General features: G+C 38.9%; 48 protein-coding genes, 5 tRNA genes and 1 pseudogene (1 of these 54 running past the window's edge). 29 read left to right on the top strand and 25 right to left on the bottom strand.

What is annotated here, in order from left to right; genetic code table 11:
* Nucleotides 1–38: 38 nt before the first annotated feature.
* The 3 genes from I6F40_RS11625 to I6F40_RS11635 all read left to right on the top strand — a co-directional run bounded on the left by I6F40_RS11625 (nt 39) and on the right by I6F40_RS11635 (nt 1,342).
* Nucleotides 39–114: transfer RNA gene (locus tag I6F40_RS11625), tRNA-Glu, on the top strand.
* A complete protein-coding gene (locus I6F40_RS11630; protein WP_197192962.1) occupies nt 103–1,023 on the top strand; it encodes a hypothetical protein in 921 nt (306 codons plus the stop codon). Before I6F40_RS11625 ends, I6F40_RS11630 begins: the two co-directional genes overlap by 12 nt.
* A 52-nt stretch (nt 1,024–1,075) precedes the next feature.
* Nucleotides 1,076–1,342, top strand: a complete 267-nt coding sequence (locus I6F40_RS11635) for a DksA/TraR family C4-type zinc finger protein (protein ID WP_007585315.1) — start codon at nt 1,076–1,078, stop codon at nt 1,340–1,342.
* 283 nt (nt 1,343–1,625) lie between these two features.
* Here I6F40_RS11635 and gloA read toward each other — a convergent pair whose 3' ends face one another.
* Nucleotides 1,626–2,027 carry a lactoylglutathione lyase gene (gloA, locus tag I6F40_RS11640; RefSeq protein WP_166379483.1) on the bottom strand — a complete coding sequence of 134 codons (402 nt, stop codon included), beginning with the start codon at nt 2,025–2,027 and terminating at the stop codon, nt 1,626–1,628.
* A gap of 647 nt (nt 2,028–2,674) precedes the next feature.
* On the opposite strand from gloA, the gene I6F40_RS11645 reads away from it, so the two are divergent.
* The 10 genes from I6F40_RS11645 (at nt 2,675) to I6F40_RS11690 (ending at nt 17,221) form a co-directional block, all read left to right on the top strand.
* Entirely contained in the window at nt 2,675–3,553 is an 879-nt protein-coding gene (locus I6F40_RS11645; RefSeq protein WP_007585320.1) for an NAD(P)-dependent oxidoreductase, read from the top strand.
* A 148-nt stretch (nt 3,554–3,701) separates the two neighbouring features.
* Nucleotides 3,702–5,960, top strand: a complete 2,259-nt coding sequence (locus tag I6F40_RS11650) for a polysaccharide lyase 6 family protein (RefSeq protein WP_166379481.1) — start codon at nt 3,702–3,704, stop codon at nt 5,958–5,960.
* 5 nt (nt 5,961–5,965) lie between these two features.
* Nucleotides 5,966–8,176, top strand: coding sequence for a heparinase II/III domain-containing protein (locus I6F40_RS11655; protein ID WP_166379479.1), 2,211 nt, complete (start codon nt 5,966–5,968; stop codon nt 8,174–8,176).
* 5 nt (nt 8,177–8,181) lie between these two features.
* Nucleotides 8,182–8,526: a cupin domain-containing protein gene (locus tag I6F40_RS11660; protein WP_166379477.1), complete on the top strand. Its 345-nt coding sequence runs from the start codon at nt 8,182–8,184 to the stop codon at nt 8,524–8,526.
* Between the two features lie 2 nt (nt 8,527–8,528).
* Complete coding sequence (locus I6F40_RS11665) at nt 8,529–9,836, top strand: MFS transporter (RefSeq protein WP_166379475.1); 1,308 nt, start codon at nt 8,529–8,531, stop codon at nt 9,834–9,836.
* A gap of 74 nt (nt 9,837–9,910) precedes the next feature.
* Nucleotides 9,911–10,843, top strand: a complete 933-nt coding sequence (locus I6F40_RS11670; protein WP_166379473.1) for a sugar kinase — start codon at nt 9,911–9,913, stop codon at nt 10,841–10,843.
* A gap of 229 nt (nt 10,844–11,072) precedes the next feature.
* On the top strand, nt 11,073–11,690 hold the full coding sequence (gene eda, locus I6F40_RS11675; RefSeq protein WP_166379471.1) for a bifunctional 4-hydroxy-2-oxoglutarate aldolase/2-dehydro-3-deoxy-phosphogluconate aldolase: 618 nt from the start codon (nt 11,073–11,075) through the stop codon (nt 11,688–11,690).
* Nucleotides 11,691–11,704: 14 nt separating this feature from the next.
* Nucleotides 11,705–12,787, top strand: coding sequence for a class II fructose-bisphosphate aldolase (fbaA, locus tag I6F40_RS11680; RefSeq protein WP_166379469.1), 1,083 nt, complete (start codon nt 11,705–11,707; stop codon nt 12,785–12,787).
* Nucleotides 12,784–13,746, top strand: coding sequence for a class 1 fructose-bisphosphatase (locus I6F40_RS11685; RefSeq protein WP_166379467.1), 963 nt, complete (start codon nt 12,784–12,786; stop codon nt 13,744–13,746). The genes fbaA and I6F40_RS11685 overlap by 4 nt, the downstream gene beginning before the upstream one ends.
* A 442-nt stretch (nt 13,747–14,188) precedes the next feature.
* On the top strand, nt 14,189–17,221 hold the full coding sequence (locus I6F40_RS11690; protein WP_166379465.1) for a TonB-dependent receptor: 3,033 nt from the start codon (nt 14,189–14,191) through the stop codon (nt 17,219–17,221).
* Nucleotides 17,222–17,541: 320 nt separating this feature from the next.
* Here I6F40_RS11690 and I6F40_RS11695 read toward each other — a convergent pair whose 3' ends face one another.
* From I6F40_RS11695 to I6F40_RS11755, 13 genes are all read right to left on the bottom strand, one after another.
* Complete coding sequence (locus I6F40_RS11695) at nt 17,542–19,452, bottom strand: aminotransferase class V-fold PLP-dependent enzyme (RefSeq protein ID WP_166379463.1); 1,911 nt, start codon at nt 19,450–19,452, stop codon at nt 17,542–17,544.
* Nucleotides 19,453–19,856: 404 nt separating this feature from the next.
* Nucleotides 19,857–20,489: an endonuclease III gene (gene nth / locus I6F40_RS11700; RefSeq protein WP_166379461.1), complete on the bottom strand. Its 633-nt coding sequence runs from the start codon at nt 20,487–20,489 to the stop codon at nt 19,857–19,859.
* Between the two features lie 49 nt (nt 20,490–20,538).
* The gene (locus I6F40_RS11705; protein ID WP_197192963.1) at nt 20,539–21,237 is read right to left on the bottom strand and encodes an electron transport complex subunit E; all 699 of its coding nucleotides are present in this window, start codon (nt 21,235–21,237) and stop codon (nt 20,539–20,541) included.
* Nucleotides 21,234–21,875 carry an electron transport complex subunit RsxG gene (gene rsxG / locus I6F40_RS11710; protein ID WP_166379459.1) on the bottom strand — a complete coding sequence of 214 codons (642 nt, stop codon included), beginning with the start codon at nt 21,873–21,875 and terminating at the stop codon, nt 21,234–21,236. The genes I6F40_RS11705 and rsxG overlap by 4 nt, the downstream gene beginning before the upstream one ends.
* The gene (gene rsxD / locus I6F40_RS11715; RefSeq protein WP_002962268.1) at nt 21,872–22,930 is read right to left on the bottom strand and encodes an electron transport complex subunit RsxD; all 1,059 of its coding nucleotides are present in this window, start codon (nt 22,928–22,930) and stop codon (nt 21,872–21,874) included. Before rsxD ends, rsxG begins: the two co-directional genes overlap by 4 nt.
* Nucleotides 22,927–25,509 carry an electron transport complex subunit RsxC gene (gene rsxC / locus I6F40_RS11720; protein WP_166379457.1) on the bottom strand — a complete coding sequence of 861 codons (2,583 nt, stop codon included), beginning with the start codon at nt 25,507–25,509 and terminating at the stop codon, nt 22,927–22,929. The genes rsxD and rsxC overlap by 4 nt, the downstream gene beginning before the upstream one ends.
* Nucleotides 25,510–25,517: 8 nt before the next feature.
* Entirely contained in the window at nt 25,518–26,072 is a 555-nt protein-coding gene (rsxB, locus tag I6F40_RS11725) for an electron transport complex subunit RsxB (RefSeq protein WP_007585357.1), read from the bottom strand.
* A 1-nt stretch (nt 26,073) separates the two neighbouring features.
* The gene (rsxA, locus tag I6F40_RS11730) at nt 26,074–26,655 is read right to left on the bottom strand and encodes an electron transport complex subunit RsxA (protein ID WP_008172491.1); all 582 of its coding nucleotides are present in this window, start codon (nt 26,653–26,655) and stop codon (nt 26,074–26,076) included.
* Nucleotides 26,656–26,868: 213 nt separating this feature from the next.
* The gene (locus I6F40_RS11735; protein ID WP_166379455.1) at nt 26,869–28,812 is read right to left on the bottom strand and encodes an EAL domain-containing protein; all 1,944 of its coding nucleotides are present in this window, start codon (nt 28,810–28,812) and stop codon (nt 26,869–26,871) included.
* 147 nt (nt 28,813–28,959) lie between these two features.
* A tRNA-Asn gene (locus I6F40_RS11740) sits at nt 28,960–29,036 on the bottom strand.
* 29 nt (nt 29,037–29,065) lie between these two features.
* Nucleotides 29,066–29,142 (bottom strand) — tRNA-Asn (locus I6F40_RS11745).
* 21 nt (nt 29,143–29,163) lie between these two features.
* A tRNA-Asn gene (locus I6F40_RS11750) sits at nt 29,164–29,240 on the bottom strand.
* A 21-nt stretch (nt 29,241–29,261) separates the two neighbouring features.
* Nucleotides 29,262–29,338, bottom strand: a tRNA-Asn gene (locus I6F40_RS11755).
* 1,052 nt (nt 29,339–30,390) lie between these two features.
* Here I6F40_RS11755 and I6F40_RS11760 point away from each other — a divergent pair.
* From I6F40_RS11760 to I6F40_RS11780, 5 genes are all read left to right on the top strand, one after another.
* On the top strand, nt 30,391–31,770 hold the full coding sequence (locus I6F40_RS11760) for an MATE family efflux transporter (protein ID WP_166379657.1): 1,380 nt from the start codon (nt 30,391–30,393) through the stop codon (nt 31,768–31,770).
* Nucleotides 31,767–33,761 (top strand): excinuclease ABC subunit UvrB, encoded by a 1,995-nt coding sequence (gene uvrB, locus I6F40_RS11765; protein WP_165740055.1) that lies wholly within the window; start codon nt 31,767–31,769, stop codon nt 33,759–33,761. Before I6F40_RS11760 ends, uvrB begins: the two co-directional genes overlap by 4 nt.
* A 2-nt stretch (nt 33,762–33,763) precedes the next feature.
* Complete coding sequence (locus I6F40_RS11770; protein WP_024609318.1) at nt 33,764–34,702, top strand: class I SAM-dependent methyltransferase; 939 nt, start codon at nt 33,764–33,766, stop codon at nt 34,700–34,702.
* Entirely contained in the window at nt 34,703–35,383 is a 681-nt protein-coding gene (locus I6F40_RS11775; protein ID WP_166379658.1) for a tRNA (adenine(22)-N(1))-methyltransferase, read from the top strand.
* Between the two features lie 101 nt (nt 35,384–35,484).
* Nucleotides 35,485–36,507, top strand: a complete 1,023-nt coding sequence (locus I6F40_RS11780) for a hypothetical protein (RefSeq protein WP_101217392.1) — start codon at nt 35,485–35,487, stop codon at nt 36,505–36,507.
* 4 nt (nt 36,508–36,511) lie between these two features.
* Here I6F40_RS11780 and I6F40_RS11785 read toward each other — a convergent pair whose 3' ends face one another.
* The gene (locus I6F40_RS11785) at nt 36,512–36,754 is read right to left on the bottom strand and encodes a hypothetical protein (RefSeq protein WP_007583900.1); all 243 of its coding nucleotides are present in this window, start codon (nt 36,752–36,754) and stop codon (nt 36,512–36,514) included.
* A gap of 208 nt (nt 36,755–36,962) precedes the next feature.
* Between I6F40_RS11785 and I6F40_RS11790 the strand changes: the two genes are divergently transcribed.
* Nucleotides 36,963–37,412 carry a methyltransferase family protein gene (locus tag I6F40_RS11790; RefSeq protein ID WP_166379660.1) on the top strand — a complete coding sequence of 150 codons (450 nt, stop codon included), beginning with the start codon at nt 36,963–36,965 and terminating at the stop codon, nt 37,410–37,412.
* 89 nt (nt 37,413–37,501) lie between these two features.
* On the opposite strand, the gene queC is transcribed toward I6F40_RS11790, so the two are convergent.
* Nucleotides 37,502–38,158 carry a 7-cyano-7-deazaguanine synthase QueC gene (gene queC / locus I6F40_RS11795; RefSeq protein ID WP_007583902.1) on the bottom strand — a complete coding sequence of 219 codons (657 nt, stop codon included), beginning with the start codon at nt 38,156–38,158 and terminating at the stop codon, nt 37,502–37,504.
* Nucleotides 38,159–38,303: 145 nt separating this feature from the next.
* On the opposite strand from queC, the gene queE reads away from it, so the two are divergent.
* From queE to I6F40_RS11810, 3 genes are all read left to right on the top strand, one after another.
* On the top strand, nt 38,304–38,969 hold the full coding sequence (queE, locus tag I6F40_RS11800) for a 7-carboxy-7-deazaguanine synthase QueE (protein WP_002960417.1): 666 nt from the start codon (nt 38,304–38,306) through the stop codon (nt 38,967–38,969).
* Between the two features lie 271 nt (nt 38,970–39,240).
* The gene (locus tag I6F40_RS11805; protein WP_197192964.1) at nt 39,241–39,984 is read left to right on the top strand and encodes a class I SAM-dependent DNA methyltransferase; all 744 of its coding nucleotides are present in this window, start codon (nt 39,241–39,243) and stop codon (nt 39,982–39,984) included.
* A gap of 355 nt (nt 39,985–40,339) precedes the next feature.
* Nucleotides 40,340–42,529: an AAA family ATPase gene (locus I6F40_RS11810; RefSeq protein WP_197192965.1), complete on the top strand. Its 2,190-nt coding sequence runs from the start codon at nt 40,340–40,342 to the stop codon at nt 42,527–42,529.
* A 596-nt stretch (nt 42,530–43,125) separates the two neighbouring features.
* Here the strand turns inward: I6F40_RS11810 and bcp are convergent.
* Together bcp and I6F40_RS11820 are read right to left on the bottom strand one after the other, a co-directional pair.
* Entirely contained in the window at nt 43,126–43,605 is a 480-nt protein-coding gene (bcp, locus tag I6F40_RS11815) for a thioredoxin-dependent thiol peroxidase (RefSeq protein ID WP_002963124.1), read from the bottom strand.
* 11 nt (nt 43,606–43,616) lie between these two features.
* Nucleotides 43,617–44,150, bottom strand: a complete 534-nt coding sequence (locus tag I6F40_RS11820; protein WP_007583906.1) for a glycine cleavage system protein R — start codon at nt 44,148–44,150, stop codon at nt 43,617–43,619.
* A 360-nt stretch (nt 44,151–44,510) separates the two neighbouring features.
* On the opposite strand from I6F40_RS11820, the gene bamC reads away from it, so the two are divergent.
* Both bamC and I6F40_RS11830 read left to right on the top strand, forming a co-directional pair.
* Nucleotides 44,511–45,572, top strand: a complete 1,062-nt coding sequence (gene bamC / locus I6F40_RS11825) for an outer membrane protein assembly factor BamC (protein WP_007583910.1) — start codon at nt 44,511–44,513, stop codon at nt 45,570–45,572.
* A 66-nt stretch (nt 45,573–45,638) separates the two neighbouring features.
* Entirely contained in the window at nt 45,639–47,009 is a 1,371-nt protein-coding gene (locus tag I6F40_RS11830) for a YjiH family protein (RefSeq protein ID WP_197183497.1), read from the top strand.
* Nucleotides 47,010–47,062: 53 nt separating this feature from the next.
* On the opposite strand, the gene I6F40_RS11835 is transcribed toward I6F40_RS11830, so the two are convergent.
* On the bottom strand, nt 47,063–47,209 hold the full coding sequence (locus tag I6F40_RS11835) for a DUF2897 family protein (RefSeq protein WP_007583912.1): 147 nt from the start codon (nt 47,207–47,209) through the stop codon (nt 47,063–47,065).
* 126 nt (nt 47,210–47,335) lie between these two features.
* Nucleotides 47,336–47,872 carry an acyloxyacyl hydrolase gene (locus tag I6F40_RS11840; RefSeq protein ID WP_101217409.1) on the bottom strand — a complete coding sequence of 179 codons (537 nt, stop codon included), beginning with the start codon at nt 47,870–47,872 and terminating at the stop codon, nt 47,336–47,338.
* A gap of 244 nt (nt 47,873–48,116) precedes the next feature.
* Between I6F40_RS11840 and I6F40_RS11845 the strand changes: the two genes are divergently transcribed.
* Both I6F40_RS11845 and I6F40_RS11850 read left to right on the top strand, forming a co-directional pair.
* Nucleotides 48,117–48,710: an MlaC/ttg2D family ABC transporter substrate-binding protein gene (locus I6F40_RS11845; protein WP_007583914.1), complete on the top strand. Its 594-nt coding sequence runs from the start codon at nt 48,117–48,119 to the stop codon at nt 48,708–48,710.
* Between the two features lie 402 nt (nt 48,711–49,112).
* Nucleotides 49,113–50,450: an ankyrin repeat domain-containing protein gene (locus I6F40_RS11850; protein WP_166379031.1), complete on the top strand. Its 1,338-nt coding sequence runs from the start codon at nt 49,113–49,115 to the stop codon at nt 50,448–50,450.
* A 100-nt stretch (nt 50,451–50,550) separates the two neighbouring features.
* On the opposite strand, the gene I6F40_RS11855 is transcribed toward I6F40_RS11850, so the two are convergent.
* The 5 genes and pseudogenes from I6F40_RS11855 to I6F40_RS19890 all read right to left on the bottom strand — a co-directional run.
* Entirely contained in the window at nt 50,551–50,994 is a 444-nt protein-coding gene (locus I6F40_RS11855) for a DUF2069 domain-containing protein (protein ID WP_197192966.1), read from the bottom strand.
* Complete coding sequence (gene wrbA / locus I6F40_RS11860) at nt 50,991–51,545, bottom strand: NAD(P)H:quinone oxidoreductase (RefSeq protein WP_010555076.1); 555 nt, start codon at nt 51,543–51,545, stop codon at nt 50,991–50,993. Before wrbA ends, I6F40_RS11855 begins: the two co-directional genes overlap by 4 nt.
* Nucleotides 51,545–51,892, bottom strand: a complete 348-nt coding sequence (gene arsC, locus I6F40_RS11865; protein WP_197192967.1) for an arsenate reductase (glutaredoxin) — start codon at nt 51,890–51,892, stop codon at nt 51,545–51,547. Before arsC ends, wrbA begins: the two co-directional genes overlap by 1 nt.
* 53 nt (nt 51,893–51,945) lie before the next feature.
* Nucleotides 51,946–53,403 (bottom strand): M48 family metalloprotease, encoded by a 1,458-nt coding sequence (locus I6F40_RS11870; RefSeq protein ID WP_197192968.1) that lies wholly within the window; start codon nt 53,401–53,403, stop codon nt 51,946–51,948.
* 1 nt (nt 53,404) lies between these two features.
* Nucleotides 53,405–53,642: pseudogene (locus tag I6F40_RS19890) on the bottom strand (hypothetical protein); the annotation flags it as partial.
* 377 nt (nt 53,643–54,019) lie between these two features.
* On the opposite strand from I6F40_RS19890, the gene I6F40_RS19715 reads away from it, so the two are divergent.
* The 3 genes from I6F40_RS19715 to I6F40_RS11880 form a co-directional block, all read left to right on the top strand.
* Nucleotides 54,020–54,238: a hypothetical protein gene (locus I6F40_RS19715; protein WP_166379041.1), complete on the top strand. Its 219-nt coding sequence runs from the start codon at nt 54,020–54,022 to the stop codon at nt 54,236–54,238.
* Nucleotides 54,231–55,307 carry an AI-2E family transporter gene (locus I6F40_RS11875; protein ID WP_166379043.1) on the top strand — a complete coding sequence of 359 codons (1,077 nt, stop codon included), beginning with the start codon at nt 54,231–54,233 and terminating at the stop codon, nt 55,305–55,307. Before I6F40_RS19715 ends, I6F40_RS11875 begins: the two co-directional genes overlap by 8 nt.
* 135 nt (nt 55,308–55,442) lie before the next feature.
* Nucleotides 55,443–57,671: the 5' portion of an aminotransferase class V-fold PLP-dependent enzyme gene (locus I6F40_RS11880; protein ID WP_166379045.1), read on the top strand. The gene runs 27 nt beyond the window's last position; the window shows 2,229 of its 2,256 coding nt (coding positions 1–2,229); its start codon is at nt 55,443–55,445; its stop codon lies beyond the right edge, outside the window.

Raw genomic sequence — 57,671 nt, forward strand, 5'->3', positions numbered from 1 at the left:
AGTCTAAAAATTCAGTTGTCCTAGTGACACATTTATGTGTCCCCATCGTCTAGAGGCCTAGGACACCGCCCTTTCACGGCGGTAACAGGGGTTCGAATCCCCTTGGGGACGCCACTTACTTGTTTTTTAATAGGGAAGTGTAGTGTTATTAAGATAAAATCCAAAAATCCAAAAATCCAAAAATCCAAAAATCCAAAAATCCAAAAATCCAAAAATCCAAAAATCCAAAAATCCAAAAATCCAAAAATCCAAAAATCCAAAAATCCAAAAATCCAAAAATCCAAAAATCCAAAAATCCAAAAATCCAAAAATCCAAAAATCCAAAAATCCAAAAATCCAAAAATCCAAAAATCCAAAAATCCAAAAATCCAAAAATCCAAAAATCCAAAAATCCAAAAATCCAAAAATCCAAAAATCCAAAAATCCAAAAATCCAAAAATCCAAAAATCCAAAAATCCAAAAATCCAAAAATCCAAAAATCCAAAAATCCAAAAATCCAAAAATCCAAAAATCCAAAAATCCAAAAATCCAAAAATCCAAAAATCCAAAAATCCAAAAATCCAAAAATCCAAAAATCCAAAAATCCAAAAATCCAAAAATCCAAAAATCCAAAAATCCAAAAATCCAAAAATCCAAAAATCCAAAAATCCAAAAATCCAAAAATCCAAAAATCCAAAAATCCAAAAATCCAAAAATCCAAAAATCCAAAAATCCAAAAATCCAAAAATCCAAAAATCCAAAAATCCAAAAATCCAAAAATCCAAAAATCCAAAAATCCAAAAATCCAAAAATCCAAAAATCCAAAAATCCAAAAATCCAAAAATCCAAAAATCCAAAAATCCAAAAATCCAAAAATCCAAAAATCCAAAAATCCAAAAATCCAAAAATCCAAAAATCCAAAAATCCAAAAATCCAAAAATCCAAAAATCCAAAAATCCAAAAATCCAAAAATCCAAAAATCCAAAAATCCAAAAATCCAAAAATCCAAAAATCCAAAAATCCAAAAACATTCAGTACTTATAAAGATTCTATTTGGTAGCATAAATTTAAACATCCAACTTTATTAGGAGGATTTATGGCAAGTGGATGGGCACGAGACGGTGCAATTCAAGATCAAATTGATGCGAGTGTTAATGACGCCGTACAGTATGCAAGAAGCAATTTAATATCTGGCGCAAGTGCAGAGTTATGTGATGAGTGCGATGAGAAAATCCCACAAGCACGAAGGCTCGCGTTACCAGGAGTGCGCTACTGTGTTGTATGCCAAGCTGCAATAGAAGGTAATGATGCTAGCGCTAAATCGTTTAATAGACGTGGCAGTAAAGATAGTCAGTTGCGTTAAAAAGGTGCTGAAAAGCACCTTTTTATTTAATACCAACCTGCATAAATATTTGAACAATTTATAAAATTAAACCCCCCATAGTTATACCAACCAGCATAAATCTTTGATCAATTTAACGAATTAAATTGCACTATAACGTCGTTAAAAATTTTTTATTTAGAACAACTAGATACAAAAATTATTGCCTAGTCCTAGCGTAATTTTCTTAACGTTAAATAGACCCCATATATAAGCAGATTGGCATTAAGCAAATTGTTATAACTTGAACTAGTTGTTAAGTAATTTAAAATTTACTCATGTCATCTTTTTTCTGAATAAGTTCTATTGAATAACCATCAGGGTCTTTTACAAAAGCAATTTCAGTAGTGCCGCCTTTTACTGGTCCAGGTTCACGACTAACATTACCACCGGCTGCTCTAATATCAGCACAGGCCTTGTAAATATCATCAAACTCAATGGCAATATGACCATATCCATTACCCAGGTCGTAGCTATCCTCGTCCCAGTTATAAGTTAACTCTAATACTGTATTATCTGCTTCGTCGCCATATCCAATAAAGGCAAGAGTGTATCTGTATTCACTGTTATCAGCTCTGCGTAATTCCTTCATACCTAATACTTCAGTATAAAAAGCAATTGATTTGTCTAAATCCGCTACACGCAGCATAGTATGTAATAAACGCATTATTCAGTTCCTTTAGTGATTTTTCAAAGTTCAGTATATTTTTAACTAAGCGCTATTATTAAGCGCATTTTGTGGTTTTTATATGTGTTAGCCATATATGTAGGCGTTACGTACAAATCACAACCTCAATACCATTTAGAGTTGGAAGCTGTTGACGTATGATCCTTATAATTTTACCAATAACATCAATTGTAAATTACCAATTAATGAACCATTTTATTGAATTTTGCATATTTAAATAAAGAACACTCAATTATTGGTCAACCTATTAGTATAAAAAAAGTTACTGATTGTTCAACAAAAGTTAACCTATGCCTGATTGGGTTTGTGATATCTAACTGTTTGTTTTTAATTGATATTAAATTTATTTGTATGTAATTTGTAAAAATATGGGATTTACTTGGTTAACTTATTGGTTGACAAAAAAGGCGTATGGTAATACAGTTTTTGCATACCAATTGGTAAGTTGCTTGGTTTGAGTGAATACAATGTATTGGTAATTAATCAGAGTTACGTTTTGCACAGGTTAATTTATAAATAACTCAAGCTTAAAGTTACTCTACAAATTGAAACAAAGACACAGCGTATTTTAAAGTAGATTTTACTTGTTCTTATAAAAGTATGCGCCACATATTTAGGAGTTATTCATGTCAAAACCAGTCATCGGTTTCATCGGCTTAGGCTTAATGGGCGGCAACATGGCCGAAAATTTACAAAACAAAGGCTATGAGCTAATTGTTATGGACCTTAGCAAAGATGCGGTTGCAGCATGTGTCGCTAGAGGCGCAAAAACAGCAAGCACTGCTAAAGAGCTAGCTGAAGGTTCAGATATTGTTATGTTTTGTCTTACAACTTCTGCCGTTGTAGAAAAAATCATTTATGCAGAAGACGGTATCCTAGCGGGTATTAAAGAAGGTGCAGTACTAGTTGATTTTGGTACTTCTATTCCATCATCTACTAAAAAAATTGGTGCTGATTTAGCAGCTAAAGGCGCAGGCATGATTGATGCTCCTCTTGGTCGTACACCAGCACATGCTAAAGACGGCCTTTTAAACATCATGGCTGCAGGCGATATTGATACATTCAATAAAGTTAAACCAGTACTAGAAGATCAAGGTGAAAACGTTTTCCATCTTGGCGAGCTAGGTGCAGGTCATACAACTAAGCTTATCAACAACTTCATGGGCATGACTACAGTGTGTGCTATGTCACAAGCATTTGCAGTTGCAGAGCTTGCTGGTGTTGACCGTCAACAACTTTTTGACATCATGTCGACTGGTCCATCTAATTCACCGTTTATGCAATTTTGTAAAAACTATGCAGTTGATAATGTTAGCGACCTTGGTTTCTCGATTGCTAATGCAAACAAAGATTTAGGCTACTTCCTACAAATGGTAGAAGACCTAGGTACTGAATCAAAAATCGCTGAAGGTTCATCAGCTAACCTACAAGCAGCGTTTGACGCTGGTATGGGTCAAGGTAACGTTCCTGAAATTTTTGATTACTTCAAAAAGCTAGAAAAGTAATACTTCTCGACCTTATTGAGCGCTTTAAGCTTTTGGCTTAAGGCGCTTTAACACACATGACACCAATTGACTAAAGTCTTTGTGCAATGTCAGCTTTTTTAAATTCTGATGAAGCACTACTTTCAGTCACAACGAAAAAGAGTTAACTATGCGTTTGATTAACACAATAAAGCTTAGTCTAGTTCTCATCGGTTGCATATCCACACAAATAGCGGCCAAAGATTATTTTGTAGAAAGTAAACAAGCTTTTAATGATATCGCAGCTAATCTAGTTGCTGGCGACAAAGTAGTACTTAAAAATGGTACTTGGTCTGACTTCGAAATCCTACTTGAAGGCCAAGGTACAAAAAACTCTCCTATTTTATTGACCGCTGAAACTAACGGTAAAGTAATTTTATCGGGTCAATCGAACCTAAGACTTGCAGGTAAATACCTTGAAGCCTCAGGTTTAGTATTTAAAGACGGCTACACACCGAGCTCAGCTGTAATAGAGTTTCGTAAAAATAAAAATGAATTAGCCTACAATTCACGAGTTACTCAAACAGTAATCGATAATTACAGTAATCCAGACAAACGAGAGTCTGATTATTGGGTTGCATTATATGGACAACATAACCGCTTTGATCATAGCCATTTAGTTGGCAAACGAAATAAAGGTGTGACAGTTGCTGTTCGTTTAAACACTCAAGCAAGTCAGGAAAACTATCACCGCATAGACAACAACTATTTCGGCTACCGTCCTACTTTTGGTTCGAACGGTGGTGAAACCCTACGTATTGGCACCAGCCATTACTCATTAACTGATTCGCATACATTGGTAGAAAATAACTATTTTGAACGCACCAATGGTGAAGTAGAAATTGTGTCGGTTAAGTCAGGTAAAAACATCCTTCGCAATAACGTATTTTATGAAGCGCGCGGTACATTAACGCTGCGCCATGGTAACGGTAACCTTATAGAAGAAAATATTTTTATTGGTAATGGTGTTGACCACACAGGTGGTATTCGCGTTATCAATAAAGATCAAATTGTAAGAAATAACTACCTACAAGGTCTAACAGGGTATCGTTTTGGCAGTGGTTTTACTGTGATGAACGGCGTACCAAATTCATCTATAAATCGTTATCACCAAGTTGAAAATGCGACAATTGAAAACAACACATTTATAAATGTGCGTCATATTCAACTTGCCGCTGGTAGCGATGCTGAGCGTAGCGCTGCACCTAAAGATAGCGTAATGAAAAACAACTTAATCATAAATCAAGATGGTGAACAGCCATTTACAACATTTGATGATGTAAGCGGGCTGGTACTAAGTAACAACATTGCTGATACAAAAGTACTTTCTGAGCTAACGTACGGTGTAAAAAAAGAAAAAATCATGCTTAAAAAAGCAAGTAATGGTCTACTTTACCCAACATCTAAAAGTTTAAATGTAGGTGCAAAGCGTGATTTAAAAGTACTTAAAAAAGAAGATACCGGTGTTAGCTGGTATGCAAAAGTACCTGCTTTAGTTGATTTTGATTCAGGTAAGACACATTCTGTTAAAGCTGATGTAAGTGCATTACTAGACGCTATTGATAATGCCGAGTCGGGTGATGTTCTAGAACTAGCGCCTGGCCAGTATGATGTTTCTAAACTGGTTAAAATTGATAAAACGTTGACAATTAAAGCGAAGCAGAGCACAAAGTCTAAACTTACTTTTCAACGCTCTACCTTGTTTGAAATACATGATGGCGGCAGCTTAAAACTAGATGGTTTATCAATTTCAGGTGAAAACGCGCCAGATGCAATAGGTAACAGCATTGTTCGTACGCAAAAATGGGGTATGGTTGATAACTACCGCTTTGTAATGACCAACTCAGAGTTAAATGCTTTAGATATTAATCATTCATTCCATTTCTTTATCACTGGTAAAGGTGCAATGGCTGACGAAATTATTGTTACAGGTAATACCTTTAATACAGTAACAGGTGACATTTTACGTCTAAATACTGAAATTGAAGACTTAGGTGTTTATAACGCGGAATACGTTATTGTAAATAATAATACATTTAAAGATGTGCAAGGTGGTGTACTTAAGCTTTACCGTGGTGGCAGTGATGAAAGTACATTTGGCCCTCATTTTGAAATGACAAATAACACGCTTAATAACGTTGGCCTTGGTAAGCGTAACAAAGAGCAAGCGAGCATTTATGTTCACGGTGTTCAGGTTACTAATATCAAAGATAATAAATTTGTTAAATCTGCTCCTATTGTTGTAGAGCACACAGTAGGCGAGCCTAAAACTGAAATCTCAGATAATACATTTGATGCAACTAAAGCACCAAGCGTTAAAGAGCTAAGAGTAAAAGGCCCACATACAGCAGTATTAAAAAATAACAACATTTTAAATAAGGCAGGGTAAATACTATGTACTTATTAAAATGCCAAACACGTTTTAAAATAGCGGCTGTAGCAGCACTTACATTACTTACATCATTGGGTGCGCATGCAGCGCACCCAAACTTAGTAATTACTACTGATGACGTAAGTCATATGCGCCAAGCAATAGGCAGCGAAGGTAAATTTTCTACTGCGTTTGAGCTATTAAAAGCGCAAGTAGACGAACAAATAGCTCAACCAATTGCGGTACCTGTACCAAAAGATGGTGGTGGTGGTTATACACATGAACGCCACAAAAAAAATTATCAGCTTATGTATAACGCAGGCATTATTTATCAATTAAGCCAAGATGATAAATACGCAAACTATGTACGTGATATGTTGCTTGAGTACGCAAAATTATACCCAACGCTTGGTCTGCATCCAAAACGTAAAATGGACTCGCAAAATCCAGGTAAGTTTTTTTGGCAAAGCCTAAATGAAGCAATGTGGCTTGTTTACACAATACAAGCTTATGATCTAATTCATGACTCGTTAAATGCCGATAACATTAAAACAATCGAAAATGACTTACTACGTCCTGTTTCGTTGTTCACATCAGTAGGCCAACCGTCTACATTTAATAAAGTACATAATCATGGAACATGGGCAACAGCGGGTGTTGGCATGGCAGGGTATGTATTAGGTGAACCTGAGTGGGTAGAAAAATCATTATACGATTTAGAAAAGTCGGGTAAGGGTGGCTTTATTAAGCAGCTAGAAATGCTGTTTTCACCACAAGGTTACTATAACGAAGGCCCTTACTATCAACGCTTTGCACTACTACCTTTTGTAACATTTGCTAAAGCGATTGAAAACAACGAACCACAACGAAAAATATTTGAATATCGCGATGGCATATTATTAAAAGCGATTGATACGACGATTCAACTTAGCTACAACGGTTTGTTTTTCCCAATTAACGATGCAATAAAAAGTAAAGGTATCGATACCATTGAGTTAGTAAATGGGGTAACGGCAGCGTATGGCTTAACCAACGATGCAGGTTATTTAGATATTGCCAAGCAACAAGACCAAATAATTCTCTCTGGTGATGGGCTAAAAGTAGCTCAAGCACTTGATAACAACATGGCAAAACCTTATTCGTTTAAATCTGTTGCCTTCGGCGATGGTAATGACGGAAATCAAGGTGCTTTAGTTGTAATGAGAACGCAGGTAGGTGGCGATCAAGCTCTACTATTTAAACCTGCTGCACAAGGCTTAGGTCACGGTCATTTTGATAAACTAACATGGCAGTTTTACGATCACGGTAATGAAATTGTATCTGATTATGGCGCAGCACGTTTTTTAAATGTAGAAGCTAAATACGGCGGTCGTTATTTACCTGAAAACGAAACTTACGCTAAACACACTGTTGCGCACAATACGGTAGTGGTTGACGAAACAACGCATTTTAATGCAAATGTTGAAGTAGGAAATAGTAATTACCCTACACTTAACTTTTTCGAAACGAATGAATACGGCACGGTTTCAAGCGGCGAAATAAGCACAGCTTATAAAGGCGTTGATCTTGAGCGTACGCTTGCACTTATTAACTTACCTGAACTACAAAGCACAGTTGCACTTGATATATTTGATGTTGCAGCAAATAAAGCACATCAGCTTGATTTGCCTTTGCATTATAAAGGTCAGCTTATAGATACCAGCTTTGAGCTAAAAGCGAATGCAACACAACTGTCTGCATTAGGTACTAAAAATGGCTACCAGCATCTATGGCTTAAAGCTCAAGCGCAACCTCAAAGTGGTTTAGCTAAAGTAACGTGGTTAAACGAAAATGGTCGCTTTTATACGCAAACGAGTTTGGTTAAAGGTGATGAGTCTTTCTTGTTTACTCAAATAGGCGCAAACGACCCTGATTTTAACTTACGCAACGAAAACGGTTTTATTCGTCGTGTTGAGGGTCAAAAGCATCATAAATTTATATCTGTATTAGAGCCTCACGGTGAATACAATCCAAGTAAAGAATATACGTTAGAAGCTGTTAGTAGAGTTACAAAGCTTGAATATAGTCAGCAGGGCGATTTAACACTTGTTGAACTTGATATTAAAGGCAAGTCATATTTAGTGGCTATTAATAAAGCACCAACCTCAGCTAAAAATACATTCAATTATCAAAATAAAGAGTTCACTTTAAATGGCCGATTAGGCGTTTATATGATGAACAATAATCAGGAGTAAACAGGATGCAAAAGCAAAGCGCAAACTTTTCATTTGGCAGCGAGACCGAAATTGAAGATTTAGGAAATGGTCTAAAACGTCAAATGCTAGGTTATAACGAAGAGCTAATGGCCGTTAAAATTTGGTTTGAGAAAGGGGCTATTGGTTATAACCATGCTCACAGACATTCTCAAGTAACGTATGTTGTTGAAGGTGAGTTTCACTTTAACATTGATGGCGTAACTAAAATCTTAAAACCGGGTGATAGCTGCTTAATCCCTCCATTTGCTGATCATGGTGCTACCTGTCCAACAGGTGGAATCCTGATTGATACCTTTAGCCCAGCGCGTGAAGACTTTCTTGAGGATTAATTATGCAACTTAAAGGCTTACGTTGGTGGGTTATAGCGCTAATTGCGCTAGCGACCATTATTAACTATATAGACCGTCAAGCACTTAGTGTGCTTTGGCCGGACATTGTTGAAGATTTGTTCCCTGATGAATCAGCGCTAGAACGCAAACAAATATACGCTAATATTTCAATTGTGTTTGTATTTGCTTATGCATTTGGTCAAGCCATATTTGGTAAAATATTTGACTGGGTAGGCACACGCTTCGGTTTTGTTTTATCGATAGGTGTTTGGTCTATTGCAACCGTTGCACATGCATTTGCACAAGGTGTACTTAGCCTTAGTATTTTTCGCGCAATCTTAGGTGTAGCAGAAGCCGGTAACTGGCCGGGCGCAGCTAAAGGTAATGCTGAATGGTTTCCTACTAAAGAGCGCGCCTTAGCACAGGGTATTTTTAACTCTGGTGCTGCAATTGGTGGCATTATTGCTATCCCTTTAATTGCATACTTAACTATCTACTTTAGCTGGAAAATGGTGTTTGTTTTTGTCGGTGTATTAGGTTTTCTTTGGTTAGTGCCTTGGTTAATTTTAGTTAAAGCGCCGCCTAGCTCTCATCCTTGGCTTACTGCACAAGAACGTGAATACATCTTAACAGGTCAAAGACGTGTTGATGATAATGGTGATGTAACTTGCGAAGATGAAGAAGAATATAATCCATCTACAGCCGAGCTACTTTCTCGTAAACAAAGCTGGGGCGTAATTATTGCCTCTGCTGCAATTGACCCTATTTGGTGGTTATTTGTTTTTTGGATTCCAATTTACTTAAACGAAGTATATGGCATGGATGTTAAATCTATTGGTATATACGGTTGGGTTCCTTATGTTGGCGCAATGTTTGGCGCATGGTTTGGTGGCTTATTGGCTCAAAACCGACTTAAAGCAGGCTGGAATACAGACAAAACACGTAAGCTAACTATTACGCTGGGTTGTTTAATTATGCTACCTGCGTTACTTGCAATGGCAAATCCAGGTGGACCAACAACTGCGGTACTAATCATGGCTGTTATCTTATTTGGTTTTCAAACTGCAATTGGTAACGTGCAAACACTACCAAGTGATTTACTAGGCAAAAAAGCTGTAGGTACATTATCAGGTTTCTCTGGCATGGCGGCAAAGCTTGGTGCTGTAGGCCTTACATCGCTAGTGCCTATTCTTACTGCTGATGGTAACTACACGCCAGCATTTGTTATTGGTGCTTCTTTAGCCATTATAGCAATGGCAGCTGTTTGGATTTTAATTCCAAAAATAGAACCTCTTAAAAAGCCTCAATAATCTAGATAATAACTGCTATGCCAACATAATCTGTATAAGCGCATAGCAGTTAACTACATAGGGTAACTTCCAAGATGAAAAATATTTACTTTATCGGTGAATGCATGGTCGAGCTTAGAGCTATGAGCGCAGCTACACTTCACCAATCATTTGCAGGCGATGTTTATAATTCTGCAGTGTATTTAAAACGTTGCTTCCCGCAGGTTACTACCTCGGTTGTTACGGCTTTAGGACAAGATAATTTAAGTAAAAAAATGCTTGAGCGCTTTGAAAGTGAACAAATAAGTACACAACTCGTATTTGCTCACGATACCAAAGTACCCGGCATGTATTACATAGAAACAGATGAGCATGGTGAGCGTAGCTTTATTTATTGGCGTAATGATTCTGCAGCTAAAAAGGTTGTTGATTTTTTAGATGCTGATGCACTCGAGCAGCTTAGCCAAGGTGATATGTTTTTCTTTTCAGGAATTTCATTAGCAATAATTGAAGAAAGCGCACGTGAGCAATTTTGGAAAGTGGTAAAGCAGCTTAAAGATGCTGGGGTTAAAATAGTTTTTGATCCTAACTACAGAGCGCGTTTGTGGAATAGTGTAGAGGAAACTAAAGAGCAGTATCATTTAGCCTTTACTCTTGCAGATATTACCCTTCCAGGCGTTGAAGATTTAACAACACTTTATGACGTACATAGCGTAGAAGCGGTTGTTGAATATTTAAAACCTTACCAAATTGAAGAAATTATTGTTAAAAATGGCCCTGAATCGGTAGTGACAAAAGAGGGCGATACGCTTCAAAGCCACACTATAATACCGGTAACAAACGTTGTAGATACTACCTCTGCAGGCGATGCCTTTAACGGTGTTTATTTAGGTGCTCGTTTATCTGATAAATCAATTTCAAGTGCTGTACAACTTGCTGCAAAAGCAGCAGGTGCTGTTATACAACAGCCAGGCGCTATTGCTCCAAAAGATATATTTCAGCTAGCAATGGTTGAAGCTGGTATCTGATACCAATTTTATTAAAAACATGATCACCTTAGCGTATTAAATAACTCACTAACTACGTTAAAAATTATTTATATAGAACAACTATGTATCATAATTTTAGCCTTGTTATTGAGCTATTTTCTTGTCGCTATAATAGCTCATTAATTTAATGCAATTGGTATAACAAAATAATTAAACATTAAAGGCCGCCATACCTCGGCCGCATTACTTTTTATAAAGGAACAACGTTATGACTCGCTTTTCTGAACTTATGTCAGGACAAACACTGCTACCTATAATTCAAGCTGATACGCCAGAGCAAGGTGTTCAAATAGCGAAAGCTATGGCTAACGCTGGCCTTACTTTAGTAGAAGTAGTACTAAGAACAGAGGCATCAATAGAGGCATTAAAAGCTATTAAAGCACAAGTGCCTGAGCTAAAAGTAGGTGCGGGTACAGTCATAAATACTGACATTTTAGAGCAAGCACTTGAAGCGGGTTCTGACTTTATTGTAACGCCAGCGGTTTCTCCTGCGCTACTTACTGCACTTGCTAAATGTAATGTACCAGTACTTCCTGGTGTATCAAACACAGGTGATATTTTAATGGCGCTTGAATATGGCTTTAAAGAGCAAAAATTATTCCCAGCATCGCTTGCTGGTGGAGCACCTTTTGTATCAGCTGTTTCAACAGTATTTAGATCAGTAAGTTTTTGCCCTACAGGTGGCGTTAGCGAAAGTAATAAAATAGACTACCTTTCATTAAATAATGTATTCGCCGTTGGCGGTACTTGGATAGCGAAAAAAGAATGGGTTGAGCAAGAAAATTGGCAAGCAATTACCGATTCTTGTATCCAAGCTTTAAAATAGAAAGGATTTCATAAATGAATTATTTAGCTCCAACAATACTGCCAGGCGTAATCGTTGGCGACGAAGTAAGTGCTGTGTATGAACATGCGCGTACTAATCAATATGCGTTGCCAGCAGTAAATGTTGTTAGTACAACATCTATAAATGCGACGCTAGAAGCTGCTAAAAAGAAAAACTCGCCCGTTATTATTCAGCTTTCTAATGGTGGAGCACAGTTTTTTTGTGGTAAGAGCCTATCTTTACCAGAGCAACAATCAGCGGTGCTTGGGGCGGTAAGTGCTGCAAAATACGTACATATGGTTGCCGCACATTATGAAGTAGCAGTGATGCTTCATACTGATCATGCAGCTAAAAAGCTACTACCTTGGATTGATGGTTTACTTGACGAAGGTGAAAGACACTTTGAACTGACTGGCAAACCATTGTTTAGCTCACATATGATTGATCTTTCAGAAGAGCCTCTAGAAGAAAATATTGAAATTTGTGAACGTTACTTAACACGTATGGCAAAAATAGGGATGACGCTAGAAATAGAGCTTGGCTGTACAGGCGGCGAAGAAGACGGTGTTGATAACTCACACCTAGACAGCTCTTCTTTATACACTCAGCCTGAAGATGTTGCATTTGCATATGAGCGTTTAAGTCGTATTAGCCCTAACTTTATAATTGCAGCGTCTTTTGGCAATGTTCACGGTGTATATAAGCCAGGAAACGTTGTTCTTACGCCAACTATTTTAAAAGATTCACAAGCTTACGTATCAGAAAAATTTAATTTACCAAGCAACTCAATCAACTTTGTGTTTCATGGTGGTAGTGGTTCTGAATACGATAAAATTGCAGAGTCTTTAACTTATGGTGTAGTTAAAATGAATATTGATACCGATACGCAGTGGGCGTGTTGGACAGGTATTTTAGACTACTACAAAGTTAACCAAGCATACCTACAAGAGCAAATTGGTAATCCTGATGGGGATGATAAGCCAAACAAAAAATACTATGACCCTCGCGTATGGCTGCGTCATTCAGAGCAAAGTATGGTTGCAAGACTAGAGCAATGCTTTGACGATCTAAATTGTGTAAATAGGTATAGCGCATGAAAAGACTAAATACAGTATTAAAAGAAGACGGTGTAGATACCGATCTTATTTTACTTATTCGCACAATTTTAGCGACCAGTAAAGAAATTGCTTTTCGAGTAAGCCAAGGTGAATTAGCCGGTGTTTTAGGTTCAACATTGAATGAAAACATCCAAGGTGAAGTTCAAAAAAAGCTAGATGTAATTGCAAACCAACTACTTAAAGACATACTACTTGACGACAGCAGCGTTCGATCAGTTGCATCAGAGGAAGAAGATCATGCGGTAGGTGGCCATCCTGAAGGTAAGTTTATTGTTGCTTTTGACCCACTAGATGGCTCCTCTAATATTGATGTTAATGGGCAAATAGGCACTATATTTACTATTTACTTAGCCCGTGATGATGTTGCCTTCGACAGCGACGAGCAATTTAGTCAGCCTGGTGTAAATCAAGTATGTGCAGGCTATGTGTTATACGGCCCTTCATCATTACTTGTAATGAGTACTGGCGGTCCAACGCGTTGTTATACATTAGACTCAACGCATGGCGGTTATCTACTGACAAATAAGCAGTTGAGTGTGCCAGAGCAGAGTCGTGAATTTGCCGTTAATATGGCTAACTACCGTTATTGGGACGAACCGACACAAGTGTATTTTGATAAATTGCTTTACACCTGTGAAAGCTTTGAAAAAAGCTCAATGCGTTGGAATGCAGCGATGGTAGGCGACGTTCATCGTATATTATGCCGAGGCGGGTTATTTTTGTATCCGCAAGATAAACGCAGTGGTAACGATAACGGAAAAATAAGACTGCTTTATGAAGCAAACCCGTTAGCGCTTTTAGTTGAAAACGCAGGTGGTAAAGCAACCTCTAGAGGAACGCGTATTTTAGATATTGCGCCAACTAGCTTGCATCAACGTGTGCCTGTTGCTTTGGGCTCAAATGAGCCTGTAGAGTTTTATAATAAAGCTATGTTATAAAGCATCACTTAGTATATAAATAAAGTAGGGGGCAAGATAATAGCCCCTACTTTTTAACAATTTATTTAACGCATTTCTAATATCCACTTCCCTCACTCAATCGGTATCAGAACCTAATTTCTTAAAAACCTATTAAGTAACAGCATTAATCAATCCTTCAAACTTGGGTGTTATTAGCTCCGAGTACTTAGTTTTATTTGATTTAATTTTACTAATCATTCCTTGTTCTTAATTATTAGTATTCTTCGCTTTAAACCTATCTTACATCATGGTAAAGCCGTTAAGTGGCAATTGGTATACCTGTTGGTAACATTTAAATCTCAAATTGGTTGATCATCGTGCTGCGTTTAAGTATATTAATGTCAAAGGTCACATAAAATAAACATCAGCATAACAAGCTAACACACTAAAATCACACAACAACAACCAGCGGAGAATTCAAATGTCGTTGAAGTCACTAGATAGTAATAACTCTACAACAGGGCAGTTTGCAATGCGTCCAGTTGCAAAATGGGTAAGAACAGCGGTCATCGCAGGCATGACAAGTTCTTGCGTATTCACAGCAAGCGCACAGGAAGATCAGGGAAAAGCGACAGAGGTTGAAGATGACGTTGAAATAATTAGCGTTACAGGTACCCGTAGAACTATACAAGATCAAATAGCGATCAAGCGCGAGTCAACAACCGTTGTTGATGGCTTATCATCAGAAGACATTGGTGATTTACCAGCACTTTCTATCGGTGAAGCACTTGAATCAATTACAGGTGCTGCATCTCACCGTGAAAATGGTGGCGCAACAGAAATTACTATTCGTGGTCTTGGGCCATTTTTAAGTGCAACTCACATCAATGGCCGTGAAGCGACCAATGGTAGTGGTGACCGCTCAGTTAACTTTTCACAGTTCCCTTCTGAACTTGTAAAAAAAGTAGCAATTTATAAAACGCAAGATGCGTCAATGATTGAAGGTGGCGTTGCAGGTGTTATTGCACTTGAAACTATAACTCCACTTGATTTTGGCAAACAACGCGTATCAGCTGAAGTTAAATTAAATTACAACCCAGACGAAGGTAACGTAGATAACTCGCTTCAAAGTGACGCGGGTTACCGTGGCACGTTTAGTTATGTTGATCAGTTTGAATTTGATAATGGCCAAGCCGTTGGTGTGTCGTTTGGTGTACAGCGCCAAGAAATTAGTCAACCAGAAGCTGAATACAGAAGCTCTAGCCCATCTGGTTCTTCACTATGGGCGTGTTTAAACGATCCTAATAATACCAACGAAGGTTTTTATCGTAGCAGCGCAGGCGACTGTGAAGATCAAGTTAGTGGTAGTAGCAACCAAGGTTACGATACAGAAATTGATCCTGAAACGGGTAAAGCAGTAAGTGATGGTACTCCTTATGCTTGGACTGGCAGTAGCCGTAGTTACCGCCAAAACGAGACATCAGATGAGCGTGATGCAATGTTTTTTGCACTGCAGTACCAGCCGTCAGCTGATTGGGATGTCAACATTGATGCACAAATTTCAGATAGAACACAACAAGAAGCACGCCACGATTTAATCTTTTTACAAAAACGTGCTACACCAGGTGTAACCGGTCCAACACTTGTAACTAACGATGTAGGCGGTATATTACATTGGGAAGGTGAAGAGCGTATTGAATCAGCGGGTGAGCAATTCTCTCGTGAAGAAAACTATCAAGGTTATGGCATAAATATAGAACATACAGTTACTGATAGATTAACTGTTGATTTAGATTTAGCGTACTCAAAAACAGAACGCGAAGAACTTCAAATATCTAACCGTGGTAGAACATCAGACCGAAATTTCTTTTCTTGGGATATGGGTGATGAAATCCCTCATTTCACATTAACAGATTTTGACGTAACAGATATTTCAAACTTTACAGATAGCTTAAGAACACGACTTGACCGTGAAAATGTTCGTGAAAACGAAGTTATTTCAGCGCGCTTAGATTTTGACTATATTCTAGATGGTAATGTTTTCACCAGTATTCAAGGTGGTATTAGAACATCTGAAATGACCTTTCTACAGTATGGTGGTAGCCAAGGTAATGGTTCACGAAATGAATACACGCTAGACTCAGGCACTGAAGCACTTGACGTATTACAAGGTTGTCAAATTGACTTTCCGGAATCAGGCTTTTTATCAAGCGTATCTGATGGGGATATTGTAACAAATGTCGATAGTGACGGTAACGTTGTAGATAGCGGTACAGGTTCATCATGGGCTACATACGACAACGTATGTTTCTCACAAGCTGTAGCTGGTTCTAACGCTGATGGTGTGTTTGCTTACCCAGAAGTTGAATATGAAAATGCAGGTACAATTGATGTAACAGAAAAAACAACATCAGTGTACTTAATGGCGAATTACGATACTGAAATGTTTGGTAAATTCATTCGCGGTAACTTTGGTCTTCGTATTGTAGACACAGAAGTAACTTCGATTGGCTTTAGAAATAGCTTTGACGTAGTAACAAGCGACACCGGTGTACTTTCTCTGGTTGAATCTGATAATGGTTCATTGGATAAAATAAAAAGCGGTGGTGACTACACGAAGTATTTACCAAGTTTTAACCTAGTTATTGACTACAGTGAAGATATTTTATTCCGTGCAAGTATATACCGTGGTATGTCACGCGCAGATCCATCTGATTTAGGTTACAGCCGTACATTCCAAGAAGATACAGAAGGTACAGCAACATCAATCAGCGATTTATTAGTGGGTGTAAATGGTTCTGGTAATCCAGACACTCAACCGCTTATGTCGTGGAACTACGATGCTGCGTTTGAATGGTACCCTAACGAAGATTCAATCTTAGCGTTAAGCTTATACTACAAACAGTTCAACGGTGGTTTTCAACAACAAACAGTAATTGAAGATTTTACTGTTGCCGGTGAAACTGTTTCATTACCAATTACTAACTCTGTTACATCAGATGAAGACAGTGAAATACTAGGTCTTGAAGCTTCATTTTCTTACCGCTGGGATAACGGCATCGGTATGAAATTTGGTTACAACTATGCAGACACTGATTTTGAGTTCCAAGATAGCTTATACGGCGATACGTTTGAGACTGACGTAGATGGTAATACTACACAATTAACTGATGGTATTATTGAGTCGGCCTCAGTGCCTGGTTTCTCTAAGCATGTATTTAGCAGCCAGCTCTACTACCAAATTGGTGGATTTGATACTGCTGTTATTTACAAATATCGTAGTGAGTATTTTCAACCGTATACTACAAATGGTACTCGACTTCGTTATGTTGATGGCGTAGGCGTATGGGAAATGCGCGCATCATACAAAATTGATGAGCACTTCAGAGTTAAAGCAGAAGCAATTAACTTGTTCAGCGCACCTAAATCACAAGATTTCTTTGTTGAAGGTAACCTAGGTGAAGTGAATGACTACGGCCCACGCTTATTCTTAGGCTTAAGCTACAAGCTGTAATAATAGTTAAAATATTATAAACATTAAAAAGGCGGTTTTACCGCCTTTTTTCATGTTTATAATTCAAGTTAGATTAGTTATGTAGACTGGTATGTGCCAGTGTAGGACGGATAAGCGAAGCGCCATCCGACACAGTAAAATACCTTGCCAATTATCATCAACATTTTATGTTGTCGAGTGGCTGAACTCACAGCCCAAAGCAAACAAAAAATCTAGCCCGTTTGAGCTTCAAACTCACACAAACCTTCAATGTTACAGCGGCAATATCTTACGATACTACCGCCAGTAATAATGCTCGCGATAGTATTAAACCAATACCTTTATTTTTTAACTTTTCCCTTAAGAACATAAATTTCACCATCGAAACTGCCTTGAATTGTTAGCCCTTGGCTTGCCAACTCTTGCAAATATTCGATATGATCATTAGTAATATGCTGGCCCGGTACTAAAAGCGGAATGCCCGGTGGATATGGAGTAACTAAACCGGCACAAATGCGATTGTTACTTTTGCTAATAGGCACAGATTCGCGGTCGCCATAAAAAGCATCGCTTGGAATACACGCCAAGTCGATGGCTGGTAAATTTTCAGGCAAGCGAGCTCTGCGCGTCGATTTCGATAGTTTTACCTTACCGCTGTCTAGCTTTTTCAACGCATTGTACAAACGAATTATTTTTGAGCGCGTGCCGCCAAGCGTGAGTAAAACTAAAATGGTGCTGTGTGTGTATTTTTCTATCTCTAGCCCAATTTCATCCAGTAAGTATTTATGAATATCTTTTAATGAGTAAGGTAGCTCACTAATATCAATAAGGATCTTTAATGGATCGTGACCCATATTATCACCACTAAAATGCGGGAATATTTCCATAAAGTCTTGCTTAGCTAATACTTTAATTTGCTTAAGCGAGGCCATCTGTTGTTTAAACTCCTCAACATGATTTAGCAGCGCATTGAGCAACTTGTAGCCTTCCATCTCTAATTGCTTTTGGCACACGTCAAGCGATGCAATAAGCTGATATTTAGGCGATGTACTAGCGTAGATACTATAAATCTCTCGAAAGAAATCGGCATCAAAATCGGGGTCGTTAATATGAATATAAGACGCTTGAGAAAACGCCGATACTACTTTATGCGCCGAATGCGTAATGTAGTCAGCCCCAGCATGTATTGCAGAATAATGACGAAAGCTAGGATGAAACAAAGAGTATGCAAACCAGGCTTCATCTATAAACACTTTAATACCATATTGATGAGCATAATCTACGACTTGTTTTAGGTCGCTAAGCAGGCCATCGTAAGTACAACCGGTAAGCACTAGTAATTTAGCATCAGTATTGTTTTCAATTGCTAATTTGATGTCGGCCAACGACGGTGGCGCGAAAATGCCATATTTTGGATTTAAGATACTCGCCAAATAAATGGGGTAACTAGCTGATTGCAAGATGCCATAGTGTACTGACTTATGGCAATTACGGTCGACAATTACTTTATCTCCCTTGCGCAGGAGTGTCTGCAAGATGATTTTATTTGAGGTAGATGAACCATTTGTAACAAAATAGGTGTGCTTAACTTCAAATGTCGCCGCAGCTGATTCTTGAGCGCGACCAATGGTATTGGTGCTGTCTGACAATGAACCTAGCGAGTCTACCGAAACCGACAGGTCGCCAACAAATACATTGCGGCCGTAAAACTGATAAAAATCTTTGATGTAAGGTGAGTTTCTAAAGCTGGAGCCACCGCTATGACCCGGTGTGTGCCAAGAGTCGTTTGCTTCACCGACGTAACGACGATACGCGGTCCAAAATGGTGTTTCAGAGCGATCGTCAAAATCGTTGATCATATAACCTAAAATCGCTTCTGGGTCAGAAATTACTTCATCTTTAAAAAAGAAGGATTCGATTTCTTCTGATTCGTTAACGATTTCCAGCCCTTTGGTGTCGTCGCCGATAACATAAACCGGTAACTCAAGACGAATTGCCTTTAAATCCTCGATAAAGCGACTATACATCCGCTCACCCACTTTGTTGTGCATATCCCAGCTTAGAACCACGGCTTGAATATCACCATCTTCCTCTACATGTTCCAACGCGTGTTTAAGCTCGAGGCATTCAATAATATCGATATGAATATCGTCTCGCTCAAAGTTAGGAATGGTCTTTGACAGATTAGTTGAAAGCCCTTGTAAAGTGGCTGGGTCTTGCTCAATTATCAAGATACGAAGTAGAGGTAGCATAGAGGGTTTCGCAATAAAATTTTATAATGCTCACTAGCATAACCAAAGGAGTGAGACTTGTGAAATTAATACTTTGATAATGTTTTAATAATTGTGCAATTTCACTAACATGCCCTCACGTATAAAATGTTTTATCTAGATGGATTGATAGGCGCGGCTTTTGGGGTTTGTGCTTTGTTGCGCGAGGTAAACTCGCGACTACAGGGGGTGTTATATTTGTAGGCGGGGCTTTATGCCGCGCTTTTTGGGGTTTTGAGGCTTGTGCTTTATTGCGCGAGGTAAACTCGCGACTACAGGGGAGTGTTATATTTGTAGGCGGGGCTTTATGCCGCGCTTTTTGGGGTTTTGAGGCTTGTGCTTCATTGCGCGAGGTAAACTCGCGACTACTTACCGCGCTTTTGGGGCTATTCAGTTTTTTCTTTAAACTCACATAAGTCTTCAATAATACAGCTGCCACACTTTGGTTTACGTGCTACGCAGGTGTAGCGCCCGTGTAGTATTAGCCAATGGTGAACGTCTACTTTAAATTCTTTTGGTACAATCTTTTCAAGCTTTTGTTCTACAGCGACAACATCTTTACCCATGGCAAGCTTGGTACGGTTAGATACACGAAATATATGTGTATCTACGGCTATTACAGGCCAGCCAAAGGCGGTATTGAGTACAACATTAGCTGTTTTACGGCCAACGCCTGGTAGAGCCTCTAACGCTTCACGATTTTCTGGCACGATGCTGTTATGTTCATCCACCAAAATTTGGCACATTTTGTACACGTTGGCAGCTTTAGAATTAAATAAGCCAATGGTTTTTATATAATCACGCAGTGTGTCGTGCCCAATATCTAAAATGGCTTGGGGTGTATTAGCAACAGGGAACAACTTTCGAGTGGCTTTATTCACACCTACATCGGTTGCTTGCGCTGAAAGAGTTACTGCTACTAGCAACTCAAACGGGCTTGAATATTCAAGCTCTGTAACTGGGTGCGGATTATCTTCGCGCAGGCGCGACAGTATTTGGTGACGTTTTTCTTTATTCATGCAACTTAAAACGTATTAGTGCTAATTGTTGCTCTAATACGTTTTCCCCTTAAGTTAAGCTAGTAACACGTGCTCGAGGAGCTTTTTCAGCCTCTGGCGGTGCAACTTGTTTTGATTTTATTTGTGCGTCAATTACGTTTTTTGCAGCAATAAGTAGCCCAAGCCCTAAAAAGGCACCCGGTGGTAAAATTGCCAGTAAAAATTGATTATCAAAATTAAATACTTCTATGCGCAAGCTCTGTGCCCATGGGCCAAGTAATAAGTCGGCACCGTCAAACAGCGTACCTTGGCCGATTAGTTCGCGCATAGTACCTAATACTAACAGTACAGCCATAAAGCCTAAACCCATCATTAAGCCGTCAAATGCTGATAAATGAACAGGGTTTTTAGAGGCGTAAGCTTCGGCGCGGCCAATAATGGCGCAGTTAGTTACAATCAACGGAATAAAAATTCCTAATGATTGATATAAACCAAAGGTATAAGCGTTCATAAGTAATTGAACTATTGTTACAAAGCCCGCGATGATCATTACAAATACAGGTATACGAATATCTTTTGGCACCCAGTTACGCACAATTGATACGGTAACATTTGATCCTATTAGTACGAGTAAAGTTGCTAAGCCTAAACCTAAGGCATTTGTTACAGTTGAGGTAACGGCAAGCAGTGGACATAAACCTAAAAGCTGTACAAGGGCAGGGTTATTTACCCACACACCTTCTTTGTATAATGTTTTTAACTCACTCATTTAGCTACCTCCAAACATTCGGCATTAGGTGCTGCAAAAATATCATCAAAATTAGTTTGTGCGAACAATACGGCATTTTTTACAGAGCCCACAACAGCACGTGGCGTTATGGTCGCGCCTGTAAATTGATCAAACTGGCCGCCATCTTTTTTTACAGCCCAGCGAGCGTCTTCTTCGCCTTCAACCGTTAAGCTTTTAAATGTTGTGATCCAAAGTGATTTTTTAACTTCTACTTTGTCGCCTAAACCAGGGGTTTCTTCGTGTTTAGTCGTACGCACGCCAGCAATAGTGCCGTCGCTCAATACAGCTGTTAATAAGTTAATATCGCCACTGTAGCCGTTTGGCGTAACATGCCTAATAACAACAGCGACTGGTTTATTGTTTTTACGAGCACGGTAAATTACTTGGTTTGCGTGTGGGCCTAGTTTTTCGTCAGTAATAATTACGCAATCTTGTGATAATTGATTGTCGTACGATTTTGGGTCGAGCACTTCTTGTAGCTGCGCAGTAAGTTGCAGTTGTTCTTGCTCTGCAATTTTATCGGCAGTAAGCGCGTTGATAGAGGCAACTAAGCCCGTTGTTGCTAAAGCAAACGCAGTTAAAATAGCACCATTTTTAGCCATTGACGAAATGATCATTTTACTGCTCCATGGCCATAAGTACGTGGCTGTGTGTAGTAGTCGATTAGCGGCACTGCAATATTAATCAATAATACGCTAAATGCGATGGCATCAGGAAAACCACCAAAGGTACGAATTAAATAAATTAGTAAGCCAATTAGCGCGCCATAAATTAAGCGCCCTTTGTTAGTTGTTGCTGCAGATACCGGATCGGTTGCTATAAAAAAGGCCCCCATCATAGTGGCACCACTTAATAAGTGAAATAGGGTGCCCGGCTCTGTACCAGGTGATGCGATATAACCAATAGCACTACATACAGCTAAACTTGCGATAAAACTTACAGGAATATGCCAGTTAATTATTTTTGCTTTTAATAAGTATAAACCACCCACCAAAAAGCCTAAGTTAACCCACACCCAGCCAAGGCCAGCCCATTCGTTAAATAATGGCTTTTGCATGCTTTCGGTAACGGTTAAACCGTGTGCTATGTCTGTTTTAACAGTATCCAGCGGTGTTGCCATTGTTAGGCCATCAACCCCTGCACGTACTTGATCAAGGCTAAACCCAGAGGCCGTAAAATCGGTGAATATTAGCCTTAGCTGATCAGCAAAGCCTATTGGCGTATTTATTAAATCGGTAACAGGCAACCATGCGGTCATTTGTACCGGAAACGAAACTAAAAGCAGTACATAAGCCGCCATTGCTGGATTGAATAAGTTAAACCCAAGGCCGCCATAAAGCTGTTTAACTATAACAATAGAAAATAAACAGCCAATAACGATTATCCACCAAGGGGCAAGTGGTGGAATACTCAGTGCCAATAACACGGCAGTAAGCCACGCACTGCCATCACTTAATGCAGGCCAAACAGGGCGCTTTCGTATTAGCATTATTGCAGCTTCAAATACGCTTACAGCAACAAGCGCGAGCACCAGTTGAATAAGTACACCGGTTCCAAAAAAGAAAACTTGAGCAATTAGCCCAGGAATACACGCAGCAATAACGCTAAGCATTAATCGCGTTAACGATTTATGGCTGTGATTATGCGGCGAACTGGCCATGGTTAATTTCATGACTGATTATTTCCTTCTTTTTGTAACTTTTTAGCTTTTGCTCTCGCAATTGCAGCAGCCACGGCGGCTTTTTTCTTATCGTCGGCTGATTTAGGTTTATCTGCGTTAATAAGAACTGATGAGTCATCGGTGTTACTTTCTGCACTCTTAGGTGCTGCGCTATCAACTTGTAGCTCTTGGGGCTGAGTTTGTTCGGTATCTTCTAGTGCTTTAGCCGCTTTTTTAGCTTTAGCACGAGCTATGGCCGCAGCTACCGCTACTTTTTTATCATCAACGGATGCCGCGCTTTGTGGCTCTTCACTCACGGTTTGCTCGGTTTCTTCTAATGCTTTAGCTGCTTTTTTGGCTTTTGCACGAGCAATGGCCGCCGTTACTGCTGCTTTTTTGTCATCAACAGGGGCATCAGTTTGTGGCTCTTCACTCACGGACTGCTCAGCGTCTTCTAATGCTTTAGCCGCTTTTTTGGCTTTTGCGCGAGCAATGGCCGCCGCTACGGCTGCTTTTTTGTCATCAACAGGGGCATCAGTTTGTGGCTCTTCACTCACGGTTTGCTCAGCGCCATCTAATGCTTTAGCCGCTTTTTTAGCTTTTGCACGAGCAATGGCCGCCGCTACCGCTGCTTTTTTGTCATCAACAGGGGCATCGCTTTGTGGCTCTTCACTCACGGTTTGCTCAGCGTTATCTAATGCTTGTGCTGCCTTTTTGGCTTTAGCACGAGCAATGGCCGCAGCTACCGCTGATTTTTTATCATCAACAGGGGCATCGTTTTGTGGCTCTTCACTTACTGTTTGTTCAGCGTTATCTAATGCTTGTGCTGCTTTTTTAGCTTTAGCGCGGGCAATGGCTGCAGCGACTGCTGATTTTTTATCATCAACGGGTACAGTATCGGCCGATTCATCTGTTTGAGATTTTTGCTCTTTATATTTACGCGCTTGTTCTTTACGTAGTGCGCGCTCTTTTGCTACTTCGCTGTTGTCAGGTTCTAATTCAGCAGATTGATCGCCTAGCTTTTTAGCTTTAGCGCGTGCAATAGCGGCTGCAACAGCTGATTTTTCATCGCCGTTATCTGATTTATTTTTAACGCGGGCTAGTGCCTCTGCTACTTTTTGCTTTTCGTCAGCAGATTTAGCGGCAGGTTTACGTTTGTGGCGGTTTTGACGTTCTTCTTGCTCGCGATCTAAACGCTCTTTTCGTGCATCAAAACGCTCTTTTGCTCTGTCGGCTTTAATTTTGTCAGCTTGTTGTTCTTTAATTTCAACTTTGGCTATACGGTAGTACTGTACAAGAGGGATTTCGCTTGGGCACACATATGCACAAGCACCACACTCAATACAGTCAAATAAATTATGCTCTTGTAGCTTGTCGTACTCTTTTGATTTAGCAAACCACTGCAATTGCTGTGGTAATAAAGAAGCAGGGCAAGCATCAGCACAAGCACTACAACGTATACAGGCTTTTTCAGGGCCGGGCTCCGCTAGCTCTTTATGATCAGGCGCTAAAATACAGTTAGTTGTTTTAACTATGCCAATACGTACTGTGGGTAGCGTAAAGCCCATCATTGGGCCGCCCATCACAACACTTTGCTGCGGTACAGGCGAGAAACCTTGGCAATCAAGTAAATGCTTTATTTCAGTGCCAAGTAGTGCCCATACATTCCCAGGCTTATGAATAGTGTTACCTGTTACCGTAACTATACGTTCAATGAGTGGTTTACCTTCATAAACGGCTTGTTGTACGGCAAACAAAGTCCCGGTGTTATGCACTAAAATACCAATATCGGCTGGAATACCAATGCTAGGAACTTCACGGTTAGTAAGTAATTTAATTAATTGCTTTTCACCGCCAGATGGATAAATAGTTGGCACCGTTTGAATAATAATTTTTGAGTTATGCTCAGCTGCTTGCTTCATTGCTGCAATAGCTTCAGGCTTGTTATCTTCTATACCCACAATGCACAGTGTTGGGTTTAAAAGTTGCTGCATTATTTCAATGCCTTGGATAACTTCTTTAGCGTGTTCGCGCATTAAAACGTCATCGGCAGTAATATAAGGTTCGCACTCAACAGCATTTACAATCAAAAATTCGATAGGTTGCTTGGTATCTGCTTTTACATAAGTAGGAAAACCAGCACCACCCATACCGCTAATACCGGCTTGGTGAATAATATTTATAAGCTCGTCATGACTAAGCTCAGCAGGGCTTTTATTTTTATTTAGATCTACCCATTCGTCTTTGCCGTCTGGTTCAATAATAACACTTAGTTCAGGTAGGGCCGATGGATGTGCTGATGGCATAGGTGCAATATCAGTAACCACGCCAGAGCTTGGCGCATGCACAGGTACCGACCAGTTAGCAGCAGGCGCTGTAAGTGGTTGGCCTTTTAAGACGTGTTGGCCTTTTTCTACCAGTAACTTACCGTTTGCGCCTATGTGTTGCTTAAGCGCAACAATGAGTTTGTCGGGCAAAGGTAGGCGAGTGATACTCGCACTATTAGAGAGTGATTTTTGTTGTGGTGGGTGTATGCCGCCAGGAAATGCCCACACGGTGCCTTTTTTTATTTGTTCAAGTAACTTGTCCACTCAAACCTCTAATCTATTTGTGTAACAGGAATAGCATCTAGCTGCCATTTCCAGTTTTGTTTAGTTTCGGCTACAGGTAGCATATCAATGCAATCTACAGGGCAAGGCTCAACACATAAATCACAGCCAGTACATTCATCAATTAACACAGTGTGCATTTGACGAGTTGCGCCCAAAATGGCGTCAACCGGGCAGGCTTGAATACATTTGGTACAGCCAATACATTCATCTTCGCGAATATAAGCCACTGTTTTTATAGGTTCTGCTTGCTCGCCACCGGCAAGTGGTTTTTCATCAACACCCATTAAGCCGGCAAGCTTTTTCATGGTTGATTCGCCGCCCGGTGGGCATTTATTTATTTCATCGCCATTGGCTATGGCTTCGGCGTAAGGGCGACAACCCGGGTAGCCACACTGTCCGCATTGAGTTTGCGGCAAAATAGTATCAATTTGCTCAACAATAGGGTTACCTTCAACGCGAAAGCGAATTGCTGCAAACCCTAAAATAAGTCCAAAAATGAGTGCTAGCGAACCAATCGCTATCAAGGCATAAAACAAGGTCATATTAAAACTTCACTAATCCAGTAAAACCCATAAACGCCATCGACATTAAGCCTGCAGTGATCATTGCAATAGAGGCGCCTTTAAAAGGCGTAGGAACGTCAGCAGCTGCTAAACGTTCTCGTAGTGCTGCAAACAATACAAGCACTAAAGAAAACCCAACCGCAGCACCAAAACCATACACCGCAGATTGTAAAAACGAATGATCTTCTTTGATATTTAATAAAGCCACGCCTAATACCGCACAGTTAGTGGTGATCAGCGGTAAAAATATGCCTAATAAACGATATAGAGTAGGGCTTGTTTTACGCACAACCATTTCGGTAAATTGCACTACAACGGCAATCACTAAAATAAAGCTCATGGTGCGTAAAAAGGCGATATCCAGAGGGATTAAAATATACTGATTAACTAAATAGCTAGTTACAGAGGCAAGGGTAAGCACAAACGTGGTTGCCAAAGACATACCAATCGCCGTATCAAGCTTACCTGATACGCCCATAAACGGACATAAGCCTAAAAATTGTACTAATACAAAGTTATTAACCAGAACTGTTCCGATCAATAACAAGACATATTCTGTCATGTGTGCCTCACGCTATTAAAGTCCTGCGTATTATCCTTTTTTCTGCCCCGATAAACAACATTTGCGAGTCGTTATCAGTTAAATAAACGCAAGGACAAACATATTGATCACAAGGCTGTAAAATTAATGTGATTTTGATGTAAGGAATTAGTCAAATAGCAGAAACAAAAAAAAGAGCAACGAATGCTCTTTTTTGTATTAATTGAAAACTAGTTAAATGTCTTTAGGTTTTTCTATGTAATAACCTTGAACGCCATCTAAACACAACGTTTCTATAATGTGTTTTTCTTCTTGGCTCTCAACACCTTCAGCAAATACGCTAACACCGATGCGGTGGGCTAAATCGACCATTAAGCGCATAAAGTACTGATTGTTTTTATCGTCTTCTAGGCCGCGAGTGTAACTTGCATCCATTTTAATAAAATCAGGTTTTAAATCGCGGAAAAACTTAAATGAGGTTAAACCAACACCAAAACGTTCAACTGTTACGCGGGCACCTACGCGGTGCACCATATCAATAAAGCGCTTACTGGCTTTAATATTTTGTTGTAAGCCAAATTCGCTTACTTCAAATACTAGTTTAGATGCAATATGCGTATCTTTTAATAATCGACGTTCTAACCAAATAACAAACTGGTCATTGTGCGCGCTTGAGGCAGTTACGTTTAAGCCAAAAAACTTTTCAGACAAGTTACGGCTTTTAATTTTTTCTAGAGAAGAGTCGATTATCAGGCGATCAATTTCTATTGCCATACCAAGCTTTTCGGCCATCGCTAGAAAGGAAGCTGTAGGCAGCACTTGATTGTCTTCTGTTTTAAATCGAACCTGTATTTCAGCGTAGGCTTTTATACTTTTACCAAGTGGCATAATGTTTTGCACTACCAAGTGTACACGCTTAGCTTCAATTACCTCGCTAATGACCTTACGCCAGTTTTGATTACCAAAACCAGCGCTCATATTATTAGCTAAATCGGTCTCGCGTTGTACGTGCCAAGCGTTTACTTGTTTTGATTGCGCCATGCTCATCGCATTATCAACAACAGAAAGCAGTTCACCTAAAGGCTTACCTTTTTCGTAACCTACAATACCCGTATTAGCCACTGAGCTTAGCTCTTGATTTTGCTGATACTGGGTAAAACGTGATTGTAAGTTTTCACCAAAGCGTTCTGCTTCTTTTAAAGGGATATGGGGTAGTACCACAGCAAAGTCAGAACTGTTCAACCGAAATACTTGACTGTTAGTGTAAGTGCCACATATATGTTTAATAATATCGGCAACACCTTTTATATATTCGTCACCTTTTTGATAACCACGGCTTTGGTTTATAGCTTGTAACTCGCTACAACGAACCATAGCTAAAGAACCAAATGTGCTTTGCTGACTGTTTTCAACGTGTTTTTCGTAATACTCAACAAACATATTACGATTACCAAGTGAAGTAATTACATCTTTGTACGCTTCATGTTTAATACTCATTGCTGCGTTTTGTAAATCTTCGTTTTTGTTTTTCAAAAAGTGAGATAAACGATTAAAGCTAGGTACTAAATCTTTCCCCATTTTTTTCAATCGAGTGCCATCTAATACTGTTTCTAAATCATTATCAACATGGTTTTGATTGATATAAATATCGATAATGTCAGCAACCGTTGTGCTTATATTTTTATTTAAATGGTAAAAAATAGATTTCATTAAAATTATTGGAATAATAACTAAAATGGCAGAAATAAAAATAACAATAAAAAGAGATGTTTGGAGTTGCGTAGCTAAATGTTCAATATTAAGCACAAATTCGACTTTTATATCTCTAGCGCTGTTTACTGCAAACTGAGGGCGTGCTGAGTTAAAACTCGATAGTACAAAGTCAGCAAACATTGGTAATTGAGTAGGGGGGTTAATGCTAAATACCTCAGCACCTTGGTAATCTCTTAGAGTAAAGCTTGAAAACGTTTTACCATCTGCAATTGATTGTTTTAAGTTTTGAGCAGAGATTTCGTTTAAAGAAAGGTCATTAACATATTTAGTAACAGTAGCTTGTGCATTTTTTTGAGCATCGCTTACCGCAGTATCAAAGCTTATAGATATGAGGTAGCTTCCTGCTGCAACACACAATAACCATGATATTATTTGTATAAAAATAAGTTTTTTAAATCCAGCCATTATTTCGGTCTTTTATAATTCAAAAGGGAAGGAATGAAGTCCTTGATTAATAAACTAAGTACAACGCATTAAATAAAAATCTAATGCTTTAGTTATATACGAAAGGGTAGTGGAATTAGTATGAGATGTCTATGGAATTCTTAGAATTGGCTCCCCCTCCCCGACTCGAACGGGGGACCTGCGGATTAACAGTCCGTCGCTCTAACCAACTGAGCTAAGGGGGAACTAAAGTAGTGATATTATTATGATGATTTGGCTCCCCCTCCCCGACTCGAACGGGGGACCTGCGGATTAACAGTCCGTCGCTCTAACCAACTGAGCTAAGGGGGAACTACATCATAAACATAAACTTGGCTCCCCCTCCCCGACTCGAACGGGGGACCTGCGGATTAACAGTCCGTCGCTCTAACCAACTGAGCTAAGGGGGAATCGTTTATGGTTGAAAAACTTGGCTCCCCCTCCCCGACTCGAACGGGGGACCTGCGGATTAACAGTCCGTCGCTCTAACCAACTGAGCTAAGGGGGAAGCGTCTTGCCTTTCAACGGGGCGAAATATTAATGACCGAGCCGCTAAGTGTCAACATATAAAAGTCATAAATTGAAAAAAGAGGTTTATTCGTTGTTTTTGTGTTCGATCTGCGTGTTTTATAGCTCTATTAAAGTTATTTTTTTGGGAATTTAAGAATAACAACACAACTTTTATTATTGCTGAACCATCAAATTGGTTAAATTAAACACGGTATTAAAGTCGCTTGTTATTAAAAGACAACTCAAAAACATAAAAACTCATTTTTTACTTAGCGATATTTTTCGTATTTAATTCGTTTTTTGTTTTAATTTTCTAGAAATATGCCTATGCGTATATTCACAGAAAAATTTTTTGATCTAAATTGTGATCTAATTACTATGTATAAAATAGGTATTTGTTTTATCCGTTCAAAAATAGAGCAATCAATAACTTAACTTTGTATTAAACGTTTTTTTATACCTAACGTACAACTATGTTAAGAAGAAAAATTGGTGAGCTACAGTTTTTAGCGTGAGTTTATAAAAATGCCACAATTAACAAATGGTCAATTGGTTGGATATCATCGAAAATGGAGGCTCTCTCAAAGCCTTTATAAATGCGGGTTTGAATGAGTTATCCACGGTTTCTGTGGATAACTCTGTTTATGAAACTTTAAGAACATCATCGGCACCAATGGTTTAGGGTGCTACAACGATTTCAAGCTTTTAAATCACTATTTTTAATTCATTGTAAAACAGCAAGTTAGCTTTTGATGGCTAAAAGATGTAACTCGATGAACGAATTTTTTCGTAACGATAAACCAAGCAGTACCTTTGTGTAAAAAAGCATCATATATCACTGGGTGTTTGTAATAAAAGTTATAAAAATGTGTTTTAATTGGTTTTTGGTGTGTTTAGGCTCTATTTTAACAAAAAGATGCAAAAACTAAGTTTTACTATTTTTTCGAATCTTTACTTCTTTAATTACTTCAATTGTAGTGATAAATCCGTGGCTTGAACTGCCTTGATGCTTTAAAATGATTCGTTCAGTAAAAGAGGCCTATTTATTTCATGCGCGCAATTTCAAAATCCCAGACTAGCCCAGATTTACTAAACGATCCCATCTTGCCCACATTAAAGACGATGACCATCCCGATGATATTCGGCATGATCACGCTAATGATGTTCAATATTGTCGATACATTCTTTATAAGTTTACTAGGCACTGAGCCGCTTGCAGCGGTGAGCTTTACATTTCCGGTTACCTTTACCGTTATTAGCTTAGCAATAGGGCTGGGGATCGGTACATCGGCGGTAATAGCAAAAGCGCTCGGTAGTAATAAAATAGATGAAGCGCGTTTTGACGCCAGTATTTCTTTAATGGTTGGTGTGGTTCTGGTTATTGTGTTGTCATCTGTTGGGTATTTACTGATTGACCCCATATTTACTTTGCTAGGAGCGGGCGCACAAGTATTGCCGTTAATACACGAATACATGAATATATGGTTTATCGGTAGTGTATTTTTAATAACTCCAATGATTGGTAACTCGGTACTGCGGGCCAGTGGCGATACAAAAACGCCAAGTATAGTAATGGGTGGAGCAGGGCTGATAAACGCCGTACTCGACCCTATACTGATATTTGGTTTTGGGCCAGTACCAGCGTTAGGTATTCAAGGCGCGGCTATAGCAAGCGTTATTGCATGGTCGGTTGCTGTGGTTATTATTTTATATATATTAGCGGTTAAAAAACGCTTGTTGAGCCTAAAAGCAGGCAAGCAAACAGTGACTGGCGCTATTCGTAAAATATTAAAAATTGGTTTGCCTGCTGCCGGCGCAAACATGCTTACACCGGTTGCAATGGCCGTAATGACCGCTATGGTTGCGCATCACGGGCCAGAGGCCGTAGCTGCATTTGGAGTGGGAAGTCGAATAGAATCTATTGCAAGTATATTAGTGCTTGCACTATCGATGACATTACCGCCATTTGTTAGCCAAAACTTTGGCGCTGGCAAATTATGCCGCGTTAAAGAAGCGTATACCGGCACACTAAAGTTTGTAATGGTATGGCAATTTGCCATTTACGTATTACTCATTGCATTTTCAGGTGTTATAAGCCAATTATTTGGTAAAGAACAAGCCGTAATAGATGTAATTAAACTCTTTATTTATACCATCCCGCTAAGCTATGGCTTACAAGGGGTGATCATATTATCAAATTCATCGTTTAATGCTTTACACAAACCAATGTATGCATTGGTATTAAGTGTCATTCGGTTATTCATATTTTATGTACCATTTGCTTATGTAGGCAACGAAATAGCCGGATTATTAGGGCTATTTATTGGCGCTGCTTTAGGTAACTTATTTACAGCAATAGTGGCATACAAATGGTTTATGAAAAAACTAGAAGCGCTGAGCGGCGAATCGTTACAGGAGTGCAATAATTGAGCGACCATTTTCAGTTAAAATCACATTTTAAACCAGCAGGCGATCAGCCCACAGCGATTAAGCAGCTATGCGAAGGATTAGAAGCAGGCCTTGCACACCAAACTTTATTAGGTGCCACCGGTACAGGTAAAACCTTTACCATGGCTAATATTATTAACGATTTAAACCGTCCGACAATAATAATGGCGCACAATAAAACGCTTGCCGCGCAGCTATACGGAGAAATGAAAGAGTTTTTCCCTAAAAATGCGGTTGAGTATTTTGTATCGTATTACGATTACTACCAGCCAGAAGCCTATGTTGTATCTAGCGACACATTTATTGAAAAAGATGCCTCGATAAACGAGCATATAGAACAAATGCGTTTAAGTGCGACCAAAGCACTGCTCGAGCGCCGCGACACCATTATTGTGGCGTCGGTATCGGCTATTTATGGTTTGGGCGACCCTAAATCGTACATGAAAATGATGCTACTTTTAAAAGTGGGCGAAAAAGTAGACCAACGCGACATGTTACGTCGCCTTGCCGAAATACAATACACCCGCAACGATATAGATTTTAGCCGTGGTACATATCGTGTACGTGGTGAAGTGGTTGATATATTCCCTGCAGAATCTAGCACTTTCGCAATTCGCGTAGAAATGTTTGATGACGAAATAGAGCGCTTAAGTATTTTTGACCCGCTTACTGGCGCCGTCGAGAAGCATATAATACGCACCACTATTTATCCAAAAACACACTACGTTACCCCGCGTGAAAAAATACTCGGTGCTATCGATAAAATACAAGAAGAACTAAAAGATCGAAGAGCCCAGTTACTCAGTGCTAATAAATTAGTAGAAGAGCAACGCGTAACACAGCGTACGCAATACGATATAGAAATGATGCGAGAGCTAGGTTATTGCTCTGGTATAGAAAACTACAGCCGCTATTTATCGGGCCGTACGCCGGGCGATCCGCCGCCTACGTTACTTGATTATCTCCCAGACGACGCATTGATGATTATTGATGAATCGCACGTAACCGTATCGCAAATTGGCGCAATGTATAAAGGCGACAGAAGCCGAAAAGAAAACTTAGTTGAATATGGCTTCAGAATGCCCTCAGCAATGGACAACAGGCCGCTGCGCTTTGAAGAATTTGAAGCTATTTCACCACAAACAATTTATGTATCGGCAACGCCAGGCGACTTTGAGTTAGACCGTTGTGTGGGCGCAATCGCAGAGCAAGTAATTCGCCCAACTGGGCTGCTCGATCCACTTATTGAAGTGCGCCCAGTGGGCGATCAGGTAGACGACCTCCTATCAGAAATTTATAAAAGTGTAGAGAAGGGCGAACGCGTACTTGTAACCACTTTGACCAAACGTATGTCGGAGGATTTAACCGATTACTTAAGTGAGCACGACGTAAAAGTGCGTTACCTACATTCAGACATAGACACGGTTGAGCGCGTTGAAATTATTCGTGATTTACGTGCGGGCGTGTTTGATGTGTTAGTGGGTATTAACTTACTTCGAGAAGGCCTAGATATGCCAGAAGTGGCGCTAGTAGCCATACTTGATGCCGATAAAGAAGGTTTTTTACGCTCAGCGCGTTCAATTATTCAAACCATTGGTCGTGCTGCACGTCACTTAGATGGTCGCGCTATTTTATATGGCGACAGAATCACAAAATCGATGGCTAAGGCCATGGACGAAACAGCGCGCAGACGCGAAATTCAGCATGCTTATAATATTGAACACGGTATTGAACCGCATTCACTAGCCAAAAAGATTCTTGATGCGATGGATGTAGGCGAAGAAGCCGGCCCTAAAGATAACCTTAGACTTGTTCGTAAAGATTCTAAAAAGGTACTTAGTGCGAAAGAAATTACAGTGCAAATTAAGCAGCTTGAAACCAAAATGCATGCATACGCAAGCGATCTAGAATTTGAAAAAGCGGGCTCTGTTCGCGATGAAATACATGAACTACAACAACAGTTGATTAATTAAAAATGACAGCAAACTTTACTCCTCTTATTACTGCGCTTGAAGATGCGCCAATTTTAAAAAATGAACTGTGCCGTGTTTTTCATGGCCGTGGCCATAGTGTTGAGGCGTTAAGTCATATTAATTTAGACTTTTATCCGCCAAGTTTGTTTTTGGTTTCGTACGACGAAATTGACGAGCAAACACTAAGCGAGCTTACCGATGTTGTGTGGCAGTGGGCACAAAAAAACCAGCCAGAGCTTATTACGTCACTTGTGTATCAGCAACGCGCTGGCGTACAAAGCCAAAACACCGTGGTTTATGGGCAATTACCTAATCCGCATGTTGTAACCGAAAACGGCATTCGTTTTTTGGTTGATTTACAGAGCCGTCAAAATACTGGAATATTTCCCGATATGCGCAGCGGCCGTGAGTTTGTAATGGCTAATAGTAAGCATGGCAAAGTGCTTAACTTATTTTCGTATACATGTGGGTTTTCGCTTGCAGCCATGCAAGGCGGGGCAGATCATGTAATGAATATGGATATGAGCAAAGGTGTTCTTAAAGTCGGTAAGCAAAACCATCAACTAAACGGTTTTGAGCGCGGCGTAAGTTTTTTACCTCACGATATTTTAAAGTCGTTTGGAAAACTAAAAAAAGCAGCCCCGTTTGACTTAATAATAGTTGATCCGCCAAGCTTTCAAAAAGGCAGCTTTATTTTAACTAAAGACTATCAAAAAGTGCTGCGCAGGTTGCCAGAGCTACTTTGCGATACCACACAATTGTTATTGTGTGCTAATAGCCCAGAGCTTAGCGAAGATGCGTTTAAAGCGTTAATAAACGAGCACACCCAAGGCGCAATTGAATTTGTTGAGCGCCTAGCCCCTACCGAGCGTTTTATTGAAGTAGACAGCGACAGAAGCTTAAAAGCACTTATCTACAAAACGTCACAATCTGCTGATTAAATGAAGCTCAGCAAACGCCTAACTGCCATTGATACATTAATTTCGCAGCATCACGATATTATTTGGGATTGCTGCTGCGACCATGGTTATTTAGGCATGGCGCTATTAAAACGCGCAGCTGCAAACCAGGTTATTTTTGTAGATATAGTCGCCACTTTAATGAACGACCTAGAAACGCAATTATCATCTATTAATAAATTACAAAAAACCTGTAATAAAAATCCGCAGTGGCAGGTCTTATGTCAGGATGTAGGCAAAATTGAAGTTACTCAAAGTAAAAGCCAAGTAGTTGTAATCGCAGGTGTTGGCGGTGAGCTGTTGTTAAGTTTAATACAACAAATCACTGCTAATAACGTAAGTGAGCATTTAAATAATGTTCGGTTTATTTTGTGCCCCGTGCATCACACTTATAAGTTGCGAGTCGGTTTAAAGCAATTAGGTTTAGGACTTGTAAGTGAGCAAATAGTTTACGACAACAAACGTTTTTATGAAGTGATTGAAGTGAGCTTTAGTAGCAATAATGAGATTAGTCATACCGGCAATAAAATGTGGGACTTTGCTAGTGCAGAACACGCTATGTACCAGCGGCAACTCATAAATCATTATAATAAAATGTTCAATAAAGATAAGCCATACTATCAAAAAGTTATAACAGACTATCAAGAACTCACCGATAGTTAAAAAAGCCCGAAAGTAGGGCGTACATGTGATCTAATTACGACATTGACGACGTAATGTGTTCATAGTTTATATCGCACAACGCGAGTTTATTTGGTTTATTTATGTCAGATAACAAGAGTCACATTAATCATTTGCTTAGCAATGAGCAAAAATGGCAACACAGTTACGAGCAACCTATTTCTTACGCACCCCTTGTGCAATTGGCTAATAGTAGCTGGGTGGTGCCACAACATTTTTTACGTTACAAGCACACGCTTGAAAGCGTAAACGAAGTGCTTGAGAGTATAGAGTTTTCGGCTCACTTTAGAGTGCTTGCTGCACAAAAAGGTGAAGAAATTTACCTGCAAGTAGCAGTGCTGAGCCCAGATAACTACCAAAAAAGCGCATCTGCAAATGAAGGCAAAGCTAAAAAGCTATTATTTGGCAGACGCTGGATAGTAGAGGAAAACTTACCTACTTCAGAGCTTATTCAAACTGCATTTTTAGCGTTAAAAGTAGCGCGTGAACATGAAGTAAGAGAGCTTTTTCAGTTAATGCAAAGCGGCGCAACAAGTACGCCATTTAATAACCATCACGACTTACCGGTAATGGCGCAAAACCCTGAGCTTGTTAAAAGTGAAAGTGCTGAAAGCCGTGTTGATGAAGTGCTTAAACGTATTGTATTTGCAGGAAAAAGTATTGAGCTTAAGAGCCAGCAGCAAATAGCCGAGCAACATTTATATACTGTTGAGCTGTTGTGTGAAGATTGCCAACTTAGCGAGTTTAATAAAAAAACAATCGCGTTTTTAACAGCAGATCCATCCGCTAATAGCTTTTTACACGCCTTAATTACAGCATTAGTAGCCACAAGTAATGACTACGTAAACGAGCAATTTAAGTACAAAGGTTTTGCGCGCTTTAGTAAGCACGTTGTGGTTGAACAAATAGGTAACTTAAGTATCGCTATGCGCTCGCCAAGTACCGTAGGGCTTTGCTCTATGGGTAAGCAACATGCTAACCAGTTAAACTTTGAGATAGACAGCGGGCGAGCACCACAGGGCTGCGGGCAAGCTATTGGTGGTTTTTTAGCTGCACATGGTATTGAGCAGCCAGAAAACGCGCATTTATATCCAAATTATTTATAACAATTTAAAGCTTATTAATTTCATCTTTAACACTAAAGCTTGAATCAGTAACAATAGCCTCAAGTGTTTGTACACGCTCTTTTAATGCAAGCACTTGTGCATTTGTTTCAGCTAATTGTTTATGGGCATCGCTGTTGTTGTTTTGCATTTTATGCTTAAACTCAAGATGCTTTTTATACATATCGTAAACCACTCCTGAGCCAACCGAAATTAGCACAATAAGTACAATCATCGTAGTTCCAGACATAATCTCATTCCTTATCATTTTATTATTCGTTTATGGACAAAGTATAACCTTTAAGCGCTTTTGATAAAGCTGACAATTGTAACTTAATTTGTATACTTTACTTAAGCTCAGCTTTGAGCGTGTTCATCATTTATACACTTTAGATATTGTTTAATAACGTCAGTGTCTCCATATAATAAACATACTTTAGCCAATACAGTGAGTTGCCATGTTAAATAATAAAATACCTCCCGTTATTGTTGTGCTGTTTTTTGCAGGCATAATGGCGCTTATTGCGCATTACAGTGTTATTGATTTCACCGCATTTATTACCTACTTAGCAACAAGTTTGGTCATTATAGGCTGTGTTTTTTGTATTGCAGGGGTGGTGAGTTTTAAAATAGCAAACACCACTGTAAACCCTAATAAACCTGAGCAAGCGTCAAAACTTATTACTAGCGGTATTTATCGGATTTCGCGTAACCCAATGTACGTAGGTTTTGCATTTATTTTAGCAGGGTGGGGTATTTGGTTAAGTTCCTTGTGGGCACTTTTATGTATTATAGGGTTTATTGCGTATTTAACGTTTTTTCAAATAATACCCGAGGAGCGTGCGCTCACTAAATTATTTGGCGAAGAGTTTACCGCTTACAAAGCGCGCGTAAAACGCTGGTTGTAATTTATATCAACTCGTTAAAATTAAACAAAAAAGGCTATCGATGATAGCCTTTTTTGTTTACAGCAATTGTACTACTAATTAATTGGTGCTTATTCGTATTCTAACGGGTCTGTAATGTTATTTAGTGCAAATGCTTCAAGACGTTCTTGGCACGCGCCACATTTACCACAGGCCTTTTCACGGCCGTTATAACAAGTCCACGTTTGGCTGTAATCTAAACCCATTTCAATACCGTCGGTTAAAATACCAATTTTAGTATTGTTTAAGTATGGGCTAAAAATTTCTACAGCGTCGTAATTTGCAATACGACACACATCATCCATTTTTTGCACAAATTCAGGACGGCAGTCAGGGTAAATAGCATGATCCCCAGAGTGAGCGCCGTAATAAACTTGGCCAGCTTTAAGTGATACCGCGTAACCAACAGCAAGCGAAAGCAAAATCATATTACGATTAGGTACAATCGTACTTTTCATGCTTTCTTCTTCGTAATGGCCTTCAGGCACATCAATGTCATCAGTAAGTGATGAGCCACCAATAAGTTGGTTAATCGCCGAAATATCAACAATTTTGTGTGGAACGTTTAATTTTTCACACACACTTGCCGCCACTTTAAGCTCTTTTACATGACGCTGACCATAGTCAAATGATAGGGCATATACATCATGGCCTTGTTGCAGGGCTTTATTTAATACGGTAAATGAGTCCATACCGCCGGAATAAATAACAACTACTTTTTGCGTCATATCTGTTTTGCTCTTAGTTTTAATAGAGGTTTATATCAGGGCGCGATATACTACACGGCCGCAGCTTAAATAACAATTTTTGCACAGCGCTTTTTGGTTTTTTAATAGTAGCAATTTGGCTGCTAGGTAGTAAGTGAGATCTCTTTTGTACAAAATTAATGAAGTGTTTGAAACCATTCAAGGTGAAGCTAGCTTTACTGGCACACCCTCAATATTTTTACGTCTGCAAGGTTGCCCTGTAGGCTGCTCTTGGTGCGACACCAAGCAAACGTGGGATGTTGATAATGTATATAAAGTATCACTGGACGAAACCGTAGAAAAAAAGGCCGACTCAGATCATTGGGCTAACGCCAGTGCAGAGCAAATTTTAGCGTTATTTCAATCACGTGGTTATACCGCAAAGCACGTAGTAATTACCGGCGGCGAGCCATGTATGTTCGACTTAAATCCAGTATGTAACTTATTACACGAACACGGCTTTAGTACACAAATAGAAACCAGCGGCACGTTTGAAATACTCGCCCCAGAGCAAACATGGGTAACGGTATCGCCAAAAATCAATATGCGCGGTGGTTATGAAGTACTTACCAGCACTATGAAGCGTGCAAACGAGATAAAACACCCCGTTGCCATGCAAAAGCATGTAGAAGAGCTTGAAGAGTTATTTGCTAAAACAGGCGTTAATCCTAAGCTTGTTTATTTGCAGCCAATTAGCCAAAAAGTATCAGCAACCAAATTAGCAATCGACACTTGCATTGCCAAAAACTGGCGCCTATCAATACAAGTACATAAGTATTTAGGAATTAGTTAAAGCCAGCTTAAAGTTATAGTACGTAGGTTGGGTAGAGCGTAGCGAAACCCAACGAACCTCCAATTCCACACCGTTTTACAACAACGCTCTATAATATTTAAATACGTAGGTCGGATAAGCGAAGCGCCATCCGACAACCCTGTACTTTATAGCCTGAACTTTATAACCTAAGATTACATCTACCCTAAAGCTCATATCTTCTTCGTTAATTGTGCTAATTAGTTTACTATGCGCGACTTAAAAATATTCTACTACTTACCACTAGGCTTATATGTCCGCAAATGCACTCTACACCGACCTTTATGATTACTACGACTTAATGTGCGCAGATATAGATTATCAAGCCCAAAGCAATTCTATTCACAGGCTGCACCAAATTTTTGGTAATGGCGCAAATACCCATCTCGATTTAGCATGTGGCACCGGCCCGCATGTACGCCACTTTATTGACTACGGCTATAAAAGTAGTGGGCTTGATTTAAACCAGCCAATGCTCGATAAAGCACAAATTCGTTGCCCAGAAGCGCAATTTTCATTGCAAAATATGAGTGAATTTAAGGTAACTGAGCACGTGGATTTAATTACCTGCTTTTTGTATTCAATCCATTACTGCGACGGTATTAATAAGTTAAAAGAGTGCCTTGCTAGCGTACACAATGCATTAAACGTGGGTGGAATATTTTGTTTTAACACGGTTGATAAAAACAAAATCGACAGCGATTCATTTGTAGAGCACACAGCAACAAGCGAAAATAGCTTCTTCACATTTCGCTCTGGCTGGCATTACAGTGGCAGCGGCAGTAAACAGTTATTAAAACTCAGCATAGAAAAAACCACCGCAGATAAAACACTCGTATGGCACGACGAGCACCCAATGGTTGCTTTTAGTTATACCGAGCTGAAAGAAGCCTTAAAGCCGTACTTCGAAATCCACATATTTGAACATGACTACGACAAAATAACCCCATGGGCAGAGCGCTCAGGCAACGCCATTTTTGTCTGCGTAAAAATTTAAGGCAAACATTCATCAAGAAGAGATAAAAGTTTGGGTAGAGCGTAGCGAAACCCAACGAACCTCCAATATCCACGCCCCTAATAACCCCGCATTATATATTTGAAAACGTAGGTCGGATAAGCGAAGCGCCATCCGACACAGTAAATTTTATCCCAAAGTAATAACCTTTAGCCCAATTATTTTATTAATAACTTCTTCTATCTATTGTGGTTGAGATTTACTTGAGCGAATATCTAGAGACTCAACTAAATTGAGTAGTGAGATCTTTTAAAGTGAATACCAGTATAAAATTACAAAATATTGATATATTTATTAGAAAATGATTATTTATTGTATTTAAGGCTAAGGAAAGCAAATGAAAACCCTATCTATAAATCTCGAAAATTGTTACGGAATAGAGCAACTAAACGAAACACTTAGCTTTGAAGGTGTAAATGCGAATCTGATATATGCACCAAATGGAGTGATGAAAACCTCATTAGCAAAAACTTTTTTAAAAATATCGGAAGGAAAAGTACCAGAAGAATTAGTTTATGAAAAAACTCCTTTCTTCGAGATAAAATCAGATGGTACGAATATTAATGCTGAAAATATATTGGTAGTTGAGCCATTTAGCCCTAGTTTTGATTCGAAAAATTTATCAACCTTATTAGTGAACCAAGAAATGAAAACGGTTTATGATAAAGTCTATAAAGATATATTAGATGCGAAAAAAAGGTTAATTACTGAATTAAATAAAGTATCAAAAGTAAAAAAAGAAGAATTAGAAAGTACAATAAAAAGCGACCTAGGTCTCCCCGACCTATTTGAATCTATAAGGTTTCTCCAATTAGCTAATATAGGAAATGACTCGTACTCGAAACTGCCATATACAAAGATATTTGACCCAAAAGTTACAGAATTATTGTCAGATGAGACTATTAAATCAGGTATTGCTGATTATACAGACAGATATAACGACTTGATCGAAAGATCACCTATATTTAAGAAAAATGGTTTTAATCCAGTTAAAGCTAGCACCATAATTAGTTCATTGAAAAAAGAAAAATTCTTTGAAGCTGAACACAAAGTGTTGCTTAATGGAAATGGGGAGCCTCTAAATTCTCTTGCAGAATTAGAGGTAGCAATCGAACATGAAAAAGAAACTATTTTAGGTGATGGTAATTTAAAAGTTATATCACAAAAAATTATTCAAGGTGTTGCTCCTGTAAAGGCATTTCAAGAATTACTAGAAGATTGCCCTGAGATTTCAACTGAATTAAATGATATTCAAAATTTCAAAAAAATAATTTGGTGTTCATACTATATTGAAAAAAAAGTACTTTTCGATAATTTATTAGCCTTATTTGATGCAGGTAAATCAGAGTTGGCGGCAATAGAGGCTGAAGCTGAAACTGAGAAAACTCTTTGGCACGAGGCTACAGAGGTATTTAAAGAAAGGTTTCATGTTAACTTTTCAATAAGTATTGAAAACCAATCTAATGCCATACTTGGAACTATTGCACCAAATATAGTATTCACTTTTCAAAAAGGTAGTGATCAGCCAGTTAAATTTGATCGAGGGCAGCTCAATTCACTAAATTTTTTATCTGTAGGTGAGCGACGAGCAATGTATTTGCTTTACGTTATATTTGAATTCAAAGCTAGGGAAGCTAAAGAGCAAAATACTTTAATTATAATAGATGATATTGCAGATTCCTTTGATTATAAAAATAAATACGCAATCATCGAATATCTAAAAGAACTATCTGAAAATAGCCTTTTTAATCTATTAGTATTAACACATAATTTTGATTTTTATAGAACATTCCAAAGTAGAGTCTTAGGTAATGGGAGTAAAAGAAAGCATTCTTTTATAGCTCAAAAAAATGATAATACAGTCAATTTAATAGGTGGCGGTGATAATTTTATTACCGAACCATTTGATTACTGGAAAAAGCATTTTGGCGAAATACCTCAAATTATTATTGCAATGATTCCTTTTGTTCGTAATTTGGTCGAATATAGAAGCGGAAATAAATGCAACGATTATTTAGATTTGACGTCTTTACTTCATATAAAATCTAATACAAAAGAATTTAAGCTTGGCGACCTAGAAGTCATGATATCCAATACAATGAATGAGCTACAGCTTTCAGAGAATATAGATAAAGCGATGCCTGTTATTGACTTTATTTATACAACTGCTGATAGAGTTGTTCAAACTCTAATCGATAGTGTGGATGAAATTCGATTAGAAAACAAAGTTGCCTTATCAATAGCTATAAGATTAAAAGCTGAAGAATTTATGTTAGATCACATTATTGATACTACGCCAATTAACGGTATGCAAACAGCTAAACTATATGATCGTTTATCGAAAGAAAATATTGATAAAGGTGAGACTTTTAAAAATATTAGAAAAACGCTTAGCCAAGTTGTACTAATGACTCCAGAAAATATACATATGAATTCTTTTATGTATGAGCCACTAATGGATATGTCCAATCATCACTTGATCTCATTGTATCAAACAATTAAAGAACTTACGTGGGACGGTCTTTAGTTTTAAATTTTAGTCGTTTCAAGCAGCAAGTTAATTTACTGCCTTTATACACTAAAGGTTTAGGCGGTAAATTATTATTTTATATAACCCTGAATACCAGACTCTCCAGTAATAACTCCGTCTATTTAATTACTTTTCTCATCAATTTCTTTCCCGCAATTATAACAATCGTTAGTGGGAAGCTTATAACTAGAAATAGAGCGCATTACTTGGTTTTTATTACAGGCAGGGCAGGCGTAATTAATTACAGAGATTATAAGCGCAATAGCGAAAACGAAACTACCGATATAAAACGGGTTTGAGTAAAATTGCATACTTGGTTCTGAAAAGTTAAAACCAATAATACAGATGATTAATGCAGTTAAATAAAGTTTAAATTTTAGGCTTTTATTCAAGGTTTAAATATCCAATTGGCAAGGTGCTAATAATAAGTGCTTTGGCAGTTTTAACAAATTATTTACTCTATTGCTATTTAAGTTTTATATAGCGCAAATGTATAGGCATAAAAAAAGCGTTGCCCTTGAGCAACGCTTTTCTGTATTTGTCTAATAGCTGGTAGCTAACTTACCAAGCTGCTGGCTTACTCAGCCGTTAGCTTATTCTGCTGCAAGATAATCCAACACGACTTGATGGTGATCTTTAGTCTTAAACTTATCAAATAGGTGTTTAATTTTACCGTCTTGGCCTACTAAAAACGTCAAACGGTGAATACCATCGTACTCTTTTCCCATAAACTTTTTGTAGCCCCATACACCAAATGCTTCTGCAATGGCGTGGTCTTCATCGGCTAATAAATCAAAATTAAGCTCTTTTTTAGTTTCAAAGTTTTTAAGGCGCTTAATTGGATCTGGGCTAATACCTACAACGCGGGTGTTAAATTTAGCAAGCTGTGCTTGTTCATCGCGTAGGTTTTCGGCTTGTACAGTACAGCCCGGCGTTGACGCTTTAGGGTAAAAGTACACAAGCACTTGTTGCTCTTTTAACAGCTCGCTTAATGTTACTGTTTCGTCGTTTTGGTTTTGTAGGCTAAAAGCGGGTGCAGTATCGCCAGCTTGTAATGGACTAATTGTGTTCATGTTTAGCATCCTTAACGAATTCGTTTAAAAATATAATCTACGTTTAGTGTGTGAGAAAGGCTCTCAAAACTAATTTTAAATTGATCTATATCTACATCAACAGGTATGTTGAATTCAAGTTCACAACGCATTTTAATGTTGTCTTCTTGGGAATAAGTGTCTGACTTAAGTGAGCAAATACTAATATTATTGTCGGCAAAAAAGCGCGTTACTTTGCTCAATGTGCCAGGGGTGTCTATGCCTGTGTATTCTAGGGTGTAACCTGCACAAAATTCGCTAGGAGTATGACTCGCTGTGCGCTTCATCATGGTTAGCAGGCCAAGTTCCATGGCTTTAGTGGGCAGTACGTGCTCTATGCGGCTTATTGCCGACATGTCGCCGCTTAGTAGCATTATGAAGGTAAATTCGCAGCCTAAAATAGCAATACGGCTGTCAATAATGTTGCAGTGGCAATCGCTAACCAGTTGGGTTAGTTCACTTACTATACCGGGTCTGTCTTCGCCAATCGCTGTTAAAACAATTTGATGATTTGAAAATGCAGTCATGAGTTCAAATACCTTGTTACTTGGATTATATCAACCGAGTTGGCAACACCAAAAAATACACACGAGAAGTTGCACGGCGGCGAAGTTTAACACAAAAAGGGCTCTAAACTACAGCACACGCTAATTAAGCGCTTTTAAAGTGCGGTGTTTCTTGTTTTTACTGGCACGGGAAAGTACCATAGCTAAAATTTGCTTATTTGCGCTTAGTTTTATTGCTAAGTTGAAGTGCTGAACTTTATTGCATTTAGGCAGCCAAATAATAAATGTAAAGTTAATATTGATTTTACACTGAACCAAATCGGCATTACCCACTCATATATTTGTTAAAACAATTAAAGGGTATGCTAAGGAGAAATATCTGTGCAGTATTGGATCCCAAAAGCACTTGCAGTAAGTGTATTGGTAAGTTTATCAGGGTGTAGTGTATTTATTAATAAGGCACATGACGAGCGTAACTATCGTACGCATGAGCCTGTAAAAGCACCAACGTCGTTATCTCAACCAGCTCAAGACCCAGTTTATAAAATGGATGTAGGTCAATACGACAACAATCCTGAAGCTACAAATTACCGCCCACCGGCACAAGTATTAACAATTGCTAAAGGCAGTTGGGTAGAAGAGACAGATAAACAAGCGCGTATTTATTTTGATAAAAACGATGGCATTGCTGATTTAGATGAATTTCTTTGGGACACGATTCAATCAGTCCTTGCTGATAACAATGCAGCAACCACTAAAGAAGACAAGCTATTAGGTACTATTGAAACTGATTGGTACTCAATTATTAAAACCGAAGAAGGTTTTTGGTGGTGGGGCGATGAAGTTAACGATGACTTAGAAAAATTTAGATTCACTATTGAAGAAAAGTCACATCAGCGTACTGCGTCTTTACGTGTAGAGCTGATAGATTTTAAAGGCGACCATACGCTAACTGATTTGTTAAAGCAGCAGTTAGAAGTACGTGCGCTTAACCAAGTAGTGAGCGAGTTTGATTACCGTTACCGTCAACTTGAAGTTGATATGCGTAAACGCCAAGGTATTATTTCTCTTGAAATGGGCTTTGATAACAAAGGTAATGCAGCACTTGTAACTGAGCAATCTTACGAAGCTGTGTTTGACCGTTTCTCTGGATTTTTAGAGCGCTTGTCGTTCACTATTGTTGAAATTAACCCAGATACGGGCTTAATTACTGCTGATTACACTAAACCAGAAACAAGTGTTTGGGATTCAATTTGGGGTGATGACGTAGCTCAACTACCTATTGATGAAGGCCAATACCAAATTTTAGTAAGTAAAACTAAAGAAGGCGGTACTAGCTTAACGTGGATGGATGACAAAGGCGAAACGCTTGAGCCAGGTACTATGAATGGTTTACAACAAGCATTAGAAGCAGCACTCATTCAGCGCGGCATTAAAATTTAAATAATAATAAGTTTTACCACAAAAAGAGCGATATGCTCTTTTTGTGGTTTTTATAGGTTAATAAATATGTCTCAGCTACCTGAACGTTCACACTACACGTGGCGCACTTGGTTTACTTTTTTGGTTCCTTCGTTAATTGGTGTATTTTTATTTATGACACCCATTAGTACCTCGCAAGGGATGACCATTCCTATTGCCGTTATGGCAAAAGCGGTTCAAGCAATGATGCTTGGCTCTGCTCAAGCAATTATTACTCTCATTATTTGTATTACAGGGGTTATTTCTGTAATTACTAAAGTGTTTAAACCCGCCGCTATATGTAACTCACCTTTGCTAAAGCATTTATTTGATGTGAGCTGGACATGGCTGGTGGTACGCTTATTTGGTATGGCGTTTGGTTTAATGACGTACTTAAGCCTAGGCAGCGAGATGATTACCTCGGCCAATACTGGCGCGCTGGTATTAAATGACTTATTGCCAGTGTTGTTTTCGGTATTTATTTTAGCGGGCTTATTACTGCCGCTACTAATTAACTTTGGTCTACTAGAGCTTGCTGGTACGTTAATGACTAAAGTAATGCGCCCTGTATTTGGTGTACCAGGTAGAAGTGCGGTTGACTGTACTGCATCGTGGTTAGGTGATGGCAGTGTGGGTATTTTGATGACTGCAAGGCAGTACGATCAAAAGCACTATACACAACGCGAAGCGGCTATTATTGGTACTACGTTTTCAGCGGTTTCAATTACGTTTAGTTTAGTGGTGCTTGGGCAAGTTAAACTTGAATACCTATTTGCACCGTTTTACGCAACGGTATGTTTAGCCGGTATTGTTGCCGCTATTATTGTGCCGCGATTACCGCCACTGCGCTTTAAAAAAGACTTACTGATTGATGGCACCGAGCCAGATAGAGACGCTGAAACAATTCCGGGTCATAAAACCTTATTTGGTCATTCGTTAGATGTTGCATTAGCTAAAGCAGATAACTCAACGGGTGTTAAAGGTACTATAAAAGAGGGCTTACATAACGCGCTTGATATGGTGTTTGGTGTATTGCCTGTGGTTATGGCGGTAGGTACATTTGCACTGATCATTGCTGAGCATACGCCTATATTTCAGTATTTAGGTATGCCGTTTGTGCCATTTTTAGAGTTATTACAAGTACCCGAAGCAGCCGCAGCGTCGCAAACTATTATGGTAGGCTTTGCTGATATGTTTATTCCGTCAATATTAGCTGCAGGGACTATCGAAAGTGATGTAACGCGCTTTATTATTGCCGCAATGAGTGTAACTCAGCTTATTTATATGTCTGAGGTGGGCGCACTTTTACTTGGCAGTAAAATACCGGTAAATATTTTAGAGTTGTTTATTATATTTATTTTGCGAACGCTAATTACTTTACCTGTTATTGCGCTAATGGCGCATTGGTTAGTAGGCTAAATTAACGAAAATATAATTAAGCGAATTGGTATTATTGAAAAAGCCCTGATTAATCAGGGCTTTTTTGTGTCTGTTGTATTTTTAATATTGGCGTTGGGCTTTTTAAACTCCGTTTTTGCAGAGAGTCTAATCAGCGCAATATTACCAATGACAATAGCAAAAACAACGGCGACAATAATTACAATATGCCAAGTTTGCATCGCAGTATCACTTAATATTTAGTACGTTTAAGTGTGACCGTTTTACGCTATAACAGCAATTAAATTACTCAAAACACAATCAATAATTTTAAACGCAATCAATAACTTTAAACACAATCAATAACCTTAAAAACGTCTAGCTACCGAAAGCGTTAAAAAGTTAAGCCCTGGGTTTGGCTCTTTAAAGCCTGCGTTTGAATAGTGAATAACTCTAAGGGCAACATTGGTGTGGCCAAAGTCGGCAACAAGCCCTATGCGGTCTTCAAACTGGTAGTGAGTACTTATGTTTTTACCGGCAAACTGCGTTTCATCAATCAGTGATACACCAATCCCTGCTTCTACATAAAATGGGGTGTTGTTAAAACTAAATGCAGGAAATTGCAGCACTGGTGACATAGCAAGTACTAGGTTTGATTGTGTTTCATCGCCGTGGCGGTATTCCCACATATTTACGCTGGTTTCAAAGTAAAAGCGTGCATCACCAATTATATTTTGCATGCTAGGTGCATGATACTGATACGCAAGCTTAACGCCGTTTACGTTACCTTCGCCTTTGAGAAAATCAACTGCATAACCGTGGTTCGATTGAGCAAAAGCAAGTTTGCCAAAAAGTGAAGCTACTAATACAAAAGAGATAATAAGTGTTTTAAGTGACGTTTTCATAGGTGCCAAATGTTTGTCTGATTCAAGTGATAACTAAATGATAAGGGCGACCTATTAACAATTACAATGAGGACAAAATGCCGGTTGTATATGAGCTGTTAACGGTGGTTTCTAACTGCTTGAATTTATTTTAGTTATTTCATTGGTGCGATTTGGGCATTAATAAGTTGCTTATTTGTGCCTTTTTTATTGCGTATAGTTCGCGTAAATTACAGCCATCTTAATCACACAGACATATACAATTATGAAACTCTTTAAACTATTCGTTTTAGCCACTGCTTTTTTTAGTAGTTCGCTATTTGCACAAACTCAGCAATCGCCAGATCAGTTACTTGAATCAGTAGCCGATAAGCTATTTGCAGATATTGGTCAAGTAAACTCAAAAGGCACAGCAAGCAAAGAAGCGATGGCTGCCATTGTTGAAAAACGTTTAATGCCACATATTGATGTTAAGTTTGTGTCGTTTAAATTATTAGGTAAACACATTAAAGGCATTGAGCGCGAACAGGCTGTTCAATTTATAGATGCAGTAGAGCATTACTTAACAGGTACATACGCTGGTGCACTAATGAAGTACACAGGTCAAAAAGTAGTATTTGAGCGTAATAACGCAAAAAGTGACTCTGAGTACGCAACAGTTAATACACAAATTATTGAGCCAAATGCGCCTACAATCGACTTAAGTTTTAAGCTTCGTTTAGGTAAAAATGATGAGTGGAAAGTATACGATATTGTTGCCGAAGGTATTTCACTATTAAGTGCTAAGCAAAAAGAGATTATTCAACGTATTTCTGAAGTGGGTTTAGATCAAGTTATTAGCGAGTTAAAAAGTAAATAGACTATTTGTCTGGCTCTGATTAAGCCCAACTCCAACCTCAAAAACGGCCAATTACTTAAGTAGTTGGCCGTTTTTATATTTTTGCTAAGGATAATACCAATCCGCAATGATACTTAATCATTTTGAGGGGGCAAACCTGACGCTAGCTACGTTAAAAATTTCTCATTTAGAACAACTAAATAACGAAATTCTTGCCTTGCTATCACACGGTTTCCTATCTCAAAATAAATCACTTAATTAAGCGAGTTGGTATAATCCTAAAGGATTGTTGTTATTGCGCAACTTTGCGCTAGCTGCAAAACAAAGGTGTGCTAGAATATCGATACTTTGATTAAGCGTGGTGTCAGCTAAAAGCTGATATAACTTACCACCCCCAAGCCACACTGGAGTTGTGTTGTTTTAATGGAAAATGTACTGATTTGGCCAAAGGAATACCCATTACTCATTAAAGGACTGGTAGAACAAAACGGTGCCTTTATTTTAGATGCTTTGGAAGCCTGGCCTGCTTGTCGTTCTACAAATGAAGATGATGGTGTATGCACCACCGTGCTGCCGCCTATTTATTATTTGGCATGGCTAACCCCGCTAGAACCATTTGAAGAATGTTACTTTCAACATATCTCTGAGTATGACGAAGACGGACAAGCGTATATTAGTGCGGTTAAAAGCCATTACTATGATAATGAATATACCCCTGAAAGCTTAGTACTTATGTTGTGCCAACGCCTTGAAAAATACGCAAGTGTGGCTGCACAAAATACCATAGATACGCCACTGTCTTTAGTCGATTTGTTTTTTAGTAAACGCTATTTCACGTTAATTGAGCATGCGCTAAATAATAAAAGTAAACTTTCAGCAAAGGATACATTAGCCCTTTGGAAAGAAGTTGATTTTAGAGAGCGTTTAAGTGCATTTATCCCAGAGTCTATTGCTGATTTAGATATGCTATGTGAACTTGCCAGCGAAAAAGTAGCATCAGGGAAAGACTACTTTACGTTGCTTACACAAGTTTCTCCTGATGTTGACTCTGTTGTATTGTTAGAAAAAGCCTTATTAACGCACCTACGTAAAAAAACAGCCAAGCAAACAATGGCAATGCGTTTTATTGAGCAAGGCGCTACAGGTGTTCTTGCTGATGAAAACAATAAAACAGCCTTTATGTGGGCCGCCGAAAAAGGCTTTGTAAATGTGGTTGAAACGCTACTTGCAAAGCAAGACAAAAAAGCGGTTGATAATCTAGGTAACACAGCGCTTCATTATGCCGTATTTGCTAAAAATGAATCGTTAATGGTGCTGCTTATTAAAGCGGGCTATAACTTTAGAGCGCGCAATAAAGAAGGCTTAAGTTGTTACCGTTTGGCGGTTAGTATTAAAGCTAATAACTTGGTTAAATGCTTAGAGCGTGATTTTGGTATTAAAGAGCTTTCGCCGGAAGGGCAGTTTGATCGTATTAAAAAAGTACATGTGCTGCACGCTATTGTCACTATATTGCTGCCTCTGCAGTTGTTCTTCTTTTTTGATGAAACACTCTCCATTAAAAGTGAGCTGACGCTGAGTCTAACTATGGCGGCAGTGATTTGTTTTTTCTTTGCGACCACCTTAAAACGCTGTGCGTTATACCCACATATTAAACACCCTTGGGGTTTATTTGTGCTTAGAGGCTTTTCGTTTATTAGCTTAATTGCTCAAATAGGGTTGGCAAGTATTGTGGTGCTAGCTGCCTTGAGTGATTTGGTTTAGTCACTTTTAAACAGTTAAAAAAAAACGCGCTTAAAGCAATTTAAGCGCGTTTTTTATTTTTAGCTCGTTAGGAGTAGCCAAATTGGTTTAGGTATGGGATCTATTTACCGTGCTCATTTGCTGCTTTTTCTTCAGCAAGTTCTTCCTTAAGCTTTCGTATTTTTAATCCTAACTCTTGTCCTCGGTGCCTTGCATAGTAAGTACAACCAATAAACATAGCGGAGGCAAATACAAGCTCTAGCAATACCCAAATTAATTCATCTGGTGCAACCCACAACATTGTAAGCCCGTGTATAAAATACAGCATTACAATAAAGTTAGCCCACGCGTAAGTATAAGTGTTGTCTTTTATTATGCCTCTAAGCGGGAGTAATAACGGAATGATTGGTAGAAAAAGCGACATCACATCAAGAGGGCCTTCTTGAGGGGGGACTACATACATCCACAGTGGCATTAAAATAAATAATCCAATGTAGCCAAAGAGTGCGGTGCGCTGGAATTTTATCGTAATCGGCTTTTTAGCTGGGTTGTCAGCTGTATTCATTTTAGTTTTCTCGCAATGTGAGTAAGGCGTTTACCAACGCTTTGGCATATTTTAATTTCGTCTTTGCTTAGTTGTGCACTGTTAGCGCTGCCAGCAACGTGTGTTGCACCATATGGCGTTCCACCTGTTTGTGTTGCAAGTAGTTCGGGTACATCGTACGGCACGCCCAGTAGCATCATACCGTGGTGTAATAGTGGCAGAGATAAGTTAAGTAAGGTTGCTTCATTACCACCATGCATACTGCTTGATGACGAAAACACACACGCTGGCTTATCTATTAACTGGCCTTTTAGCCACAAGTCGCTGGTGGTTTCCCAAAAGCTTTTAGCTTGAGAGGCCATCATGCCAAATCGGGTTGGTGTACCAAATGCCAAACCATCGCAATTTATTAAGTCATCTTTGGTGATCACAATGTCATGCGCATTTTTAGCCACAAAGGTGCGAAGTAGTGCACTAGCACCTTGTTGCTCTATCGACTCTGCTATTTCGTGGGCCATCGCTTCAACTGAGCCATGGCTTGAGTGATAAAGCACCACTATGGTTGCACTCATTATAAAACGCTTAGTACGTTTTCTGGTGGACGACCAATCGCTGCTTTATTGTTATTAACTACAATAGGGCGCTCAATTAGTTTTGGATTTTGTACCATGGCGTCTATTAATGCTGATTCACTGCTTTCATCTTTTAAATTAAGCGTTTTGTAGTCATCTTCTTTTGTGCGCATTAATTCACGTACTGACGAAAAACCAAGTTGACTTACAAGCGTTGAAATTTGATCGTGTGTAAGAGGTGTTTTTAAATACTCTACAATGCTTGGCTCTATCGCTTTGCTTTGCAGTAGTGCTAGCGTTTCGCGTGATTTAGAACAACGAGGGTTGTGGTAAATAGTAACAGACATAAAATGATTCCAAAGTGTGAATTGCGTCTATTTTAGGGTAAGCGCTTGCAGACTTAAAGTCTTGCAAGCTCTTTTTGTAAAAGTCGATACTGGGTAAGTAGTGCTTTTAAACGTTGTTGCTTTACAAGCTCAGTTGGCTCTACGAAGTTAAGTGCTTTTTGTACTTCGTCTGCGGCTTTTAAATAAGCACCATATTGCGCTAATACATCGGCGTTAGCTTCGTGATAAGAGGCTAGTTTATCTTGTTTTTTATACGCGTCTGCAAGGAGTTGTTTGCCTAAGTTATGATCTGGCTTTTCGAGTAAAAAACTCTTTAAAATATTTTCAGCAAGCTCATATTGCTCAGCTTCAAGTGCTGAGTTGGCATAGTTAAGTGTAATTACCTGATTATTAGGGCGATACTGATTTAAATCCGCTAAAAACTTAACGGCTTCATCTGCCTTTTTTTGTGCAATAAGTAAATCGGTATGGGTATCTATATAAAATAGGTTTTTAGGATCGTTTTTTAAAAGCTCGTCTAGTATTGGGGCTGCTTCATCAAGCTTTTTTTGATCAAGTAAACTAATAGCTAAACCGTACTTTAAAGCGGTATTATCATAGCTATTTTCGCGAAGTAGTTTTCTAAATAGATCTTCTGCGTTTTCTGGTTTGTTGTCATAGCGCGCAAGCACTCGACTTTTTGCTAAATTAAACTCAAGGCTCGCATTCATAAGGCGCACAGGAAATTGCTCTGCACGCAAACGTACATCTGATACACGACTCTCTGGTAATGGGTGAGTTAGCAAAAATGCCGGTGGCTTGTATTTATAACGAATTTGCGCTGCCAGTTTAGTTAAAAACTCACTCGATGCACGGGGATCAAATCCTGCATTATTAAGTGTTTGCATGCCTATGCGGTCAGCTTCTTGCTCCGCAGAGCGGCTATGGGTTAGCTGGCTAAAAGCAGATTGTGTTTGGCTGGCTGATATAATGGCAATACCCGCATCGGGTGCAACAACGGTTGCTAATATACCTGCAATCATACCGGCAATGGTCAGCGCGCTGTTATCTTGTTGCTGCTGTATTCTACGTGCTAAGTGGCGCTGTGTTACGTGAGCAATCTCGTGACCAAGTACCGAGGCAAACTGGCTCTCGTTATCGGCTTGAGCTATTAACCCTGTGTGTACACCTACATGCCCACCATAAAATGCAAACGCGTTTATTTCTGAGTTATTTATCCAAAAAAACGAAAACGGAAAACGTACATCGTTAGCATTAGCAACAAGTTTACGTCCAATAGTCGTGAGGTATTCATCTAGCACAGGGTCGTTTATAACTGGCGATGAACCTCGTATTTGCATCATCATTACTTCGCCAATAGCTTGTTCTTTTTCAAGAGGCAGCGCTTGTAATGCAGATGTTCCTAAATCAGGAAGTGTAAAGTTGGTTTGCGCTTTCAAAGGTTCGCTTACTAATAAGCTAAACGTAAGTGCGGCACTGCATAAAGTGATAAATGCTGATTTTAGCTGCATTTTATTCCTTGTTAATTTGTTCGCCAATTGCAATTTTGGCTATGTCTATTTCGTCACTGTTTGCACGGCTGTCTTTTTCGCACAAATTGGTATAGTTCTTTTATTGTGACTCCATCAAGCTTTACAACGTTCAATTCTCGCTGTAAAAAAGTAATAATTTTATGTACTACTTTATGTGCATGTAAAATAATAGCTTTATCTGCTTTCTCACCTTGCTTAAAATAAAAGCCAATAAATTGAGTAATTAATTAGTTTTGATTAGTTAACAATAACATTTTTACGCAAAAGGCTGTATTAAAGCTCGAGATCTTTATCTATAAATATGTTGTTTAGACCGATACAGGGTTTATTTTTAATGTATATTTCAGCAAAACTATTTCGGCAGTTCGAGCCAATTAATTTTTTTAACCAATTAATCTATTTGAGTATTGGATTACTTAGTAGTTGCGCTTTATTATGCACCCAAGTATTAACTTATCCATACTGTTAGTTATGTTATAAGAATAAACTATTACAGCTATTGTTTTAATATAAAGTTACAACGGTTCACGTCCTATGAATACATAGACCGTAAATATCCGACTTATTATTCATTTACTATACGGATAAAGCAGTTATGGTAGAGCGCGATTTGAAAGAGTTTAAATGTCCTCAGCAATTTGTGCAGTTTAAACTTGCGCTGCGAAGTGCGCAATTATCAAAAAAAAACATCACTTTTAGTCTTAATAAAGGTGAAAGTGCGAACGATATTGAACGTTTTTTGCAAAAAAATGCTTATAGTTACAATTTTGATAAACAACGTGGGTTGTTATTAGTGGAGCCATTACATGTTTGAATACGTAAAAACATGGTACGAAAGGAAGTTCTCGGATCCTCATTCGTCTACCTTATTATTTTTATTATTGGCCTCAGTGGCCTTACTTTACTTTTTTGGCTCGTTAATTGTCCCTGTGCTTGTAGCATTGGTTATCGCTTATTTACTTGATTGGCCGGTTGTTCATTTAGAACGCGTTGGCTTAAAACGTTTTACTGCAACGATTATTGTAATGTTGATATTTATTAGCATTATGCTCACCCTTATTTTAGTTATTGGCCCAGTGCTTTGGAAGCAAACCAGTAACTTAGTGCAAGAAACCCCGCATATGTTAGAGCAAGGGAAGTCTTATTTAATGGCTTTACCTGAACAATACCCAAGTTTAATTAACATAGATCAAGTACAAGCTATTGTTGCAACGTTAGAAGCTAAAATCATTGAGTTTGGTCAAACTGTATTGTCGTTTTCACTTACGTCATTAAAAGATGTTGTTGCGTGGCTTATATATTTAGTACTTGTGCCGTTACTGGTGTTTTTTATGCTTAAAGATAAGCTGGAGCTAACGGGGAGTATTGCTAAACTGATCCCGCAGCAACGACGCTTGATTTTGCAAGTGTGGCACGAAATGAATCAACAAATTATGAATTACATTCGCGGTAAAGTGTTTGAAATTTTAATTGTTGGTGGTGTGTCTTTTATTGCATTTACTGTTTTAGATTTACGCTACGCCGCACTACTTGGTGTGCTTGTTGGTTTGTCGGTATTAATTCCATTTATTGGCGCGGCACTCGTTACTATTCCTGTAGCGGCAGTTGCGCTGTTTCAGTTTGGATTAGAAACACAGTTTTGGACCATTTTAATTATTTACGGAATTATTCAGGCGCTTGATGGCAACGTACTTGTACCACTATTATTTTCTGAGGCGGTTGATTTAAATCCGGTATTTATAATTGTCGCGGTATTATTTTTTGGTGGCTTGTGGGGATTTTGGGGCGTATTTTTTGCCATCCCGTTGGCATCATTAGTAAAAGCGCTAATAACAGCTTGGTCGTCAACACATGAAGAGATAAGTAAAGAGGTCAGTGAATAGTTAAGTAAACAGACTTTTAGTCTAAAAAAGCATAGTAAACGCACCTCTAGTGCTAATTGATTATTACTCATTACCTGTAAATTTATGTACTATTGGTAATAAGATATATTTTTTAGTAATAAGGTGCGTTTTTTAATGTCTGAGTTTTTATTGCACGATGAGCCAGTAAAACAAGTTTACCTTGATGCAAACGCAACGACCCCTGTGTTGCCTTGTATTGCTGATGTTGTTTCTCATACCATGCAAATATGTTTTGGTAATCCTTCAAGCCCGCACATTACAGGTATACAAGCCAAGCATTTATTAGAACAAACACGTCAAAAAGCACACACAGTTATTGGCGCAAGTAATGGCGATATTTTATTTACCTCTGGCGCAACAGAAGGCATTCAAACTGCGGTGGTTTCTACGTTAATTGATGCTAAAAAACACCCGATTAAAAACCCCGTATTGTTATATGGCGCTACTGAGCACAAAGCGGTGCCAAATACACTCAAGCACTGGAATAGCGTACTTGACGTTAATGCTGAGGTGCTTGCTATTCCGGTTGATAGTAACGGTATTTTAGATTTAGATTTTATAGCTAAACATATAGATAACACTTTGATGATTTGTACCATGGCCGTTAATAACGAAACTGGTGTATATCAAGATTTACCCGCTATAGAGCAGGTAATTCGTAGCCGTAATAAAAATGTATCGTGGATGGTGGATTGCGTGCAGGCGCTCGGTAAACAAGCGCTCGCGCTGAGTGATACAACAATAGATTACGCACCTTTTTCGGGGCATAAGCTTTATGCACCTAAAGGTATTGGCTTTTTATATATACGTAGTGGCAGTGCGTACACACCTTTTATAGCGGGTGGCGGTCAAGAAAGTGGAATGCGCTCAGGCACCGAAAATCTACCCGGTATTGCAGGGTTAAATAAGCTATTTAGTATGTTGCTTGATAAATCAGACGATACATTTAAACCAATTAGCATACTTAACTCTTATCGAAGCCAGTTACAAAGCGCATTAGAAGACACCTTTGGCGATATTACATTCAATCATGATTTTGCTTATAGCGTGCCTACCACACTTAACTTTGCTGTTAACGATTTAACGAGCAAAGAAGTGATTGATTTATTTGACGCTGCGGGCATTCGCGTAAGTGGTGGCTCGGCTTGTAGTACAGGCGCATCAACAAGTTTTGTTTTAGATGCAATGGGTGTAAGTAAGTGGCAAAGCGAAAACGCGATTAGGCTATCGTTTGGACCTGCTGCAGCACAACATGATATTGATGATGCTTGTGTGCGTATTCGCGCTCTTAAAGCAATACTCCAGGCAAACTGCTTAATCGTATCTGACAGCACCACACCACAACAAGAAGTATGCGCACTGGGCCTTACTCAATTTAGGCACCAAGGTGCATGTAGTTGGCTTTATGTGAGCGATGATAAACACGCTGTAATTATCGATCCTATTATTGAGCTTATTCCGCGCTTTGAAAAAATAGCTAATACACAAAACTTAACTATATCGGCGGTGCTTAATACTCATCTGCATCAAGAGCGAGAGTCAGCGACTAATTTACTAACCAACGTTCTTGCATCAAGAGTTGTAAAAGGTGAGGTTGATTTGCTCGGTTGGCCGCTAAATACAGCAAGTATTAACTTGGCAAATGACGTACTTGAAAAAGTAGCTACACCTGGGCACAGCAAAGATAGCGTAAGTTATTTATTAAAAAACAGTAATAGCGAAACGCGTTACTGTTTTTGTGGTGATTTAATACTGCCTGCAGGGTTTGGCAATACATCGCTTATAGGTGGGGATGCAAAAGCAATGGCACACTCTATTTTAGCAATGAGCGAGCAGCTTAATAGCACCAGCATTATTTGCTCAGGGCACGACTACCAACAATGTTTTGCCATGAACTGGGCTGTACAGCAAAACCAAACGCCATTACTTGATGCGTTAGTGAGCGGCAGTATTTCAGTTGATGAATTTACAATACAAAAACAGCAGTACGACGCTTCAAAACAAGTAGCTAACACGCAATTGTGTGGTTATGTAAATGCGTTACCTGAGGTTGATACACAGCAATTAAATTTTGATGACGCTAAAGTAATGTTAAACACCAGCGATACATATTTAATAGATACCCGGGAGCCGTATGAGCATGGAGCAAATAATGTTGCTCAGTTATTTAATACGCTAGATGAAAAAACATTAAATATACCACTTAGCAGAATGGCAAATGCGGTATTTGAAGGCCAATTAAAAAAAAATAACAAGTACATTTTATTATGCCGTAGTGGTAACCGCTCAAAAATTGCTGCAACTAATTTAATGCAGCTAGGATACAAAACGGTTTATAACCTA

Source organism: Pseudoalteromonas sp. SWXJ133 (assembly GCF_015864365.1).
GTDB lineage: Bacteria > Pseudomonadota > Gammaproteobacteria > Enterobacterales > Alteromonadaceae > Pseudoalteromonas > Pseudoalteromonas arctica.

Coding starts and splice junctions, on each gene's coding strand:
- I6F40_RS11635 (WP_007585315.1), top strand. CDS start 1,076: ATGGCAAGTGGATGGGCACGAGACGGTGCAATTCAAGATCAAATTGAT.
- gloA (WP_166379483.1), bottom strand. CDS start 2,027: ATGCGTTTATTACATACTATGCTGCGTGTAGCGGATTTAGACAAATCA.
- I6F40_RS11645 (WP_007585320.1), top strand. CDS start 2,675: ATGTCAAAACCAGTCATCGGTTTCATCGGCTTAGGCTTAATGGGCGGC.
- I6F40_RS11650 (WP_166379481.1), top strand. CDS start 3,702: ATGCGTTTGATTAACACAATAAAGCTTAGTCTAGTTCTCATCGGTTGC.
- I6F40_RS11655 (WP_166379479.1), top strand. CDS start 5,966: ATGTACTTATTAAAATGCCAAACACGTTTTAAAATAGCGGCTGTAGCA.
- I6F40_RS11660 (WP_166379477.1), top strand. CDS start 8,182: ATGCAAAAGCAAAGCGCAAACTTTTCATTTGGCAGCGAGACCGAAATT.
- I6F40_RS11665 (WP_166379475.1), top strand. CDS start 8,529: ATGCAACTTAAAGGCTTACGTTGGTGGGTTATAGCGCTAATTGCGCTA.
- I6F40_RS11670 (WP_166379473.1), top strand. CDS start 9,911: ATGAAAAATATTTACTTTATCGGTGAATGCATGGTCGAGCTTAGAGCT.
- eda (WP_166379471.1), top strand. CDS start 11,073: ATGACTCGCTTTTCTGAACTTATGTCAGGACAAACACTGCTACCTATA.
- fbaA (WP_166379469.1), top strand. CDS start 11,705: ATGAATTATTTAGCTCCAACAATACTGCCAGGCGTAATCGTTGGCGAC.
- I6F40_RS11685 (WP_166379467.1), top strand. CDS start 12,784: ATGAAAAGACTAAATACAGTATTAAAAGAAGACGGTGTAGATACCGAT.
- I6F40_RS11690 (WP_166379465.1), top strand. CDS start 14,189: ATGTCGTTGAAGTCACTAGATAGTAATAACTCTACAACAGGGCAGTTT.
- I6F40_RS11695 (WP_166379463.1), bottom strand. CDS start 19,452: ATGCTACCTCTACTTCGTATCTTGATAATTGAGCAAGACCCAGCCACT.
- nth (WP_166379461.1), bottom strand. CDS start 20,489: ATGAATAAAGAAAAACGTCACCAAATACTGTCGCGCCTGCGCGAAGAT.
- I6F40_RS11705 (WP_197192963.1), bottom strand. CDS start 21,237: ATGAGTGAGTTAAAAACATTATACAAAGAAGGTGTGTGGGTAAATAAC.
- rsxG (WP_166379459.1), bottom strand. CDS start 21,875: ATGATCATTTCGTCAATGGCTAAAAATGGTGCTATTTTAACTGCGTTT.
- rsxD (WP_002962268.1), bottom strand. CDS start 22,930: ATGAAATTAACCATGGCCAGTTCGCCGCATAATCACAGCCATAAATCG.
- rsxB (WP_007585357.1), bottom strand. CDS start 26,072: ATGACCTTGTTTTATGCCTTGATAGCGATTGGTTCGCTAGCACTCATT.
- rsxA (WP_008172491.1), bottom strand. CDS start 26,655: ATGACAGAATATGTCTTGTTATTGATCGGAACAGTTCTGGTTAATAAC.
- I6F40_RS11735 (WP_166379455.1), bottom strand. CDS start 28,812: ATGGCTGGATTTAAAAAACTTATTTTTATACAAATAATATCATGGTTA.
- I6F40_RS11760 (WP_166379657.1), top strand. CDS start 30,391: ATGCGCGCAATTTCAAAATCCCAGACTAGCCCAGATTTACTAAACGAT.
- I6F40_RS11770 (WP_024609318.1), top strand. CDS start 33,764: ATGACAGCAAACTTTACTCCTCTTATTACTGCGCTTGAAGATGCGCCA.
- I6F40_RS11775 (WP_166379658.1), top strand. CDS start 34,703: ATGAAGCTCAGCAAACGCCTAACTGCCATTGATACATTAATTTCGCAG.
- I6F40_RS11780 (WP_101217392.1), top strand. CDS start 35,485: ATGTCAGATAACAAGAGTCACATTAATCATTTGCTTAGCAATGAGCAA.
- I6F40_RS11785 (WP_007583900.1), bottom strand. CDS start 36,754: ATGTCTGGAACTACGATGATTGTACTTATTGTGCTAATTTCGGTTGGC.
- I6F40_RS11790 (WP_166379660.1), top strand. CDS start 36,963: ATGTTAAATAATAAAATACCTCCCGTTATTGTTGTGCTGTTTTTTGCA.
- queC (WP_007583902.1), bottom strand. CDS start 38,158: ATGACGCAAAAAGTAGTTGTTATTTATTCCGGCGGTATGGACTCATTT.
- I6F40_RS11805 (WP_197192964.1), top strand. CDS start 39,241: ATGTCCGCAAATGCACTCTACACCGACCTTTATGATTACTACGACTTA.
- I6F40_RS11810 (WP_197192965.1), top strand. CDS start 40,340: ATGAAAACCCTATCTATAAATCTCGAAAATTGTTACGGAATAGAGCAA.
- bcp (WP_002963124.1), bottom strand. CDS start 43,605: ATGAACACAATTAGTCCATTACAAGCTGGCGATACTGCACCCGCTTTT.
- I6F40_RS11820 (WP_007583906.1), bottom strand. CDS start 44,150: ATGACTGCATTTTCAAATCATCAAATTGTTTTAACAGCGATTGGCGAA.
- I6F40_RS11830 (WP_197183497.1), top strand. CDS start 45,639: ATGTCTCAGCTACCTGAACGTTCACACTACACGTGGCGCACTTGGTTT.
- I6F40_RS11835 (WP_007583912.1), bottom strand. CDS start 47,209: ATGCAAACTTGGCATATTGTAATTATTGTCGCCGTTGTTTTTGCTATT.
- I6F40_RS11840 (WP_101217409.1), bottom strand. CDS start 47,872: ATGAAAACGTCACTTAAAACACTTATTATCTCTTTTGTATTAGTAGCT.
- I6F40_RS11845 (WP_007583914.1), top strand. CDS start 48,117: ATGAAACTCTTTAAACTATTCGTTTTAGCCACTGCTTTTTTTAGTAGT.
- I6F40_RS11850 (WP_166379031.1), top strand. CDS start 49,113: ATGGAAAATGTACTGATTTGGCCAAAGGAATACCCATTACTCATTAAA.
- I6F40_RS11855 (WP_197192966.1), bottom strand. CDS start 50,994: ATGAATACAGCTGACAACCCAGCTAAAAAGCCGATTACGATAAAATTC.
- wrbA (WP_010555076.1), bottom strand. CDS start 51,545: ATGAGTGCAACCATAGTGGTGCTTTATCACTCAAGCCATGGCTCAGTT.
- arsC (WP_197192967.1), bottom strand. CDS start 51,892: ATGTCTGTTACTATTTACCACAACCCTCGTTGTTCTAAATCACGCGAA.
- I6F40_RS11870 (WP_197192968.1), bottom strand. CDS start 53,403: ATGCAGCTAAAATCAGCATTTATCACTTTATGCAGTGCCGCACTTACG.
- I6F40_RS19715 (WP_166379041.1), top strand. CDS start 54,020: ATGGTAGAGCGCGATTTGAAAGAGTTTAAATGTCCTCAGCAATTTGTG.
- I6F40_RS11875 (WP_166379043.1), top strand. CDS start 54,231: ATGTTTGAATACGTAAAAACATGGTACGAAAGGAAGTTCTCGGATCCT.